The sequence below is a fragment of the Achromobacter sp. RW408 genome (genome assembly GCF_003184165.1).
Lineage (GTDB): Bacteria > Pseudomonadota > Gammaproteobacteria > Burkholderiales > Burkholderiaceae_B > Achromobacter > Achromobacter xylosoxidans.
The window spans coordinates 357,036-411,045 of the sequence record NZ_QHHO01000046.1 but is presented as its reverse complement, the minus strand read 5'-3'; the positions used below and the strand labels follow the sequence as shown (position 1 = coordinate 411,045).

The following is a 54,010-nucleotide window of genomic DNA, read 5'->3' as shown; positions in this document are numbered from 1 at the left end:
CCGGTCAGGCGCACGGTCATGCCGTTGCCGCAGTCGATATTGAGCGGGTCCAGCGTCGTCTCGACGTCGATGTACTCGAAGCGGGGCGCGATTTCGGCGCAGTACTTGACCAGCACCACCAGGGCGATGCGCTCGGCTTCGTCGATCGACAGGCCGTCCTGCGCCATATCGACTTCCTGGGCAGGGTTGCGCAGCTCGTCAACCAGGACGCCGGCGGCGTCGTCGGGCGTGCAGGCCGTGCCGTCCAGGCGGGCGCGGTCGAACGCGGCCGTGCCGGCGTGCACGGCGGTGCCCAGCAGCGCGCGCACGCCGGCGGGCTTCTTCATGCCCAGGATGTGCGTGCCTTCCCAGGCGTGCGCGCAGTCGAACAGGCGGCCCCAGCTGGAGGCACGGACGGTGAAAATCTTGGGTTCCATGTCAGCAGCTCCGTTCAGCGGGAGGCGTGGCGTTCGGCGCCGGCCTGGTGGTGGCGCGGGGCGTCGAGCGTGGGGCCCAGCACGCCCGTCATGGCGGCCAGGAAGATCACGCCGCCGACGATGCCGGCTGCGTAGGAAGCCGCGTCCAGGTCGCGGCCCGTGCGGCGCGCGCGGCGCCAGACGAAGCGGAGGCGGCGGATCATGCTTCCCTCGCGTAGTCGGTGTCAGGCACGATCACGACGTCGCCGTGGATGGGGCGCGGCTCGCCGCGCGCAGCCTGGTACAGATGGGACGCCGCGGCGTTGACCGGCAGGCCCTTGGCGTCGGCCGACTGGTCGATGAGCATGGCGTGCTGGCGCTGGCCGAGGCTGACAATCTCGAGGGCGTCGGCGCCGATGAGCTGGCGGACGTCGATCAGCGCGTGCGGGCCGTGCAATTCGGTGTCCGTGCCGTCGGCGCGGACCAGCTTGCGGGTGGGCTTCATTGGCGGGGCTCCAGGGGCAGGCGCTGCCCTGCGCGGATCTGGCGGCTGGGCAGGCAGGTAAAGACGGTGGTGATGTTTCGGGGGAAGATCGCGCGGACGCGCTCGCATTCCGCAGCGGTTTCGAACCGCTCGATGCGCATGACCGGCGGGCGGTCGTGGCCGGCCGGTAAGAAGGCGAACAGCACCCAGATGGTGGCGGCGGTCATTGGCGGGCCTCGCGTGCGAGGCGGCAGACTTCGCCGGCGCGGCCGGCCTGCTGCTCGTTGAACATGCCGAAATGGCAGATGGACGGCGAAATGGCCAGAGCGCGCGCGAGCCAGGCATAGGCGGCGCTCTGCTTGCCTGCATACCGTTCGCCGACCAGCGCCAGGAAATCGGCCTTGGCGACCTTGCGCGCCTGGATAGTCGCCTTGGTGGCCATGATGCCCAGCGGCAGATCCGTGTCCGGGTGCAGGCCCACGTAGGCGCCGCATTGGCTGCAGAGATAGGCGAAAGGCCAGGGGCCGTATTCGCGGCCGTATATCTCCGCGTTCGAAATGAGGCGCACCTGGCCGCCGCAGCAGTGGCACGCCTTGGGCGGCTCGATGCGATCGCGCACGCGCGCCAGCGCGCGCCGGGAAACGTAGGGGAGGGGGGCGGGCGCGGTCAGCTGGGTCTTGCTCCGGCTGCGCGGGTCGACGCCAAGGACTTGGATCGTCATACGGTCGGGCTCCAGGGATCGGTGCGGCGCAGGACGGCCGCGATGAAGTCGATCGCGCGCGCCATGACATAGGCGACGGGAACGAGGATCAGGGCGCCGGTCACGGTTGCACCCCGCGGGCCAGGATCTGGCGCGCGCGCTTGACCAGTTCGGCCTGCAGCTGCTGAACGCCCTCGGCGCCGGCGCGCTGATCGAAGGGCCACTTGCTGATCGCCGCCAGCACCACGCCGCCGGCGGCCTTCGCGGCCAGGTCGCACTGAAACGTCTCCGCCCACCACTCCAAGGACTCGCCGAAGGCGGTAGCGGCGCGGCCGGCGAACAAGTCGCAGAGGACGCTGAGAACGTCGGCGTCAGTCAACTGTGCTTCCGCGCAGGGCAAGCTGGCGGTGTGGTGGTCTGCTGTCGGAGAGGGGGCCGCAGAGCCTCGTAGCTCGGCACGGGATTGGTGCATGACGTTTCCAATACTTAAAGTAGAAGAATTGGAGTGATTCTACATAAAGTAGAATTTACGTCAACAACTAAAAGTAGAGCCGGGGGTGCGCCTAAGCTCCCCGATGTTTGTTGGGGCGAGAAAGAGAAAAGCCCCTTGCGGGGCTTTACGGGAATTAGTCGACCAGGAAGCTCGTCGTGTCTGCGGCGGTAGGCGAGAAATTGCCTTGCCGCTGCATTTGAAGCGAATACGTTATGACGGTCGAGTAGGACAGGTTTCCAGAATAGGTGACCTTGAACAGTTGCGGTGAAGGGTCGTAGGTCACATTCATGTTGCGCAAAAACCTACCGCAGCGACTGCTGAACTCTTCTCCGGTAGCGAACCATGCGTTGTAGCTGCCTCCAGGGATCCCGCGGAAGGTATGGGTGTCGCCGCGCCGTACATAACCGCTGATGACTGTTCGGCCTTGGGCATCCTTGAGCTTGACAATTGCATCTTGGCCGGCCGGAGAGGTAATCCGCAATTCATGTTCGCCCGCCGTGGTCGGGCGTTTGAAGGTCGTTCCTGTGGTGGGAAGGGGAGAGCCGTCCGCGCAAACGCGTTGTAGCGTGTCCGCGTCGGGACCGAGCTGGATGTAGGCGCTATTCACGAAGCCAAAGCCAGCGCTGTGCGAAACAGGAAGCCATCCATTGGTCGCCGGTCCTTCAATCGTGACCGTGTCGAGAAAGCGCAATCGTGCGATCACGTCGAAGTTGGGCCCGGCGCCAGCGCGGACGTTCAATTCTTGCGCCGACACTCGGCCGCGCGGCATGTCTTCCCAAACTGGCACAGCAGGGGCCCGCAGGTCCGGTGCCGGAGTTGTCGTTGCTGCCGGCGGTGCTGCACGTTGATTCGATATGCCAGGCATCGGCGCCGGCGGTGCCGTGGCGAGAGAAGGCGATGTGGCTTTGCCACTTGACCCGCCCTTGTTCGCCATCACGAAGATAAAGAAAAGAATGAGTAGGCCGATACCGTAAATCCAGAAGTCCGACTTCTCGTGGCTGGCCGTAGGAGGTTGCGGTGTCGGTTGAGGGCGCGCAGGCTTTGTAGCCGGTCGCGGCGAGTTCGGAGGTGCCTGGTGTTGCGGCTGGGCCTGTGCTCGCTGCGCTTGCTCACGCGCTTGCATTTCGCGCTTGGCTATCCAGGCGTCATGAGCGGCGCGGCGGGCGGGGTCGGATAGCTCGGCATATGCCTCGTTGATGAGACGCATGGCGTTCGCCGCGGCCGGGTCTCCGCCGTGCTTGTCGGGATGGTATTGCTGCGACAGGGCCTTATAAGCCGCTCGGATGACAAAATCAGGAGCGTTGCGGGCTACTTTGAGATTGTCATAGTGGGTGTGAAGTTTGGTTCCCATTCTGTTTGCGCCGCGGTCAAGCCAAGAAAAAAGTAAGCCGCACAATGCTACAGAAATAGCTTTTCGTTACTTGGCGGGGAAAATTTTCGGCCGAATCTTGCATACACCACATTATCAACGACAGATAGGATGGTATGCACGGCAGCTTCCGCTAGGCATCCTCTGTGCCAGTGCGATTGCTAGCTCGCTTGCGTGCCGATGAGTTGCGCGCCGCCTTGTCGATTCGTAGCTCGATGATGCTCTCGATGTCATCCTTTGCATCGTCGTCCAGAGCTGCATAGTCTTCAGGGAGTATGCGGAGAAATGGATAAAAGCCGCTGCCGGCGCGTCTTTCGCTCTTGGGGCTGCTGGGCTTCGAGGGGGGCGAGGGAGTTTCGCTGTCCGAGCCGTACTGCAGAAAGCTCGGGCTCACACCAAGAATTCCCGCCAGTTGGCCCATCTTCTCTGGCCGTGGCATTGCTTGGCCGAGCGTGTAGCGTCGGACCATTTCATACGTAATGCGCACACCGGCCCGCTTCAGAGCATCAACGATGCCCTGAACTTCCCATTGGCCTTTTGCCATTGCATCTTTCATGCGGACGGCAAACTCCGGATACCGGATGGGCAGCTTGTTGCTTTCTACCATAGGTAGAAATCTAACAGTCAGCATGCGCGCAGTCATTTCTATTTTAGGTAGTTGGAAACTTCTACTTTAAGTTGTACGATTGCGGCATGGACCAAAAAGCACACATCGCCGAAGCAATCAGCCTGGCCGGTGGCCTCAGCGCCGTAGCGAAGCGCGCCAAACCCAAAATGCTTACACCGTGGGCCGTATCCAAATGGGTGGATAGCCTCCCTCCCGGGCGGGCGTTGTTCCTCGCAGAACTGACGGGCTGGAAGAAGACACCACATCAGTTGTGTCCGACCTTGTACCCATATCCGACTGATGGCCTGCCTCCTGACGTCGTGGCTCGCTTGTCGGAAGTTGGCAACCCGTGCCTGGCCGCTCGTACGAACCTTGCCGAGGGGGTGGAGCATGTCTAAGCGCGATTCAACGCCCCAACTCCCCAGCACATCCGAGGCCTCGACGATGGTCCGCCGCCACATTTTGGCCGGGAGCAAGAAAAATGCCGTGCATAACGCCCGCATCCGCGCCAAGGCGGTCGAATTCTCGCTGCACCTCGCGGTGACACGCCGTGCGGGCGCCAACACGCCGCTGGACGCGGCCGGCATCCTCAAGGACGCGCAGGTTTTCCTAGGTTTTTTGCAGGGGCGGCAACCGACGCGGCGCCGGCTGTCCGCCTTTAGGCGAGATGCCTTGCATGTGGGCGAGCTAACTTGGCGCGACATGGTCGAAAGGGCTACTTCCCGTCTGGCTCGGGAACGCCGGGAAAGCCAGCCAGACATGTCTAACGCCGCCACGCGTTTCATCCGTGCGATGCGCCAGTACGACGCGGCCACGTTTGCACGCCTCGCGGGGCAAGTCGAGGCAGCGATCGAGAAGGAGCGGCGCAGTCGGGCGCTCAGTCCGAAAGGAAGCCAGCTGGCAGCCGGTCGTCCGAATCGAACACTGCTATCAGTAACTCCGGTCGCACCGATACCGCAGGCGATTGGCCGTCCTCTCCCAGCACAAGGCGGACCAGACCATAGTCCGTGGCCCCGACCTGTGTGCACTTCACCTGCAGCGCCGCTGGCCGGCCCGTCGTTTCCGGGTAAAGCTGCAGTGGATTTTTGCCAAGCAGCGTCGCCGCTGCCGCGAGCATTCGGTGCGTCAACGTCTCCGGGTGAAGCATGACGACTATTTCCTTGCTCATCGAGAGTTCCCCCAACGTAGGAAAGGGCGGTGTAGGAGCCTCCGATTCTACGTTGCGTGGGAACCCCGTGCGGGGAGGGCGCCATGGCTGATTTGCCCACGCGCACGTCCTTGGAATGCGCTCGCCCGGACGCACCCGTCCAGCTCGGGCCGAACGACGCCGCGCTGGCGCTCGATCGCACTGTCGCTGAGGTGGTTTTCGGCATCCCGGCAGAAACCCTTGAATCCTGGCCCTTCGAGCTGCCGCGCTTCTCCACCGACCGGCATGCCGTGGGGGTAGCGTTGGCGCGCGTGCACACATTGTTGGATGGGCCGACGCATCTGCAGCGGGCGCTCGCCGACGAACTTGACCAGTGCCTTCCGCCTGGCGACCGCTCCCATTTCGCCGTTCTGACGGTGCTGACTGCCGCCGCGATGTGCCGCGCAGCTATCAGGGCGGCTCGTGAATGCGCTGCCGTGAGTGCTGCGCCCGGACCGAACGTTCCTTTTCCGCCTTCCCCTTGAGCTGACTGCATGCCGGCATTGTGCCCGCCGCAGCGCGCCAGGCCCAGCCGAGCAATATCCGATAGGTAACCCATGAGCAACCCGACCCTGCATACCCTGGAATCCCGCCCCGCCGACACCTCTACCGGTGGCAAGTGCACCGAACGGCTGGACGTGCCCTGCACCAGTGACCTCTACGACGCGATCGCGGCCCTGGCCACGATGAGCGGCAAGACCAAGGCCGAGTACGCGCGCGCTGTGCTGGAACAGCATGCGTTCGGCGCGATCGGATACGTGCGCGCACGCGCCAACACGGTCGCATGACGCCATGGCGAAATCGAGAATCAACCATTTCGGCGTCTTTTCCGGGTCGGGCATCGGCGCGGCCGGCATGCAGGACGCAAAGCCCGCCATCCCTGGCCTTGAGGGCGAGATGGTCTGCCTGGGCGGGATCGACGTGGATCCGGCCGGCGCGGCCGACTTCGAGAAATTCACGGGCGTGCGCTGCACGGTGCGGGACATGTTCAGCCGCAACCAGTACATCGCATTCCACGGCCACGAGCCCCCGTCAGGTTGGGTCGAGGCCATGCCGGCGGACGTCCGCGCCGCCGCGGGCGGGCATCGGCCGCACATCCTTTTCCTGTCCGCGCCGTGCAAGGGCTTTTCGGGGCTGCTGTCGCACGCGCGCAGCCTCACGGCCAAGTACCAGGCGCTCAACGAACTCACGCTGCGCGGCATCTGGCTGTGCCTGGAGGCCTGGAAGGACGACCCGGTCGAGGTCATCCTGTTCGAGAACGTGCCGCGTATCGCCACGCGCGGGCGCCACTTCCTGGACCAGATCGTCCAGCTGCTGCGCCACTATGGCTATGTCGTGCGCGAAACCGCCCACGACTGCGGCGAACTGGGCGGTCTGGCCCAAAGCCGCAAGCGCTTCTTGCTGATCGCGCGCCACGCCGAGAAGGTGCCGGCGTTCATCTACGAGCCGCCGAAGCGCCCGCTGCGGGCCGTGGGCGAGATCCTCGGCCGTATGCACCTGCCGGGCGACCTGCGCGCCGGCCCGATGCACCGCATCCCGAACCTGAGCTGGAAAACCTGGGTGCGCCTGGCGTTCGTGGAAGCCGGCAGCGACTGGCGCAGCCTGAACCGCCTGGCCGTGCAGGACGGCTACCTGCGGGACTTCCTGCTGGTGCCGGAGATGCGCCGATGCGCCCTGGGCGTGCATTCGATGCAAGACAGCACCGGCGTGGTGGCTGGACGCAGCCATCCGCTGAATGGCGCCTTCTCGGTGGCCGATCCGCGTTTCGATCCGTCAGCGGCGTGGAAGGACGGCCAGGCCTACGGCGTGCGCCGCTGGGACGCGTCGACCGGTGCGATCGCCGGCCAACAAGGTCCGGGGCAGGGCGCTTACAGCGTCGCTGACCCGCGCCACCACGGCCCGGCCAAGCACAGCAACGAGTTCCGCATCATCCGCTATGACGCCGCGGCGCGCGCCGTCACAGGCGCCCACGGCACCGGGCAATGCGTGGCGGACCCGCGCGGCTCGGAGGGGCACAGCAAATATGCGGTCACCGGGTGGGACGGCGCCAGCAGGACTGTCATTTCCGGCAGCACCACCGGCCAGGGAGCCTTTGCGGTCGCGGATCCGCGGCCCGGCTTGGCCCGCGAGCGTGGCGACCATTACCTAACCGCTGGGCATTACGGCGTGGCCGCCTGGGACAAGCACGTCGGCGCCGTGTCGGCGTCGGCGTGCCACGACAACGGCTCATGGTCGATCGCGGACCCGCGATATGTTCCGGCTGGCGCTGCGGCACACGGGGGCGAATGGAACGCTGGAACACATTCTGGCGGCGATGTTCCAGGACATGTTCCAGTACTGCCCGCGGCGAACGACAAGCTGGTGTGCCGCATCGTCGCCGAGGATGGCACCTGGCACCGGCCGTTCACAACGCTCGAGCTGGCGGCCCTGCAGAGCATCTACGACCCCGACGACTACGCCGAGGCCGAGGAGCGCGGCGAGGTGTTCCTGATGGACGGCACTTCCGACAGCGCCCACCGGGAGCGCATCGGCAACGCCGTGCCGCGCAAGGCGGCCAAGGCCATGGCCGAGGAGATCGGCCGGGCCATCCTGCTGTCGCGCGCCGGCGAGTCGTTCCAACTGTCGAGTACCCCCATCTGGGTGCGGCCGATTGCGACGGCGCTGGCCGTGCGGGGCGGGGAGGGCGCATGACTCTGTCGATCATCCAACCGAAGCGCCCCAAAGGGGCTGGCTGGACGGAGGTGCCCCGCAACGCCATCCCGGCGCAGATCCTGGCATTTGGCTTTCCCATCGCCGCCTGGTTGCATGAGGCCAGCGGCCTTTATGTGCTGTCCGCCGTCGAGGTGGCTGTCCCCGAACCCGGCGAGCCCGAGCTGGGGCCCGAATACCACCTGAGCGTCAGCCTCAGCGGCGAGCGTTGCTCCGCCGCGGATGCGGCCTGGGTGCTGGACGAGTTCGATCTGATCGACGCGAAAGAGGACAACCACGTTCCTTCTGGCCGCGTGCGAAATTTCTGGCGGCCTGTCGCTGATCGCTGGGCGGGCTACGAATGTCCGTGCCAGGAGAACGAGCCGGCCATGCGCGAGGACAAGGGCGATTTCGTTTGGCGCGGGGTGACGACATGACCTGGTCAGAGCATGCCATCGCCCGCGCGCTGGTGCGGCAGACGTTCAACCGAAAATACCTGGTGGTGGTGCCGAACTGCAATTGGACCGGCCACGAATGCGATCTGTTGGTGGTGACGGAGAACCTGCGCATCATCGACGTCGAAATCAAGATCAGCCGGGCTGACCTGAAAGCTGACGCCAAGAAGGAAAAGTGGTGGCACCGCGAACACCTTGGCTACTGGCCCACCGTGTCGGAGCTGCGCCATAGCCCGAGGATGAACGAGCTGCGCCTCGAACGCGAGTACCGGCGCGCCCGATACAAGAGCACACCGAAGGACTGGCCACGCAAGGTCTGGAAGCACTACTACGCGTTGCCCAAGGAGATCTGGACCCCGGATCTGCTGGCGGCGCTTCCGAGCTGCCAGAGCGGCGTCCTGCTGCTGGACCGCGACGGCTACCCGCGTCCAGTCGGCCAAGCCATGCGCGTGGAGTGCGTGCGCCGTGCGGCGCCGAATCGCGATGCTCCGGCGATCAGTCCGGCCGCAGCGGTCGATATCGCGCGCCTGGCAAGTCTGCGGATGTGGGATGCCTTTGCGCGCCTCGAGCATAGGGAGGCCTCATGACAAAGCCCAGGCCCTATCCGGCGGACACGCGCGCCAAGGGCTGGCGGTTCGAGCTGGACCACGAACGGATTCGCCAGTCGGACACCTGGGCCCTTGCGGCGCCCGAGATCCGCCCGTGGCTGCTCATGCTGTGGATGACCGCCTGGGAGCAAACCCCTTGCGGCAGTCTGCCTCAAGACGATGAATTGATCGCGGCGCGCATCGGCATGCCTCTTGACCAATTCCAGGCGAGCAAGGCGCGCCTCATGCGCGGCTGGTGGCTGGCGGACGATGGTCGGCTGTACCACGACACGCTGGCCGAACGCGTCCTGGAGATGATTGAGCGACGCGATGGCGAACGCAACCGCAAGGCCGAATACCGCGAGAGAAAGAAGGCCGAGCGCGCTGCGGCCCAGACCGGAAACAGTCCCGGATCGTCCGCTGGTAGTCCTGAATTGTCCCGCGGGACAGGCGCGGGACTCCCGGGGGATTCCGGCGGGAGTGACGCTACCGGAACCGGAACCGGAACCAGTAATAGAAAAGATATAGCAGCGGCGGCTTTACATCCTCCCGCGCGCGAACCTGCGGACGACCTGCCGCCGCCGCTGGTGCTGGAGGGCAAACCGCCGTCCGAAAAGGCCATGGCCATCGCGGTCTGGCTGCGTCAGCAGGAGAAGGACCGCGGCAAGCCGCCCCGCGGGGCGCAGAGCAACGACCCTCGCATCGTCCGCTGGGTGCAGGCCGGCGTCTCCAGCCTGCAGCTGGTCGAGGCGTATGGGCTGGCCGTGGCGGACCGCGATGCGAACGGCGATCAGGGGACGATCACGGCTGGGTTTCTCGACGTGTTCGTCGACAAGGTCGTGAACCCGCCCGCGGCCGCCAGCAGGCTGGACGGCAAGCGCCCCGCTACCGCGAAGGCTGCCGACCCGCTCGCCTGGGTGACCAGCGCCAGCGGCATCACCGAGCAGGGCGCCAAGCTGGGCCTGACCCAGGGCGATGCCGAGCCGTTCTGGCAGTTCAAGGACCGAGTGATCGCGCGTGCCGGCCTGACCGACGACGACAAAGCGCGGCTGCGTGCCGACTACGGGGTGAATCTGTGAACACGGCCGTCCAGTGCGTCTACTGCGAGCGCTTCACGCTGCGCCACCCGCACACCGCCATGGCCGCGCAAGGCCTGGGCCGCTGCGCGCTCATGACCGACCGTCCCGGCAGCTTCGTCAGCCCGTTGTGGCGCCGCAGCTGCGCGACCTATCAACCTGCGCCGGCGGCCAAGGCCGAGGCGCGCATCGAATGGCTGCGCGACCTGCGCAGCGAGGGAGCCTGATGACCATCCAATCCCACATCCTGGTGCTGCCGTACCCGATCAGCGCGAACCGCTACTGGTCCAGCCGCCTGGTAAAGCCAAAGGGCAAGCCGGCGTTCACCAGCACCTACGTCACGCCCGAGGCGAAGGCCTACAAGGCGCAGGTGCTGGCGCTGGCGCGCAAGGCCGGCTTCGCCCGGCCGATCACCGGCCGCGTCAAGGTCGAATTCACCCTGTTCCCGAATCGTCCGCAGGACTGGCAGAAGCGCATGCGCAAAGATGGCACCGCCTGGGACGACACCGTGCAGTGCCTGGACCTGGACAACGCCCAGAAGGTCGTCCTGGACAGCCTCAAGGACGTGGTTTTCGAAGACGACCGCTGGGTGCGCGAGATCCACGCGCGGCGCGCTGAACCGGACGAGCATGGCGCGCGGCTGGTGGCGGTCGTTACGCCGCTGCACACCTACGACCCGCAGTCCGTGCTGTTCGGCCTGGAGACTGCCGCATGAAGATCAGCGATCGCAACCTGGAAATCACTCGCCGGCGCGAGGCTGGTGAACCCAGCGCCGAGCTGGCGCGCGCCTACGGCATCTCGCCCGAGCGCGTGTGGCAGATCGTCACCACGGTTCAGCGCCACCAGCGTGGCGAGCCGCCCAAGCAGCGCCGGCGATACCCGGTCAGCACCGGGGCGCCGACGCGGCCCGTGGTGCGCCCGCGGCTGCGCCTTTGGCCCGATCGGCCGGCTGGCTCCGAGTGGTACGAGTGCGTCGGCGCCGGCCGCATAGGGGTGGGGGCCACGAAGCTGGAAGCCTATGCGCGCTGGCAATCTGCGGGGCCCGTCGCCACCAGCACCACCGACGCCAGCACCCCGACCCGCACGGCCGACTGCGTCCCGGTAGAGCGGCAGCCGGATCCGACACCAGCGCAACCCGCGCTCACGCCGGTTCACGCCAGCCAGGTGCAGGTGCTGCCCGGCGTCACCACTCGCAAGCCCCTGTGCATGACCGCGATGCTGGGCTTGAACGCCGAACGCATCGGCGCCCAGCCGCCCATGCACTCGATGCACGGCGGCAGCCGCGCGCGCACCGGTGGGTTCCATGACCAGGAATGATCAGCTGGCCGGGGCGGCCGGCGTACAGAATTTTCACGATTGCCAGGAGCGCACAGTGTCCGAACCGCTTTTCAAGGGTGCCCACCAGGCGCTCACCTACGCCTTCAACTACTCCGCCGGCACCTTGGACCGGCCGGCCATGGTGAAAATGGCCGATCGCACGCCGCGCACCGGTCGCGGCCTGGCCGGCGTCGACGGCGCGGCCCAGGCCGGATTCATCCTGCGCGAGCTGCAGGCGCTGGCGCCGCTGCACCAGCGCATCCTCGAGGCGCGGTTTCTGCCGCAGACGACGCCATGCCCGTGCTGCCGTAGCAGCGTGTGGGACCAGGACTGGTTCGCCGCGGTGCGCGCGGTGTCCGACGGCGTCATGGCCAGCGGCATCCTATCCGGGCACATCGTGCACCGCGCCGTCCGCGACGGCATCGTCGCCCGGTACTTCGCCGCGAAGGCGAACCGCGGCCGCGTGATGCTCTCCGACCTGGCCGTGCACGCTGGCGTCAGCGATCGCACCGTCACGGATCAGAACGGAAAAATCACCATCTGGCTGCGCGGCTCGCGCGTAGTGCGCAAAGGCGCCGGGGTGGTCGAGGAGGGCAAGAAGGGCGAGGAAGCCCGCGCCATGGAACTGGCGGAATCCCTGCTGCGGGGGGCTGGCATCGTGGGGGCGCAGGAGGCCGTTGCTTGACATTTGCGGATTGCACCCGCAAAATCGGCCCCATTCTGTCACTGGTCAACAGTGCGTCTGAAGACCCCGCCGGGAAACCGAGCGGGGTTTTTTCATGCGGGAATCAGGTGGCGCATGAAAGGGAACGAGTAGTACAACGCGGTACAAAACTTCCAAATGCAGACGGCCGCCGCTGCGCCGGATAACACATGCGGAAGAGAAAGCTCAAGACCCTCCCAAGTGAGGTGACGCAGGCGGTTTATATGCACAGAAGCCCAGACCCAGAGTCGAGCGGCGGGCGTAACCCTGAAACGTAGTTTGCCCATGCCAATGGGCCTATCGTAGTTCACTCCTAGGTCCTCAATTCTGTACTGCATCATATGGGCAGTGCCGCCGCTGAATCTCGGATTCCATTGGACGTTTACGAGGCTGGTCCCAATTGATTGAGGATCGTACGGCCCCGCCAGGGTGACCTTGAGGGACCGGGCCCCTTTGGTTGTCCATCTGGAGAACTGATCATTGGCAAAGGCTTTGAATCGAGATTCAAGTTCCTGAGCCTTTTTCTCTTTGTGATGCGATCGAGCCTCTGAACGGCTCGGAGCCAAGTGAAAACGCAGCCAAAAATAGAAAAGCACAGTTCCCGTGCAAGCCCAGGCACGCCATGGCTCTACTTCGTTCAAATTAACCGCACCCACTAGTCGCCCGTCTAGCGGAATGCCCAGCGCCGCCACTGTGATAATGCCAGTGGCAATTACCATCAGGTTGCGCCTCGCCTTCTCTGCAACGTCGTCCAGTTCCGCCATCTTCATTCCACCGAAAAGTCAGAGATATCGCTCCCCACGTTGGGTCGATTGTATTGCACTTTGTTACATCCATGCCAAAGCCTACGTCTCAGCCCCAAGCGCACAAGCCGAGGCGGAAAGCGCCTGCGCGCTCGAAACGCACGCTGTCGACCGCCGCTCGCCGCGTGGTGTCTGCGGATAGCCCGCTGACGCCCCAGCAGCGCCGGTTCGTGGACGAGTTCGCCGCCGGCGGCTTCCAGAACCAGACCAAGGCCTACGAGGCGGCTTACCGGGCGCGCGGTGCTGCTGCCATCAGCGGCGCGTCGCGCTTGTTGAACCAGGCTAACGTCGCGGCGGCGGTGCAGGTCCTGCGCGATAAGCTGTCGGCGAAGCTGGAAGTCACCGCCCAGCGCGTCCTCGAGGAATGGGTGGCCATGGGCTTCTACGACGCGGCGGACCTGGTGGTGACGGACGAGAATGGCGTACTGCGCGATATCACCAGCCCGAAGGATCTGCGGCTGCTGCCCGAGCGCGTGCGCCGCTGTATCGTGGGCTGGAGCTGGGACCGCAACAGCAATTTCACGCTCAAGCTGGCGGCCAAGACCCCGAATCTGGAGCTGATCGGGCGCTACCTGGGCATGTTCGTGGAGCGCAAGGAGCTGCGACTGGGCGACCTGGACAAGAAGTCCGACGCCGAGCTGGATGCCGCCATCGCGCAGGCCGCCCAGGAAATTGCCCAGGCCGAGGGTATCCCGGTGGAGAAGGTTCTTGCCCAGCTGCGCGCCGGCGGCGCTGGCGCCGGGACCACGATGCACTGATGTCCAACCCGCGCGTGATGCTGGCCAGGGCGCTGCAGGAGCGTGCCTGGCGCGCCAAGCGCAACCGGTTGAAGTACTACCGGCCGTACGAGAAACAGAGGGAGTTCCACGCACAAGGCGCCGCATACCGCGAGCGCCTTTTTTCTGCCGGCAACCAGCTTGGCAAGACGTTCTCGGGCGCCTACGAGACGGCCATGCACCTGACCGGGCGCTACCCGGCATGGTGGGAAGGCAAGGTTTTCCAGAAGCCCACGGCGGGCTGGGCGGCCTCGGTGTCGTCGGCGCTGACGCGCGACGGCATGCAGCGCCTGCTGCTGGGCCGGCCTGGCGTCGACAGTGAACGCGGGACCGGCGCCATCCCCGGAGACGCCATCAAGGAGGTGGCGCCGCTGGCCGGCGTGCCGGGCGCGGTGTCCATGATTGTGGTGCGCCATGGTGGTGGTGGCGACGTCCAGGGCGGCGAGAGCGTGCTGGGCTTTCGCAACTACGAGCAGGGCCGGGAGAAGTTCCAGGCCGAAACCCTGGATTTCGTCTGGCTGGACGAGGAGCCGCCCCACGACATCTACATGGAGGCCATCACCCGGACCAACACGACGCTGGGCCCGGTGTATCTGACCTTCACGCCCCTGATGGGCATGTCGGCGACCGTCAAGCGGTTCCTGATCGACAAGCACGCCGGCACCGTGGTGGTGTTCATGGGCATCTACGATGCCGAGCACTACACCCGCGAGCAGGCCGACGCGATCCTGGCCAGCTACCCGGACCACGAACGCGAGGCCCGCGCCTATGGCAAGCCGGTGCTGGGCTCCGGCGCGGTGTTTCCGGTGCCGGAATCCAGCATCGTGGTGCCGCCGTTCAACATCCCCGACAGCTGGCCGCGCATCTGCGGCCTGGATCTGGGATGGGACCACCCGACGGCGGCGGCCTGGCTGGCGCACAACCAGGACGCCGACATCGTCTACGTGTACGACGTGTACGCCGCCAAGAAACAGCCGGTTTCCGTGCACGCCAGCGCCATCAAGGGCCGTGGCAGCTGGATCCCGGTGGCCTGGCCGCACGACGCCCTGCAGGCGCAGAAGGACACCGGCACGCCGATGCGGGACGCCTACCTGGCCGAGGGCGTGTCCATGCTGCCGGAGCGCACGCAGTTCGAGGATGGCTCGAATGGCGTCGAGGCCGGCATCCAGATCATGCTCAACCGCATGGTCACCGGCCGATTCAAGGTCTTTTCTCACCTGGAACGCTGGCTTTCCGAGTACCGCACCTACCACCGCAAGGACGGCGCCATCGTGAAGATCGATGACGACGTCATTTCCGCATCGCGCTACGGCGTGATGTCCCTTCGCTACGCGGTCAACAACGCACCGATCAACTTCAAACGACACCGGGAAAACTGGCGCGCATGAACACTTCCGTAACCGGCTTCCGCCTCCTCGATGGCAGCGACAGCGCGACCGCGCACGCCCGCGATCAGGCGCCGGCCGACGCCGGCGCGCTGTCCGTGTCCCAGCTCGAACGCTGGCTGGACGAGATCCGCAACCAGCCGACCTGGCGCCGCGAGGCGGACAAGGCCTGCGACTATTACGACGGCAACCAGCTGGACGCCGAGACGCTGGCCCGCCTGGAAGCGAAAGGCCTGGGGCCGCTGGTCACCAACCTGATCCAGCCGACGGTCAACGCCGTGCTGGGGATGGAGGCCAAGACCCGTACCGACTGGCGCGTCGGGGGCGACGACGACCAGTACCAGGACGTGGCCGAGGCGCTGTCGGCCAAGATGCACGAAACCGAGCGCGAGGCCCAGGCGGATACCGCCACGTCGGATGCCTACGCCAGCCAGATCAAGGCCGGTTTCGGGGTGGTGGAGGTGTCACGCAACAGCAACCCCTTCAACTACCCCTACCGCGTCACCAGTGTTCCCCGCTCCGAGATTTACTGGGACTGGCGCAGCCGCGCCCTGGACTGGAGCGATGCCCGCTATGTGGTGCGAAAGAAGCGCTACGACGCCGACCACATCGCCGCGTTTTTCCCCCAGCACCGGGAGATGATCCTGGCCGCGGCCGGCTGGCGCGACTGGGCGGACTACCTGACGACCGAAGCTCGCATGTCGGCGGACTTCTTCAATGACATCGGGCAGGGCACGCGCACCACCTGGGATGACCTGGACTGGCGCGACATCGAGCGCAGGGTGGTGACGTGCTTCGAGGTCTGGTATCGGATCTGGGTGCGCGGCCTGGTGCTGGCGCTGCCCGGCGGGCGCACCCTGGAATTCAACGAGCAGAACCAGGTGCACCGTGCGCTGGTCGCCGCTGGCGCCGTCCAGCCCAAGCTCGCCGTCTACGACAAAATTCGCTGCGCCTTCCACATCGGCCCGATCCGGGTTCAGGACCGCGCCACGAACCGCCGGCGCTTCCCGTACATCCCGTTCTTCGGCTACCGCGAGGATCTGACCGGCGTGCCCTATGGGATCATCCGGGCCATGCTGTCCCCGCAGGACGAGGTGAACGCCCGCGCGGCGCGCATGATGTGGCTGATGAACAGCCGGCGCACCTTCATCGACTCGGACGCCCTGGACGAGAAATACAACACGATGAGCGATGTCAGCCGGGAGATCGGCCAATCGGACGCCTTCGTCGTGATGAACCCGAAGGCGCTGCGCGTCGGCGCCAATATCCGGGTCGAATCGAATTTCGACCTGTCCCAGCAGCAGTTCCAGGTCATGCAGGAGCGCAAGCAGGCCATCCAGGAGGCGGCGGGCGTGTACGCCGCCATGATGGGCCAGCAATCCAATGCCAGCTCTGGCCTGGCCATCCAGTCGCTGGTGGAGCAGGGCGTCACCACGCTGGCCAAGATCAACGACAACTACCGGGTCGCGCGCCGCGGCGTCGGCAATGCGCTGCTGGACCTCATCAAAGAGGACATGACCGACCAGGCCGAGATCCTGGTGGACAACGGCACGGTCAAGCGCAAGGTGGTGGTCAACATTCCCCGCAAGGATCCGGTCACGGGCCAAGCCTATAAGGAGAACGACGTGCAGACGGCGCCGGTCAAGGTGGCGCTGTCCGACGTCCCCAGCACCCCGACCTACCGCGCCCAGCAGTTCGCGGCCTTCTCGGAAATCCTCAAGTCCATGCCGCCCAACATGCAGGCGCTGCTGATCCCCTTCGCGCTGGAAATGTCCGACTTCGGCAAGCGCAAGGAGATGGCGGCGTTCCTGCGGGCCCAACTGGGCATCCAGGCCGATCCGAACTCGCCCGAGGCGCAGGCCGCCAAGCAGCAGGCCGATCAGGCCGCGCAGGCCCAGATGCAGACCGCCATGCAGGACGCCCAGTCGAAGATCGCCGAGCGCGAGGCCAAGACGCAGAAGCTGCTGGCCGAGGCCGAGCGCATCCGCGCCGAAGCGGCCGGCGCTGGCGACACCGATACGGTGGGCCAGGTGGACGGCGCGCTGGCGCGCTACGAGGAAGAGGTGCAGAAGCTGCGCCAGCAGCTGGCCGATCGCGCCACCGAATGGCAGACCCGCCTGCGGCAGACCGAAATGCACGAAGAGGCCGAGACGGTGCGCGCGCGCATTCGCGCCGAAGCGCAGACCGGCGGCGCCCGGCTGCAGGAGCGGTTCCAGCAGCTGACGGACGAGGTCGACCAGGTGCTGGCACGCCTGGGCACCCGCCAAGCCACGGCCGCGTAGCGCGCCGACACAGATTCCCCGCCCTGGGATACGGGCAACCACTGGCCCCCGCCGAGAAATCGTCGGGGGCTTTTTCGTTTTCAACCCCCGGACCTATCCGAGAACTAGGAGCAGGAAGAGATGACCACGGAAACCACGACGGGCAACCCCATCGACAACCTCGATGAAGTCTTGCGCGACCCCCTCAGTTTGACGGACGACGCGCTGGCCGCGCTGGTCGGTGGGCAGGATGCCACTACCAGCGCCGCCGATCAGTCGACCGCCGATGACGCCGCGGCCACCGCCGCCGGCGCCAAACCCCAGGGCGATACCAGCGGTGCAGCGCCCAGCACCGACGAGGGCGGTAAGCAGCAGGGGGCCACGGCCGCCGCTGCCCCGCAGGAAGGCGAAGCCGTTGTGTTGGCGAGGGACGGCAAGAACGTCATTCCCTACCAGGTGCTGCAGCAGGAGCGCGAACGCGCAATCCGTGCCGAGCAGATGGTGCGGGATCTGACGACCAAGCTGGAACAGGACCAGGCTGCCGCCCAGCAGGGCAAGGCAACCAAGTCGCTCGATCTGGACCAGATCGTCGACGAGCAGCTGCTGGAGCAACTGCGCGAAGAGGCTCCCGACGTGGCGCGCCGGATGGACAACCTGATCGACCTGGCCAAGAGCCTGAGCGAACAGGTCGACGCCGGCCGGCCCGCCGCCGAGGAAGCGGAAGCCGCGCGCCGCGAACAGCAGGTGCAGGCACTGGTGACCGTCGAGGACACCATCGTGTCGATCCCCAAGCTCGCCCATCTCCGTACCACCGCCCCGGCCGAGTTCAACGAGGTCGCCGCCATCGACGCCATGCTGCGCGCCAAGCCGGCATGGCAGGACAAGCCGCTCGCCGAGCGGTTCGGTGCCGCCCTCCGTATGTACGAAGCCGAACACGGCGCGATCGAGCTACCCGACCCGGCCACCGCCGCGGCGGGCAAGCAGCCAGCCGATCCTGCCGCGCGCGTTGCCGAGGCCGTCGCGAAAGCGAAGGCCGAAGCGTCGGGGCCTTCCACGCTTTCCGATATCCCTGGCGGCCAGCCGGCCGCCGCATCCGAGGCAGACGCCATCGCGGCGCTGTCGGGCAGTGCCCTGACGGACCGCTTCATGAACATGTCGCCGGATGAAATCGAAGCGCAGCTGGCGCGCCTCTCTTCGTAAATCCCACGAACTGGAGGCTTTATGTCCCAAACTACTGTTCCCGTTGGCTCGCCGCTCGCGCGCAAGGTTTTCGGCGCGGCGCTGTTCGCCAACACCCAACGTCAGCCCTCGCTGATGAACAACCTGACCGGGGCGGCGCCGAAGCAATCGGCCGCCGAGGCGAAGCTGAAAGGCCAGACCAGCCCCGACATGCCGCTCGTGCGTGTCACCGACCTGACGAAGTCCCAGGGCGACCAGGTCAGCGTCGACCTGATCAACCAGACCGGCGGCAAGCCGATCATGGGCGACAAGCAGGCCGAGGGCAAGGGCGAGCGCCTGGACATGTCCAGCATGGACATCCGCATCGACCTGGCCACCAAGGTGGTGGATGCCGGCGGCAAGATGACCCAGCAGCGCACCGTGCACAACCTGCGCGGCCTGGCCATGGCGAACCTGCAGGGCTGGTTCCGCCGCTTCAACGACCAGTCCACCATCGTGCACCTGGCCGGCACCCGCGGCTCCCAGGTCGGCACCGACTGGGTGGTGCCCATGGCCAACGATCCGGATTTCGCCGAAATCATGATCAACCCGGTCAAGGCTCCGACCTACAACCGCCACTGGGTGGCTGACGGCACGTCGCTGGTGCAGGGCGGCCAGGCGCTGGGCGCGATCGATACCACCGACACCTTCAAGCTGGAACACCTGGACCACCTGGGCGCGATCATCGACGACATGGAGTTCAAGCTCCAGCCGATCAAGATCGCGGGCGACGCCGCCGCCGATGACGAGCCGCTGTACCTGCTGCTGGTGACCAACCGCATGTGGCAGAGCATTCTGACCAACACGGCGGCCAACAGCCTGCAGTGGCGCACGTTCCTGCAGAACGCCTGGAACCGTGCCTCGTCGTTCACCGGTCCGAAGAAGCACCCGCTGTTCACGGGCGAGGCCGGCATCTGGCACAACATCCTGGTGCGCAAGATGGACCGCGCCATCCGGCTGAACCCGGGTGATTCGGTGCGCTACTGCACCCAGGCCGGCCAGGCCAGCGCCACCGAGGCGGACGTCACGATCCCGACGTTGCAACCGGGCTTCGCAGTCGACCGCGGCATGCTGCTGGGCGCCCAGGCGCTGGCGCACGTCTACGGCAAGAACCAGGGATCGGACACCTACGCCAACTGGATGGAGAACCGCTACAACTTCGAGCGCAACCTCGAAGTCGCGGGCGAAGTCATGTGCGGCAAGGCGAAGCTCCGTTTCTCGGTGCCGGACGCGCGCGGCAACAAGATCCCGACGGACCACGGCGTGATGGTGCTGGACACCGTCGTCAACCTCAACACCTGATCGGCGGCGGGCGGCCGGCTGGCCGCCTGCACCGGTGGAACTGGAGAACTTCATGGATCGCTACTCTCCCGACTACAACGCCAAGCCCCTGCACACGCAGGCCTTCGGCAATGCCTGGGTCGAAACCTACGGCTACCGCGGCCCGGCCGGCACCACGGACAAGGTCTACCTGGGCGTTATCCCGGCCGGCGTCGTCGTCACGGCCGTGCGTCTGGTCACCGACGCCGCTGGCGCCGGCGTCAAGGCGGACCTGGGCTTCGAGCCCTACGACGCCAGCGACGGTCCGGTCGCCGACCTGGACGCCTGGCTGGCCGGCGCCGACATCGCCGCCGCCGGCAACGTCGATTCGATCGCCCATCCCATCCTGTTCAAGCGGCCGGTCAAGCTGGTTGCCACGATCAGCGGGGGCGCCTTCACGGGCACGCCGCAGCTGACGGCCGTGGTCAACGGCCAGATGGTGGGCGTCGCCTAAGCCTTTTCGGGGCTGTCTCGCCGCATTGCGCGGCTTTCGGGGCTGGGCGGGAAACCGCCTGGCCCCACCTTTTTGGAGTTCCCTATGGAACAGGACAACCTCATCCCGATCATGTACATCGGGGCGAAGGAGCAGAAGAAGGACACGGTCGCCGGCACCGGCCTGGTGTGGGAGCGCGGGCAGATTCATTTCGTACCGCCGCTGATCGCCATCAAGCTGACGCCCCACAAGGACGTCTGGCGCGAGGCCTGGGAGGAAGCGGACGAAAACCCGGGCAACATTGGCCTGGTCGTGACCACGCAGCAGGCGGTCGGCGGCGGCAAATTGTCCGAGCAGAGCCAGGTGCCGCCTTTCAACATGCCCAACCTGCAGGGCATGAAGAAGGAAGACCTGGCGACGTTCGCCCGTGCCCAGTTCAACCATGAACTCGACGCGGCCCTCAAGAAGGACGAGATGATCCAGCAGATCGTCAGCCTGGCCAACTCGCGCGCCGCGGGCGAACCGACGTAATGGCCGCCCTCGCAGATTTCGAGCGGTTCGTGGTGCCGCTGATCGAAGGCGCGCCCACGCCGGCGGTCGAGGATGCCATCGTCGACGCAGCGATCGAATTCTGCACCCGCACCCGCGTGCTGCGCGCGTTCCTCGATCCGGTGACGCTGGTGCCTGGCGCGACCGAGTACGAGCTGGACCCGCCCGAGGCTGACACGCAGATTGTCGATGTGGTGGCGGCTTGGCTGCCCGAGGGCCCGGTGACGTCGGCCACGCGCGCCGAGCTGGAAGAGGAGTTTCCCGACGGCTGGGCTTGGCGCCAGGTTGGCAGCACCGCCGAGGTGCAGCATTTCTACTGCCGGCTGCCGGGCTTCGTGCAGTTGGTGCCGGCGGTGACGGTCAAGGCGCCGCGGGCGCTGCGGCTCGAGGTGGCCTACGCGCCCACCAGGAACGCGCGCGAGCTGCACGACGTGCTGCTGAATCGGTACGCCGAGAAGTTGGCCAACGGCGCGCTGGCGCGCCTGCACCAGCATAAGGCGGGCTACGCGGATCCCGGCCGCGCTGGAGGCTACCAGACGGAGTTCGACCGGGATTGCAACACGCTGGCCGACGATGGCGCCCGTGGCTTTGCCAAGCGCCGGATGCGCACTGGCGGGGACGAATTCAAATGAAAGTCGGCGAAGTCATCACCCGCGCGCGCACCATCCTGCAGGACGACGGCGCCGTTTACTGGGACGACACCGAGCTGCCCATGTGGTTGAGCGACGGCCGCCTGGAGGCTTACCGCCTGCGGCCCGACCTGTACGAGGTGTCTGAGGATTTCGCCTGCGCCGAAGGTGCGCGCCAGGCTCTGCCGGGTGGCGCCCGCATGCTGTTCGACGTGCCGCGCAATGTCTCGGCGCCGCGCCAGCGCGCCATCACGGTGGCCGACGCCGCGGCGCTGGGCCGCGTGCGCCCGAATTGGCGCAGCCAGTCCAAGGCGCAGGAGATCCGCCACTTCCTGTACGACGAGCGCAGCCCCGGCCAGTTCGACGTGTATCCGCCGGCGCGAGCTGGGGTGGTGATCGAGTTGTCCTACGCGAAGCCGCCGGCGGCGGTCACGAAGGACGACGGCGACAAGGAGCTGGCCGAGGAGGGCGCCTACGCGCCGGCGCTGGTGGACTACATCCTCTACCGCGCCTTCCTCAAAGAGGCCGACACGGTGCCGGCGTTCCACCAGCGCGCCGCCCAGCACCTGGCAGCATGCCAGTCCACCCTGACCAGCGACGTCACCGCCAAGGCGATGACCAGCCCCAACGAGCAGAAATAACGCATGGCAACCGACAAAATCCGCCTGGTGCAGGGAGACACCGCGCCCCAGCTGCAGCTGTCACTGACGGATCAGCGCACGCGGCGCCCGCTGGATCTGTCCGCGCCCGGCACCACCGCCCGGCTGCTGTTCCGCGAGGTGGGCGCCGATATCGTCAAGGCCACGATGCCCTGCTTTGCCATCGCCGGCTACGTCGACCCCGAGACGGGCGACGTCGATTACCGCCCGCCCTATGACGTGGCCGGCCGTGGTGGCCGCCTGGCCATGGATTGGTCGGCCGACGCCCTGGATACGGCGGGCGAATTCGAAGGCGAGGTCGAGGTGACCTTTCCCGATGGCCGCATCCAGACGGCGTTCGCCATCCTGAAATTCCAGGTGCGGGAGCAGTTCTAGCATGACCGGCCCCGTTCACCTGGAGCATGAAATTGTCGCCGCCACGGTCGACGCCTCGGGCACCCTGGTGGCGCGCGTGGATGCGGTGGCGGACCCCCTGGGCCTGAATCCCATCCTGGCGGACCTCGGCCTGGCCGTGGACTACTTCCGCCTGGTGCGGATCCTAAACCGCCATGACCTGGCGGCGGCCGTCGACTGGCGTGCCGTCGCCGTGGTGGGCCAACGCCGCGATGGCGCGGTCGCCACTGACGTGGTGGGCGCTGGCGTTGCCTTTGGCCGGGCCGACGTTGCTGGCGCGCTGGACCGGTTTGCCCTTGCGTTCGTGCGGCTGTCGGCCGGCACCGCAGTGGATTGGGCCCGGCAGCAGGTGCGCTCCATTCGATTCGACTCTGCGGTGGCGGTCGACGTCTTGGCGCTGGCGGTAGCCCGCGAGCGCCGTGATGCAGCCGCGTCGCATGACTCCGGCCGTGTGGTGCTGGAGAACTACGCCCTGGACTATGCCGACGACTACGTCGGCGACGCCACTTCCTTCTGAAAGGACTTTCCCATGAGCAACATGCTGAACAGCTCCGGCGCCCTGAACCGGGGTGACCTGGAAATCACCGTCCACCGTGGGCGCACCGGGCAAATCGAGCGCTTCGTCATCAAGAACTTGTTCACCGATGACGGCCTGGCCTATCTGGCCGCCCGCGCCGCTGGCGAGGCGGTGGGGGTGATTTCCCATATGGCGCTGGGCACCGGCACGACGCCGGCGGCGGGTGCCGACAAGGCCCTGGAGGTGGAAATCGCAGGCAGCCGTGTGCCGGTCACCATCTCCGGCACCGGCGCGCAGCGCCTCTATACCGCGACTTTCGGCGAAGGCGTGGGGTCGGGCCCCGTCACCGAGGCCGGTCTTTTCAATGCGGCCGCTGCCGGCACGATGACGAATCGCTCTGTGTTCGGCGTCAAGAACAAGGAGCCCGAGGACGTGTTCACCATCAACTGGACGCTGGCCCAGCAGCGCGGGTAAGCCATGACCCGATTGCTCACCCTGCGCCGCAACCTGGCGCGCCTGCTGACCCGTGACGAGGTCGACGACAATTTCGTCAACGTCGCTTCGGACTTCTCCGGCGCCGTGGACCCTGCGACGTTGACGGGCGCCTACGTCGCCCCGTACATGCGCTGGGCGGACACCGGGACCGGCTGGCTCAAGCGCCGCAACTCGGCAAATGACGGATGGGTGTCGGAACAGCGGCTGCTGCGCCGCACTGTGCAACCGTTCAACACGAGCGAGCTGCCCACGGCGGACGGCGGGCCCATCTATGTCAACGGGCAAGGCATGGCCGAGTTCGACGCCGCGGCGGGCAAATACCGCGTTGTATCTCCGGTACCGGTGGGGGCGGTGGCCTGGTGGCCACTGCGCTCGTCCATCCCGGCAGGCCGGATCCCTGCGGATGGCCAGACCATTTCGCGCGCTACCTTTCCTGACCTTGCCGCCATGGTGGTGGCTGGCACGGTGCCGGTGGTGCCGGAAGCCGACTGGCTGGCCGACCCGCTCAAGCGAGGCAGCTACACGCTTGGCGACGGCTCCACTACCATCCGGGTGCCTGATCTCAATGGTAAGTCTGCTGGCGCGGTTGGCGCTGTGTTTCTCCGTGGCGACGGGGCGCTTTCGGGCGGCGTGAATGGGACTGTTCAGCGTGATGCGTTGCAGAACATCACCGCTTCGGTGGGGCTTGCATACGGTAGTGTGCAGTTGGCGTCAGATGGCGCATTTAACAACACCGCTAATACCAGCGGCTCGGCCCCTGAATATCCGTATTCAAATGCGACTCAGCGGCTCACGTTCGACGCTTCGCGCGTTGCGCGAACTGCTACCGAGACGCGGCCGACGAACGTCACGGGCGTTTGGACCATCCAGGCGTTCGGCGCCGTCACCAATCCCGGCGCGGCCGACGCCGCACAACTGGCGAGCGACTATGCGACGCTCAATGCGGCATTTCAGACTATGCGCGGCCAAGTGTTTGGCTTCAATCAGACATGGCAGAACGTCGCGGCTTCGCGGTCTTTGGGGGTGATCTACACGAACACGACGGGGCGCCCAATCCTCGTCCAGGTGTATACCACTTCGACAGCAGCAGCGGGCTACTTGTTCTTTGCCATAGACGAAACTCCGGCCGGCTTGATTTTTTACCCGAATAGCGCGGCGAATTTGCCCGGCTGCATCCTGGTCCCAGCAGGTTCGACATATCGGGCAAGCACCACTAACGCGAGCCTGAGCGGCTGGCGGGAGTATCGATAATGCACACCTTCAAAGACACTGAAACGGGCCGCTTCTTTCAGTTCGACGACGACGTGATCGCAGATAACTCGGCCGGTCACTATGTATTCCGTTCGCCGTTCGGACCAGTCGATGCGCCGCTTACCTTGGTGCCCGCATCGTTGGAGGAAATGCCCGAGCCGCCGGCAGGACCTCCGGCCTCGGTTTCGCGCTATCAGGGCCGCGAGGCGATGCGCCTTACTCGCTTTCCTGCGGAGGGGCGCCCTGAGCGAACCCTATTCGAAGCCTTCGAGGAGCTACTGAACGATCCGGCGACGCCGGCGTACTACCGGCGTGCCTGGGATGAACTGCAGGTATTCGAGCATGGCAGCGCCGTGCTCAACGCTGCGGCTGACGTCCTCGGCCTTACTCAAGCGAAGCGGGATGACCTGTTCCGTCTCGCCGCGGCCATCAAGGCCTAGCTGGTAGACCTCACACAGGAGAAATGATGGCTGAACCTACCAGCGCGATCAGCGCAGCATTGCCCACGGCCTCGGCGCTGCTTTTCGGTGCGATGCTGCCCGGGGTGGATGGTGGCGCGCTGATCGGCGCGTTCGCCGGCGCCGCCCTGTTCATCGTGCACAGCAACGAGCTGGGCGTCGCAAAACGGCTGGTCTACGGCCTGGTGTCCTGGCTGATTGGCTATTTCGCGGCGCCCGAGCTGGGCCGCCTGATCGGCATTCAGGAAACCGTGGTGACCGGCTTCGGTGCGGCCGCGGTGGCCGTGACCGTCGCCATCACGGCGATCAAGAAGATCGAGGCGGCAGATTTCACCTTCTGGAAGCGGGGAGGCTGACATGCACCCTTGGGACTTCGGCAGTACCGTCACGGGCCACCATCTGGTGGCCCTTCTTTTTGTCGTCGCCAATTTCGCCACGGCCCTGCGCCTGGCCTGCTACCAGCGCCGCGGCGCGCGGTATCGCGTGGGCATGTCCGTGGTGGCGTACCTGATGGTGGTGCTGACCGGCGGCCAGGCGCTCGACGTGCTGGCACGGCAGGGGGCCGTGAGTCCCTGGCAGCTGGGCCTGACGCTGCTGCTGGCGTTCCTGGTGTTCCGGGCCCGCGGCAACGTCGCCAACATCGCCAAACCGGCGCGGGCGAGGTAGCAATGCGGGAAGCGGAAAAGGCGTTCACGGGCATGCTGCCCAGGGTTGAGCCGCACCTGTTGCCGGCCGGCGCCAGCCAGGACGTGCTGAACGCCAGCCTGCAGCGTGGCTCGCTGGTGCCGTACCGGGCGCCGGCCAAGGTCGCCGACCTGGCCAAGGTCGGCACCAAGCTGGCGATCTATCGCTTCGGCCGCTCGATCGATGACGACTCGCGCTACTGGTTCCACTGGCTGAACGATACCGATGTGGCGCGCGGCGCCATTCCGGACGACGCCCAGGAGCGGACCTATTTTACCGAGGCAGGGCAGCCGCCGCGCGTGACGGATTCGACCATGGCTACAACCGACGGCCAGATGCCGTCCGCGTGGTATCGGCTGGGCATCCCGGCGCCGACGTCGCGGGCCACGGTGACGGTCGCCCTGCAGCCCGATCCGCCCTCGGGCCTGGAGCGCCAGTCGTGCCTGCTGGCGTACACCTTCGTGTCGGCCTGGGGCGAGGAAGGGCCGCCCAACGAGGTGAGCGACCCGTTCAATGCTGCCACCAATGACACCCTGAACGTGATCAACATGGAGGGGCCGCCGGCTGGCGAATACAACATCACGCTGAAGCGGCTCTACATCTCCACCACCGACGCGGCCGGCACGGCCGTGCTGCGATTCTGGAAAGAAGTGCCGGCCGGCGCCGTGACCTTTTCCGACAAGGTGGACTTCACCGAGCTGGGCGAAGCGCTGCCCGAGCGCGCGCTGGTGCCGCCGCCGGCGGACCTGTTCGGCCTGATGGCGCACCCCGGCGGGTTCATGATCGGATTTTCTGGCAAGCGGGTGTACCGGTCGGAGGTGTTCAAGCCCTTCGGCTGGCCCTACTACTCGCCGGTCGCCGACGAGATTGTGGGCGGCGCCATTATGGGCCAGGCCACGGTTGTGTGCACCAAGGGCGACACCTATCTGGCGACCCAGGCGGATCCGGTCACCCTGACGCCGCTGCGCCTGGACGGCAACCAGCCGTGCGTCGCCAAGCGCACCATCAGGGCGTTCAAGGGCGGCGTTGTCTACGCCTCTCCCGATGGCCTGGTCATGGTCGATCAGGCCGGCGGCGTGGGTGTGGTGACCGAGGAGCTGCTGACCCGGGCGCAGTGGCAGGCCTACCGGCCGGCCTCGATGCATGCCAGCGTGCACGACAACCGCTACTTCTGCTGGTTCGACACCGGTGCCGAGCGCGGCGGCCTGATTTTCGACCTGACGCGCGGCGCCATGTCGCTGACCCGTACCGATGTGTATGCCACGGCTTCGTACTCGGACGGCCGGCGCGATGAGCTGTTCCTGGCGCTGCCTGACGGCAACGTGCACAAATGGGACGGGGGCGCGGTGCCGCTGGCCATGCGCCGGGTGAGCAAGCGGTTCATCCTCGAGCGCGCCCAGAACATCGGCGCCGCCCAGGTGGTGGCCGACGCCTACCCGGTGACTTTCCGGCTACGGGCAACGATCGAGACGTCTGGCGGGCCGCTGGACGTGGAGCTGCAGCACCAGGTGACCAACGGCCGCCCGTTCCGGCTGCGCGGCAACTATCGCGCCCGCAGCTACGAGTTCACCGTCGAGGGCACCGCGGCTATCTCCGAGGTGACCGTGGCGTCGGTCCTGGGCAACGTCACGGCGGTCTGACGATGGCGACCTCTGCACGATCCGGCCTGCGCTACGCAGACCTGCCGGCGATCGAGTCTGCCCGGCTGCCCGATAACCCGGCCGCGACCCGCGCGCTCGAGCAGATGCGGCTGACCCTGGCGACGCGGTTCGGGAAGGGCGGCCAGGCCGTGGACAAGGCGGTAACCTGGGGCGACCTGGTCGAGAACGGCATCGTCACGATGCGCGGCGCCGATGGCAAGCCCATCCTCATCAAGAATCCGGGGGGCACGTTCCAGCCCAGCACGCCGCCGGTGGTCGATGGCATCCCGCCGGCGCCGACCGGCTTCAAGGCAACGCCCGGCCTGGGCACCGTGGTGTTGGAATGGGACAAGCCGAACTTCGCCTACTTCGGCTATGCGGAGATTTTCCGCGGCACGACCGACAACCAGGCGCAGGCGCAGAGCGTCGGCCAGACCACCGGCTGGGTGTATGCGGATCCGGTAGGCGGCGCCACCGCCACCACCTATTTCTACTGGGTGCGGTTCGTGTCCGTCGGCGGCAAGGTGGGGCCGTTCAACGCCGTGGGCGGCACGACCGGCGCCATCTCGCTGGACCCTGCCTACCTGATCGACGTCCTGTCGGCCGCTGGCGACCCCAAGGCGCTGCTGTACGAGATTCCCGAACCGACGGAAATCAACGGCGTGCCGGTGCCGGCCGGGATCTACATCCGCGACCTGTACGTCGCAAACGGTTCCATCTCCAATGCCAAGCTGGGCAACGCTTCGATCACCGACGCCAAGATCGCCAACCTGTCGGCGGCCAAGGTCACATTCGGGGAGATGAGCGGCGATCGCATCGCCGTGAACAGCCTGAACGCGGACCGGCTGACGGTGGCGTCGCTGTCCGCGCGCCTGGCCGTTATCACGACTGCCTACGTCAAGACGGCCAACATCGAGGACGCGGCGATCACCAACGCGAAGATCGCCAACCTGAGCGCCGACAAGATCACCGCCGGCGTGCTGAACGCGGCGCGCATCGCCGCGGGCTCCATCACGGCGGACAAGCTCAATGTGACGAGCCTGTCGGCAATCACCGCCACCATTGGCCTGCTGCGCACGGCGGTGAGCGGCGCGCGGCTGGAGATCCGCGACAACCTGCTGCTGGTGTTCGACGCCAACAACGTGCTGCGCGTGCGTCTGGGGATCTGGTAATGCCGGCCGGCATCGAGACCTACGCGCCCAACGGGGCCGTCCTGACGTCCTACCTGAGCAAGATCAGTCGGCAATACGGAAAGGTCGCCACCGGCACGTCGGACGGGGCGCACGCCGATGCCCGGCTGGCAGAGGGCGGTGAACCGTGGTTTGCGACCCTGCCGCAGGGCAACCCGGCGAGCGTCAATGCGCCGTTCGTCTGGCGCGACGGGATCACCCTCCGGTGGAAATTCCTGGAAGACATGCCGGGCGACAGGGCGACCGCCACCATCATCTACGGGGTGCGGTGAATGGCTGCCGGTTTTCAGCTGCTCTCCGGCGCCAGCGAGCTGATCGTGGACAGCTCGTCCATCAACATGTTTCTGCGCCACGCCGGCGTAGCTAACAATTCGGCAGCGGTGGTGGCCCTAGACCCTGTCTTGTTCTTCCGCCCGGTGGGCGAGGCCTGCTATCTGTCCTGGGCCAATCTCTCGGGCGGCACACTGGAGTTCGCGTTCAACAAGCCAGCCGAGTATTACGTGTTCGACAGGCCGGTAACCCCGAGTTACCTGGATGCATTCAACGAGTCGGGTTCGCAGATTTTCACCGCGGCGCAGCGCCCGCTGAACGTCATCGGCAGCGTGAACATTCCCGACTACTACACCGCTTACCGCACGGCGTATCAGGACGGCTGGACCTACAGCGGGCTGGTGTCGGGCAAGTACGCCTACAACCAGGCCTTTGTCCGGCAGGGATACAACTCGCTGCCCGGCGTGTCGGGCTGGGAAACCTACCTCATGGCCGAAGCGTTGCAGGCGACCGCGAACGGCTTCTGGGCGGGCTTCCCGCAGTTCGGTGTGCGCTTCTTTGGTTGGAGCCCAACCCGCACCAATACCTTTATCTCGTATGCACCCAGCCCGCAGGTGTCGATCATCGACGTGGCCGGGATTCTCTAACCAACCGCTGGCAAGGACGACATGCAAAAGGAAATCGAAAACGCCATCTTCTCCAACGTGGGGAACCGCATCACCCAGGAGCTGGCCATGGGCCTGGTGATGAGTCTGCTGCAGGTGGCGCAGCAGGCCGTCGAAGCCGCTCGTAGCGAGGCGTTGTCGGCCGCGGCGTCCATGGTGCCGCCCGCCGCGGCGGCGCAGGGTTCCGACGATGCTGGTGCCATCGACCCGGCCTATGCCCGCAAGGCCGAGGTGTCCGCCACTCGCAGGCGGGCGACCAAGCCCGTCAAGACCACGAAGGCGCGCCGATGAGCGCGCCTTTTTTTGACCAGGCGACGGTGCTGCGCTGGATGCGCGGTAACGCCAGCGCGGTCGATTTCCTGCGCACGGCGTTCGACGTGGCGCACTTCTGGGATGACCTGGTTGACCGCGACAGGATTCTCAGCGACGCCGATATCAACCGCGCCATGTTCCAGGCTCTGGTGGTGCTGCCGCGCAATGCGTTCTACCAGGCCAATTTCGCCAGCCTGAACGCGGTGCTGGCGAACGCCGCGACCAACTGGACGATCGCCACGGATCTGGAGCGCGCGGGCGGCGTGGCGGGCAAGCGGACGGCCTATGTCCTGCGCGCCTCCTATGTTGACCTGGTGACCCATTGCGCGCTGCTGCTGGGCGGCATGGAATGGGCGCGCGCGGTGGGGGTGGAGCTGCGCCAGCTGGCTGAACCGTATCCCGAGTACTTGACCAACCTGGAGGCCGAGAAGGCCGCACGAGGTGACTGAGATGGGCTGCATGTCCACGGAAGTGAAACAGGATCCGGCCGTCGGCCGGGCCCAGGAAGCCAATGCCCAGATCGGCATGCGCGCCCAGGATCTTGCCGAGCGCAATTTCGAATGGAACCAGCAGCTGACGGAGCAGTTCGCGCCGATCTACCAGGGGCTGCTGAACAATGCGCTGGGCGAGGCCAACAAGAACGCGCAGCGCGGCGACGATCAATGGAATCAGTACAAGTCCGTATTCCAGCCGATCGAGAACAAGATGGCCGAGGAGGCCATGAACTACGACAGCCCGGAGGAGATCGCGCGACGCGAAGGCCTGGCCGCGGCGACCGTGGGCAGGCAGTTCGACAACACGCAGGCGCAGACCTCGCGCGAGATGGCTCGCATGGGCGTTTCGCCCACCAGCAGCTTGGGCAGCACCGCTATGACGGATCAGGCTAATGCGCGGGCGCTGGCAACCGCGGGCGCGGTCAACAAGGAGCGCAACGACACCAAGCTGCTGGGCATGAGCCTGCGCGAGAACGCGGCGAAGTTCGGCCGGAACCAGACCGGCACCGGCATCGCGGCGTCGCAGGCGGCCCTGCAGGCGGGGAACTCCGCCACTGGCGTGATGGGGGCGCAGGCGGCCCAGGGCAATGCCGCGGGGACGGGGCAGGGGCTGCTGGGTATGGCGAGCGGCGCCTACGGTGCCGCCGGCCAGATGGGGTTGGCGCAGATGAACATGCAGCAGCAGGCCAGCCAAGCTGGCCAGTCTGGGCTGGGCTCGCTTATAGGCACCGGCGCGATGCTCGCGGGCCAGTACTTCATGTCGTCGTCGAAAGAACTCAAGGAGGACGGCGAGCCCGTCGACGACGAGAAGGCGTTGGAAGGTCTGACCAAGGTGCCTGTCGAGAGCTGGAAATACAAGGATGGCGTTGAGGACGGCGGCCGCCACGTTGGCCCCTATGCGGAAGACATGCAGGCGCAGTTCGGCGATGGCGTGGCGCCTGGCGGGATGGGGTTGGACATGGTCAGCGTGACCGGGAAGCACCACGCTGCGATCCGGGCGCTCGCCAAAAAGGTGGATCGTCTGGAGCGGCGGCGCAGCGACGTGGGACTGATGGACGTCGCCGGCCTGGCGGTGGGCAATGCACCCGACGAAAAAACGGCCGGCGCACTGCCGCCGGCATTGTCGGGCGACTTGTCGGCCGGCCTGATTGGACTGGAGAGGATCTGATGGCGATGAACGGAAGCTTTGCGGGCGGCCTGGCCGACGGGCTGCGTAATGGAATGGCGATTTCGCGGGCGTGGGACGACGCCGCTGATAGGAAGCGCGCACGCGAGGAGTACGACCGAAAGCGCATGGTCGATAGGAAACTGGCTTCGGAGATGCTCGGGCAGGCCGCCGCAGCCGCTCCGCAGGCGGGGGACGTTGGACTCCAGCCGGTTCCGGCACAGCGTACTGCGGACTCCGGCGCCACTATGGTGAATGACACAGCAGGCCTGCAGCCTGTGGCAGTCAGCACGCCGGTGCCCCCTGTCGCGCCCGTGGCGCAATCTGTGGGCCTGGCGGATGTGGCGAGCGGTGGCGCCGGCTTTGGAGCGAGACAGGGCGGGGTGCTGGGATTGGCCGGCATATCGCCGACGGCAGAAAAAAAAAGTCCGGAAGCCGCTGATTACCTAGGTGCCAGCGACTTCGGACAGGTCGCCGATGGGTTGACCCGGGCATATCGAAAGGCTCTGGAGTTGGGGGAACCTGGCCGAGCGATGCAATTGCTGGCGGATCGGGAGAAGTACATCGGCCAGCACCGTGAACAGGCCTTCGCCGCGGCGCAGGGACGCTACCAGCTGACCGGCGATCCGAACGCCTATGTCCCCTTCGTGAACCGGTTCATGCCGGGAGGCATCGAGGTGAAGGCGATCACTCGCCGCAGTGAACAGGCCGGGGGCGCGCCAGTGTACGACTTCGTCGGCGTGGATACCGTGACGGGCAAGCCGGTGCAGCAGCCGATCACCGAAAACATGTTGCAGACCTTCGTGCGCAGCATCAGCGACCCAAAGGCGCAGCAGGCCATGGTGGCGCAGCAGGCGAAGCTGCTTTTCGATGCCGAGCAGAAACGCCGAGAGCAGATGCTGGCCAGCGAACTGCGGATGAAGGAAGAACTCGCCAAGCCGCGTCTCGTGGGCAAGGATCAAACGCTGTACACCCCCGATGGGCAGGGGGGCTTGAGGGTCGGCGCCCAGGGCAGTGAAGCAGGCAAGCCGAGGATGACGACGTCCGACAAGGATTTCGCCAACCACGTCATGCGCATTTTCAAGGTGGACAGCTTGGACGGGCTGGGCGATGACCAGCGCAAGTTGGTGAGCGGCATCATCGCCACCGGCGAGAACATCAACCGCCTGAATGCCGGCACGCCTGCGGGCGAGGTACTGACGGCCGGGAACCTGGCTGCGCTCGCCCAAGATGTGTACGCGGGGACCGCCGACATCAGGCCGATCCAGCTCGGTGATCGACAGTTCGGCTTTGGTGTGGAGCACGAGGGCCAATTGGTATACCTGCCGGTTTCCGTCGTGCCCAAGGCGGTGCAGGAAAAAATCCGAGCGCGCCTGGTGGCAGCGCCTACACAGGGCGGAGGTCAGGCAGCGCCGGCCGCTACCGCTCCGGCCGAAGCATCTCGGCCTGCGCAGGCGGCGCCGACTGTGGCCAAGCCTGCGCCGGCCGGCCGCGCCGCGCCTGCTGCCGCCACCCCCGCAGCAGCGGCGGCCGATAGCGCAGAGGGCGCCCAGCTCGATACCGCCCGCGCCGAGCTGCGCCAGGCGCAAGCCCTCGTACGCCAATTGCGATCCAGCCCGCCCGGATTGAAAGCGGGCCAGGAGGCGCGCGCCAGGCACGCCGCGCAGTTGCAGCAGGCCGAGCGCGATGTCGAGCTGGCCCGCGTAGCCGAGCAGGCCGCGGCTGAACGCTGGGCCCGCGCCACCGAGGGATCCGAATTCACGCGCGCCGCCATGGGCCGCACCACCGCAGAATAGAGGGAATAGATGGAAAACTTTGAAAATCCCGCTGACGGGATCGAGTTCAAAGACAACGTGGCAGCGCGCCGCGATCAGGTCCGCGCCGACCTGGATGTCCAGTTCTCGGACGCCGGTGCGCCGGCGGGCGCCACCGGGAAGCCCTTGCCGTTCACTTTCCGCGTAGCCGACTACACGCGGCCGCAGCAGGATGGCGGCGGCATTGAGTTCGTCGACTTCCCCAAGACGCTCGCCGGCGGCGCGATCAAGGGCGCCGGCAGCGCCGTGCGCGGCGTGGGGAAGGTTGCCGAAGGCCTGGGTCGGGTCGGCGTGACTGCGGTGAACCAGGCCTTTGATGCTGGCTTGGAAATCCCCACCAACCCACTGGAGGGGGCGGCGGATGCAACGCATCGCCTGGGCGAACGAGTGCTGGATTCGCGCACGGAAGAGGCGAAGCGCCGTGAGGCCGACTCGCAACCGGGCGGCGACCTGGACAAGCCGGAGACCTGGACGCTGGGCCGCGACCCGTCAGCATCGGGCTTGGCCCTGCAGGCGCTGAACGCCGGCGGTTCCAGCGCGCTGCCCGTACTCGCGTCGGTGGCCGCCGGCCCCTTGGGGGTCGGGGCCCGCATGGCCGCAGGCGCTGCTGCTGGCGGCGCCATGGGCGGCGGTAATGCGATCGAGCAGGCGCGAGAAACGATCGACGGCCTGGACGACCAGCAACTGGCCGCCGCATCGTCCGCATATCGAGATCTGATCGCGCAGGGCGTGACGCCGGAGGAAGCGCGCGCCCGGGTGCGCGCCGACGCCGAGAATGCCGCATTCGTGCGCACGCTGCCTGTGTCCGCTGTCGGAGGCGCGGCTACCGGCCGAATCCTGTCGCCGGCCGGGCGGGTGCTGGGCGATCGCGGAGTGGTGGCGCAGACGCTGGGCAAGGCTGGCCTGGCCGGCACCGAGGAAGCCGTCCAAGAGGTAGGCGAGGGGTATGCCACCCAGAAGGGTATCAACGCCGGCGCGGGCATGGCGCTGGACCCGATGGCCGGATCATTCGGCAACGCGGCCCTGGGCTTCGTCGCAGGCATGGGGCCGGGCGCGGTGCATGGCGCAACCGAAAGCGTGCGCCACCGTGGCGTGCCGTCGGCGCCAAGCCTCGAGGCGGGCGACGTGATGCACGCCAGCGGCAAGCCGTTTGTGACGGCCAGCGCCGCGCGCCAGCGCGCCGAGGAGCTGGGCGAGGGGGCGCAGGTGCTGCGCTACGAAAACGGGTTCATCGTGCGGCCTGGGGCGGCGGTCGACCAGCAGGCCGCTGGCGTCGCGCCGACGGCAGCAGAGGGCAGCGGCGGCACCGAGGGCGCGCCGGACGCCGCGGACACGGCGAATGCAGACGGCCAGGGCGCAGGCTTCGCGCCGCGCCAGCAGGTCTACCTGCGGCAGAACGGCCGCGAGCTGCCCGTCGAGTTTCTGGGCGTGGAGAGCAATGCCGCGACCGCGCGCCCCGGCGGTGAACAGCTGGCCCGAATCCGGACGGCCGACGGCCGCGGCCGCTTCGTGCGGCTGTCCGAACTCTTCGCCGAGCCCATGCCGGGCAACTCGCTGCGCCAGGCCATGGGCGGCCCGGCGGCGCTCGAGGGGCCGGAGGCCTTTCCCGTCCTGGACGGGCCGATCCAGCGCGCGGCATTGCCGGCGCCGGACGGGTACGCCGCTGGCGAGGGCTTCGTCGCCCGCGACTCGTGGCGCATGCCTGCCAACGCGCCGCGCGGGATTCGCAACAACAACCCTGGCAACATCCAGAAGGGTGCCGGCTTCGACGGCGAGGTCGAGGGCAATGATCCGCGCTTTGCCACCTTCGCCACGCCGGAGGATGGTATCCGCGCGATCGGGATGAACCTGCTGACCTACCAGCGCCAGCACGGTCTGGGCACCGTGCAGGGCATCCTGAACCGGTGGGCGCCGCCGTCTGAAAACGACACCGGCGCATATGTGGGCCAGGTGGCGCGTGCGCTGGGCGTGGAGCCCAACCAGCAGCTGGATCTGAGCGACCCGGCGACGCTGACCGGGTTGACGGCCGCCATCATCCGCCACGAGAACGCCATGCAGCCTTACAACGCGGCGCAGCTGGAGGCAGCAGTAGGTGCCGCCCTGTCGGGTGCGCCGGTGCGGCGCGCGTTGCCGGCCCCGGTCTATCAGGTCGACGGCGAGGGCGTGGCGGCCACCGCTGGCCAGCGTGACGCCGAGCTGGCGCGCCAGGCGGCTATGGGCATGACGCCCGATGTCGCGGCCGCCGGCGAGCGCCACCCCGGCGCGGCAACCGACGCCGCAGCCCACGAGGCGGCCACGTCGCCGACGAACGACCGCCCCGAGCCGACCGACGCCCAGAAGGATGCCGGCAACTACAAGGTCGGGCGCACGCGCATCGCCGGCCTGGATATCTCGATCGAGAATCCCGAGGGGTCGGAGCGCCGCGGCACGTCCCCCGACGGCACCAGCTGGGCCAACCGGATGGCCGGTCACTATGGCTACATCCGTCGGACGCAGGGCGCCGACGGCGACCAGGTGGACGTATTCGTTCGCCCGGGCACCACGCCCGATTTCGCCGGCCCGGTGTTCGTCATTGACCAGGTCGATCCAGCTGGCGGCCGGTTCGATGAAGCGAAGGTGATGCTGGGCTACGACACCCGCGAGGACGCCGAGCGCGCCTACCGCGACAGCTACACGCCGGACTGGCGTGGCATGGGCAAGATCACCCAGATGGACGTGCCCACGTTCAAGCGCTGGATCGACGAAGGCGACACGACGAAGCCCGCGTCGGAATCCGGCCTGGGTACGCTGGTGGCCGAGCCCGACATTACCGCCAAGGGCGGCCGCCCCTTCCTGACCCGTGGCGCGGCCCAGCGCGCCGCCACGCTGCACGGGAATGCCGACGTCGAACCGGCGGATGGCGGTTTTGTGGCGCGCCCGCGCACTGGCCAACCCCCGCGAGAGGCGCCGGCACCTTCTGCGGCCGACTTCGCGCGCGGCGCGCGGCGCGACTTCCTGCAGATGGTGCGCCAGGCCGGAGGCATCCGCCCCGAGCTGGCAGCCGATATCTACGGCGATCGCGCCCACCTGGCGAATCGCCGGGTGCCGGGCTTGTTCCGGCAGGGTGGGATGGACGCCGACCGCCTGGTGGAGGCGATGCAGCAATCGGGCTACCTGCCGATGGACGGCGACACCGTCGACCTGGCGGGCACAGCCATGGACCGCGTGCGCGAGGCGATGGAGGGCGAGGCGGTCTATTCGCTCGAGCAGATGGACGAGGCCGTCCGCCGCGCGTATGCTGAACAGCAGGCCGAGCGGTTCAGCGATGCCAAGGATAAAAACAAGCTGGCCGAGGATCTTTTTGGCGCGATCGACGCCATGCCGGCCGACACGACCATGCAGGAGCTGGCGGCGCAATTCGATGCTGCGGTCTACCTGAGCGAGCAAGGAATCAAGGATGTCTCAACCCGAGAAGCCATTATCGAACGCGCCTCAATCCAAGCCGACGGAGACCCCGGCGTCTTCGAGGCCTCAGTTAAGTCCCAAGCAACGGCGTATGGCCGAAGGGACGTTGGCAATTCTGCGAGCGGTCCAGGCCAACCAGGAGCGCGAGGCGATGGACCAGGCGCAGGAAGTGATCCAGCGGGCCGCGCGCAAACCCTAGCGCTCGAGAATCCCACCGTCGACGGACTGCGCGATCAGGCTGCCAGCCAGGCGCGGCACGATGCATCGCAAGCCCAAGCTGTGAAGGACGCGGAAGCGCGAGCGCAGGCGGATACAGAGGCCGGGGATTTCGTCCTCAGCGGCAGCGACAGGGACGCGGACCGCGCGGCCGCGCGAGGCCAGCGCAGCTTTCTCTCTGACGGCCCGCCACTCGAGCGCCGCACGATCGAAAAGCCCCGGTCCCGCGCCGGGGTTTCTGTTTCTGAGGCCAAGAAACTGGTGTCCAACTTCATGGGCAAGTTGCCAGGCGCTGCCGGCCTGCGAGTGTCTGTGGTGGAGCGCGCCGACCAGATTCCCGAGGGGGCGAAACCGTCCGCGATGGCCGAGGGAGCCTACTACCCGGCGGGCGATGGCGGCCGGATCTACCTGGTGGCGGAAAACCTGCCCACGGCGGAGCGCCTGCAGCAGGTGCTGGCGCATGAGGTGGTCGGCCACTTCGGCGTCGAGGCGCTGCTGGGCGATCGCTTCCGCGACGTGCTGGCCGACGTGCGCCGCCTGGCTCGCGCGCCGGATGGCGTGCACATCCCACGCGACGCGGGCCCGGACCATGCGCATTACGCCACCTTCGAGGCGGTGACGGCGCGCTACCCGGACTATTCGGCCGCCAACCGCGCCCGCGAAGTCCTGGCGCGCATGGCCGAGCAGGGCAAGCGCCCTGTGTTCCTGGAACGTCTCTACGGCATGATCCGCGCTGCGCTGCGGCGGCTGGGCCTGAACCTGCAGCTGAACAACGTCGATATCCGCAAGATGGTCGTCGACGCCGGCCGGTTCCTGCAGCGCGCGCCGGCGGCGCGAGTGAGCGCCGGCATGCAGGAAGCCGCGGCCTCGATGGCGGCCAGCCGCAGTGCCGACACCACCGGCGCGACCGTGACGGTGCTGACAGGCGAGGAGCTGGGCGCGGCCGAGCTGGGCGCTAAGGAGCTGCGCGACGCTGCGCGTGCCTGGGCGGCGGAGAACCTGAAAGGGAAAAATTTCGTGAACCGCGCGACCGGTTGGGCGGTGCAGGTCAGCCAACGCGGCATCAAGGAATCGCTGTCACGCAGCGCCCGCATCAGCAAGGTCCAGTCCATGGTGGCATTGCCGGGCCTGATCGAACAGGCCATCCTGGGACATTCCGAGGCCAACCGCAACAAGCAGCGTGATCCCTTCACCAGCCAGGTCCACACGCTGTATGCGCCCGTGGAGATCGCTGGCCAGGACTACCTGGCGCGTCTGGTTGTGAAGGAAAACGCCAATGGTCACCTGTTCTACGACCACGATCTTTCCGACGTGGTGGAAGCAAAGCGCCCCGACAACACGTCCGCCGTAAGCATTCCCGCTTCCAAAGCGGGCGCAGATCGGACGCCGTCAGGGCGAGCCTTTACGGTAGAAGATATCGCGGCGATCGTCAACAGGGAGGGGCGAGCCGGCTGGGTGTTCGACCCTGGCGCGCTCGAGTCGCGCCGCCGCCACAAAGAAGCCCCGCCCGCCGCGGGGCTTCGTACTTCTGGGCCCATGGAATCGCGGGCGGCCGCGGCCACCGCCGGCGCGCCGCCGGCGCAGCCGGGTGCGGCCCGAGAGCCCAAACGCGGCGCCAAGGTCGAGCGGCCGGGCGAGACGCTGTCGGACATCGAGCGGCGCCAGCGCAACAAGTTCCTGGGGAAAATCGGCGCCTGGGCGGAACAGGAGCCCATCAAGGCGCGTTTGGCCAAGGCGTCTGATCGCTGGCAGGCGAAGCTGGTGCAGGGAATTTTCGATCAGTTCGCACCGCTCAAGGGCATCAGCGCCACCGCCTACATGCAGGCGCGGCTGTCCAAGGGAGCCGACGGCGCCGCCGAATACCTGGTGCGGCACGGCGCGGTCAAGCTGCAGGACGGCGCGCTGGACACTGCCGGCGGCAAGGGGCTGGCGGAAATCCTGGCCGGCTTGAACGGCGAACACGACCATTTCATGGCCTGGATCGCCGCCAACCGGGCCGAGCGCCTGGCTGCCGAATGGCAGGTGCGGTTCGACAATGGCGTGGCCGAGCGCTTTGCAAACGAGGCCGCCGCGCGCGCCGAGGCGGCGAAGTGGCCCGGCGCCATGGCCGAGCCCGCGTCGCGCGAGCGGCTTTTCACGCCCGACGATATCGAGGCCGGCAAGCGCCTCGCTCAGGGCAAGATGGCCGACGGCCGCGATCGCGCCACCGTCTACCGCGAAGCCCTGGCCCAGTTCAACGAGCTGCAGCGCTCCGTCCTGGACGTGGCGCAGGAGGCTGGCCTGGTAGATCCCAGCTCGCGCAAGCTGTGGGAGAGCGAGTTCTATGTGCCGTTCTACCGGGTGATGGAGGATGACGCCACCGGCACTATGGGGCCCGGCCAGATCGGCGGCCTGGTGGGCCAGCACGCATACAAGCGCCTCAAGGGCGGCACGGACAAGCTGGGCGACCTGGTCGCCAACACGGTGTCGAACTGGTCGCATCTGCTGTCCGCGAGCATGAAGAACCTGGCCGCGCAGGGCGCGCTGCAGGAGGCGGAAAAGCTGGGTGTCGCCACGCGCGTGCGCCAGGCCGAGCGCGGCAGCGTGCGCGCGATGTTCGCCGGCCAGGAGCGGCACTACCTGGTGTCCGATCCCCTGGTGCTGAACGCCCTGACGGCCCTGCACTATGTCGGCTCCAATGACCCGTTCACCAAGGCGGCGCGCAAGTTCAAGCACGCGCTGACCGTGGGGGTGACCATCAGCCCGACCTTCCGCGTGCGCAACCTGCTGCGCGACACGATCCAGGCGATGGCGATCGACAGCAACCTGTCCACGAACCCGCTGCGCAACCTGGTCGAAGGCTGGAAGGCGACGGGTGCCGAGAGCGACACCTGGCGCCGGCTCATGGCTGGCGGCGGGGCGGTGCGCTTCGGATCCTTCAACGACGGCAACGCCCGCAACGTGAAACGCCTGGTCGACGAGCTGGGCGCCCATCCCGATGACGTCATCACGTCGCCAGCCGGCATGGGCCGCGCGCTGCGCAAGGCCTTCGACTGGTATCAGGAAACCGGCGACCGATCCGAGACGATCAACCGCGCGGCGATCTACCAGCAGGCGCGCAAGGCCGGCCGCAGCCACCTGGAGGCCAGCTATGCCGCCCGCGACCTGATGGACTTCACCGCCGGCGGCACGTTCTCCGCGGTGCGGATGCTGTCGCAGGTGGTGCCGTTCTTCAACGCACGCCTGCAGGGCATGTACAAGCTGGGCCGCGGCGCGGCCGCAGACCCTGCCCGGTTCGCCGCGGTGACGGGCGCCGTGGCGATGGCGTCGGCGCTGCTGTACCTGGGAATGAAGGACGATGACGACTACAAGCATCTGCCCGACTGGGCGCGCAATTCGTTCTGGATCACGAAACTGCCGGGCACCGACCGCTTCGTCTACATCCCGAAGCCGTTCGAGATCGGGGCCCTGGGCAGCGTGGTCGAGCGCGGCACCGAGCTGGCCTTTGGCGGGGACGATTTCCGCCTGCGGGACTTCGGCCGTACGGTCGGCGCCATCCTGAGCGAGCAGCTGTCGATGAACCCGGTCCCGCAGCTGGTGAAGCCGGCTATGGAAGCGGCGTTCAACTACGACTCCTTCCGCGAGCGCGACATCGACAGCGTCGGTCAGCAGCGCCTGCCGGCCGGCGATCGCTTCACGGCGTCGACCTCGGCCGGTGCGGTGGCGCTGGGCAAGGCGCTGGGCCTATCGCCGCAGCGCCTGGAACACCTGGTGCGCGGCTACTTCGGCTGGTTGGGCACTCAGGCGCTGAACGTGTCCGATCACCTGGCCAGGCCGCTGTCGGGCCTGCCCGAGAATCCGCGCCGCGACCTGAGCCGCCTGGATAACTGGTTCGTGGTGGGCGATTTCGTGAAGGAATCCGACCCGCGCTCGAGCAAGTACATCCAGCGGTTCTATGACGAACAGCGCGAAGTCAACCAGGTCTACGCCGCCTTTTCACAGGCGCGCGAGCTGGGCGACCTCGAGCGCGCCCGCGAGCTGGCCGGCGACGACCAGATGCGCCTGCGCGCACTGTTCAAGGCTGCCGACAGCCAGCTCCGGGACGTCAATCTCAAGATCAAGGCGCTCGAGCGCGCGAGCATCCCGGCCGACGAGAAGCGCGCGCAGCTGGACCTGCTGTACCGCGCCCGTAACCGCCTGGCCGCGCTGGCCGACCAGCACGCCCGCAGCGCCCGTCCTTGACGGCCTACCACCTGATCCAACCACGGCGCGCCCTCCGGCGCGCTTTTCTTTTTCGAGGAGCCATCATGTCCGCATTCAGCCTTTCGGCGCGCAGCCTGCAGCGCCTGGACGGGGTACACCCCCGACTTGTCGAAATCGTCAAACTGGCGATCCAACGCACCGCGGTCGATTTCACTGTGGTCGAGGGGCTTCGCACGCCCGAACGCCAGCGCGAGCTGGTCGCCCAAGGCGCCAGCCAGACGCAAAACAGCCTGCACCTGCAGCAGCAGGACGGCTATGGCCACGCCGTCGACCTGGCGCCGCTGGTCGGTGGCGCGATTCCGTGGAGCGACTGGGAGCAATTTCGCCGCTTGGCCGACGTGGTGAAGGCCTGCGCGACCGAGCTGGGCACGCCCGTGGAGTGGGGCGGGGACTGGAAATCGCTCAAGGACGGCCCGCACTTTCAGCTGCCGCGGGGCTGGAAGGCAGCGGCATGATGGCCGCAGGCGTCAAGGTTGCCGGCCTGCTGGTGGGGTGGCGCGGGTACGCGGCCGCGGTACTGGTCGGGGCGCTCGCCGCTGGTGGCGCGGCTTCGGCGGTGCAGGCCTGGCGCTATACGGCGCAACTGGCGGAAATGCGTGCCGACCACGCCGAGGAACAAGCCGCGCAAGCCACGGCTACGGCCGCCGCCATCGAGGCGGTCAGAAATGAAGAAAGGCGGCGCATGGCCGCCGTGGAGATCGCCCGTGATGATGCCCAGAAACAGGCCGCTGCCGCGGCTGCTGATGCTGTTGGCGCTCGTGATGAGCGCGACCGGCTGCGTGCCCGCGCAGACACGCTGGCTCGCGCCGCAGTCACCCGAGATCCCGCCCTTGCCGACGGAAGCCCGTCAGGAGCCGCTGCCGTCGATCTGCTCGCCTACATGTTCGGCCGCGCTGTCGATCGAGCTGAAGCGCTTGCGGGCGTTGCAGACCGTGCCCGAATCGCGGGACTGACATGTGAGCGCATTTATGGGGGATTGTCGAAACCCTTTAGGTAAAGCACGGACGCCTAAAAAGCAGTTCAAGTGGAAATTCTAGAGCCATCACTTGATGTAATTAGACATTTTTAAATACATAGTGATATCGTCGAGCTTTCTCAACTTTGTGGAGTAGGTGCTATGGCAAGAGCGACCGGTGACAAAAATCTTTCGGCACGTGAGCAGCGAAAAGATGCGCAAATTGCGGAGTTGAAAAAGCGCATTGAAGCGGAGAAGGCTGCAACTAAAGTGAAGGTGGCTCGTATTAAGGAGCTCAACGAGAAGGTGAGAGATCTTTCCGCAGAAAACAAGACTCTCAAAAAGAAAAAAGCGGCGTAGTTTCCGCTTAAGTTTGACGATGGCCGCACGTCCGTACCGCCTGCCCCGCGGACGGCAGTGGAGTGTCCGACGCCGGCGCCGCCGCCGGCGTGGATCATGGAGCCCGCGCCAAACTTGATCCCGCCGCTAGATCGGATTACTTCGCCCTCCGGGCCGGGATCCAGCAACTGACGGCGCAGTTGGAGGCGAGTCAGGCTCGTCTGCGTTAGCCATTCCGGTATCGGCCGGGTCAGGGGCGGCGAGATGCACAAAAACAAGAAGCCCCCGGCCTTGGGCCAGGGGCTTTTTGATACCGGCTTAGTTGGCTTTTTTCTTGCGCAACACAATCCGGAACGGGCGACCGTCAGGGCGACGGATGACCCGTCCCTTTACGGTAATAGTCATCCGATAGATGACTTCTTCGGTGTCGTTCGGCTGCATAGGTATGCTCCAAAACGCCGCCCCAACTTTCGCCTTGACATTTGACAGCCGGCTTGGCGACCGACTACGATGCAATTTCTACTTTGCAGTCAAGGTGCGTCGTCCATGGGACCTTTGGGCTTCGCATTCTTTCGGGGCTTCGGGCGTTGGCGCGCTTCGAAGCCCTTATTCATCAAGCTGCTCTCTTGTTATTGCGGAGTTGGAGTTCTTCCACGTCGTCTGAGAAGTCCAAAACAACTTGAATTGGCTTCTCGGGTTGACGCTGGTCGTTATAGACATCCACGTCCGTCTTGAGCTGAAAGCAATCCCCAACAATTTGAAGGCGTCTTTGGGCGAACGAACGTTGAAAGTGCTCGTGCGGGGCGTTGGGGTCGTCAAGGTCTGCCCACAGTGAGAGCGTTTTGTTCCCCTCCTTCTTGGTCGTAGCGTGTTTCGCGCGGTAGCGCCGGCCATGACGATCCGTTCTGTACTCTTCGCGAAATACCTGGGCTATATCGGCTGCGATTGCATCAATGATCGTCTTGGCGTTTGGCTTATGGAGGCCATTTTTATAGGCCCAGGCCGCGAGCTCATGTGCGTCAAGTAGCCCGCTCTCATCACCTTTTTCACGCTGATAGCGCTCGATGTATTCTTTCACTGCGTTCGAGTATGCCGACATGAGTGCATCGTCCTCTAGTCAATGGTCTACGTTTCCCCAACCGTCGGTCGGGGCACTTTGAATTGCAATGTGCCTAACTTTCACTAGGTACTTGCTCCACCTGTCATAGCGATTCAACCGCTTACGCAGCTGACCGGCTACGATTCCAACATGGACTTCGAGGCGCTTGGCAAACAGCATGACCCGTTCGTCACTGAAGTACGGCGCGACACGAGCCTCGAAGTTCTCCATCTCTTTTCTGGGCACGCAAAAATCGGCAGCTGCTTCATTCGCCATGCGCTCTTCCGCAAGCACTTGGTCTGTAGCATCTCCATCCATATCCACATCCAAGATATAGCCCGCGTCTTTGCCGTGTCCTTGCAGCACGTGTTCTAGCTCGTGACGAAGCACGAACCAGAAATTGTCTATCCGGTCAAAGCGGAGCGACATTGCGATCGCCGGTTGCGTTGACGTTAACCAAAAGCACGCGCCGTCAATCTTGGTCCCCGGCAAGGCTTCGATGAAGACAAGCCGCACACCGCAATCGGCCAAAATCCCGGGCGCGTGACGAATTTCCTCGGGAGCAGATAGCAAGGCGTGCAGCTTAGGGAGCGCCGCCTCAAGCAACTCTTTTTTGAATTTCTTGCTGACGTGACTTGCTGCGATCATCCGTGCGCGAAACAACCAAGCCAATTGTTGGATGGTGGCCTCTTCGGCTTCGTCCGTCTTTTTGGCAGCGTGAGAAAAGTGAGGGCGTTGGTCCAACTGGTCGATGTTGAAAAAAGATTTGAACTGCTGCTCCAACACCTCAATGTTCTCGCTGAATTGGATCCATCCACGCTTGACCATGTCACGGACAGGGAACCGTGCGTAGAGTCGTGACCGTCGCGCGATAAGGTTGTCGGGCTTTGTCACTCTAGAAAGCTGGTACTGACTTTCCAGGTTCATCCAGAATCGCGCGTCCGGCCCTAGAGCTTCACCGAGCTGAATCGCCGTTTCTGGAGTGATGGATTTTTTGGCAGCGATGATCTCGTTGATCAGTCGGGTAGGGCGGCCCATGATTTCGGCCAATTCAACTTGAGTCCATCCCCGAGCTTCAAGCTCTTCTTTGAGGACTTCTCCCGGCGGGAAATAATCTGCTGCGGCTGCTTGCATAACGTTCTCCTGGTCAGGCATCAATGGACGGTGTCGATTGAAAGGACCTTAACCAACTCTTCTGTGTGATTCGGTTCTTGCTTAAAGCTGAGGCGCTTGTGCGTCGTAAGGCGGACTGAGCAGGTGCCGTCGCCTTCGACCCGGAAGTCCAGCATTCTCAATGTGGCTAGGGATTGAACGCTTGTTGCGCTCCTAAGCATCACGAGGCGCATACGAAAAGAACGCACTGTGTGCGGGTCCTCGCCATTCGCAAAGTGGGGGTCCGTCTCTAATCGCTGCAGCAGGCCGTCTTCATGCTCAACTATCATTGCTCAATTCTAGGCGTAACGATGAGGATGTCAATATACCACTATTACACCAAGTGTAATTTCGGCGGTGTGATGGGGGGCTGTCGGCTCGGCACAACGCTCTAGCGGTTTACGGCGTACCACCAGCTGGGTTGCCACTATTTCTGTCCCCAATTTTTAGCGCGGGGTCCGTAGCGAGCCGCAAAACGAAAACGCCCCAACCCGTGAGGGGGCTGGGGCGTTGTGCCGATGCGGTGTTCCGGCGAGTCCACCGATGGCGATGTGAATTTAGCACGACTTCAAGCTGTTAAGGCAGTTCGAAGTCACGTCCAAAGGCGTGGACGCCACCACTGTCGACCTTGCCTGCGGGGTCCCACAATCCGTCTTTCGTGACAATGATCGCTTCGCCCGTGAGGGCGACCCGAATGGCAAAGATCCAGAACGAAAGCTCGGATAGGTCCGACATCTGATACTCGGTAAGGCCCATGGTGAGGAACTGTGGGGCGGGTATCAAGCCAAGAGTCCATCTCAGTGCGATGCCGAGGGGCCAGATGCGTGCGCGGGCTGTGGTCGGCTTGAAATACAGGAGCTTTACTCGGGTTGGCATGGCAGATTTCAATCCACTATGGCGTCAACCAACCCTATCAAAGCTTTTGGCTACCAAGTACGCGGGATATCCCTAGGGGTTTATGCTTCGGCGGGGCGGTTGCCGTTATCTAGCATAGATCGTACTTGCCACCGGCCGGCGGTCGTGAACGTCGATCATGCCGCCAGCGGCATCGTTGGTGACGATGGCGAAACCGTGGGCCTCGTCCTTGTCCGCGCCGGGGCGCCAGTTGCTCAGCGCCGCGAAGTAGAGGGGCGTATTGTCGGTGGCGTGGATGAAGTAGGGCTGCTTGGGCGGCTTCGGCCCATCGACCAGGGGCTTCCATTCATACCAGCCGTCCGCCGGCACCAGGATGCGGCCGCGCGCTGTGAGCATCTTCCAGGGCCAGGCGCCAGCGAGGATCTTGTCCAGCCGCGCGCTTGACATGAGGTACTTCGAATTGTGCGGGCGCCAGCCCCAGTGCAGGCGCTCCAGTTCGAAGTCGCTGGCCAGGCGATGCATTGCCATCGGCCGCGTACCCGGCGGGATGTTGTAGAGCGGGCCAGCCGGGTCGCTGAACAAGGCTCGCGGATTGGGGAATATGCGCTCGACGTAATCGAGCGGGCCGGACTTCTGGACGATGCGACCGCACATGACTCGCTCCTCGCCTGGGGAAGTGCCAATACAGAATCTGCGATTAGTGATTCAACTGCAAGTAGGCTAGGGTCAGGGTGTCCCAACGATTTTTGTGATCGTAAATCCATCTGGCCGCCGGCAGCCAGTCGTATTCAGGCCCGTCCTCCGGCGGAGGGGTAGCATCTGTAACCGTCGAAAGTATGTACTGATCCATAGTTTTGCGGCGAAACGCGCGTATAGGGTCTTCATCTGGAAACAAGATCTTCCCATCGCCAGATGCGTTCGGCCGCCTCGGCATCTGCAGGTAGATTAGCTCCCGGCTTTGCTCGGTCACTTCGTTTAGAAAATCGTCGATAGCTGGGCTGGCGAACAAGAACTTGGCGTGTGCTCGAAGTCCTGAGATCGTCTGGATTTCCTGGTAGGTCAGTGCCCCAGAGTCCGTCAGTTTGAAGAATGCACGCACATCCTCATAGACGCGCACGCGCTTTTCAAACATGTCGAACTTGAGCTTTTTGCGCGCGGTGGTGGCGCTTTGGTAGGCTACGTAAACTGCCACCACGCCAATGATGGGCGTGCCTAGAGCCTGAACCCAGGAGGCTGGTGGCGAAGATGCAAGCCATTGCAGAAAGCTTTCCAAGCTACCTCCCATCGAAACAATCGGACTCGGACGGCCATACTGTATGGCCTACTGGATATTAGATGCTGTCTAATATCTCGTCCAAAACGCACCAATGAAAAAAGCCCCCGCTTACGCGGAGGCCTTTGAATTCTTTGGTGGCGCATCCCTGATTCGAACAGGGGACCTGCGGATTATGATTCCGGTGTCTGAACAGCCCGCAGACCCGCGCCAAATATAGATATTCCTCCCGAAACTGTCCAAAATTTCCACATCTGCGCCGCCTCTGGCGGCCGCGTCTTTCCTGGCTTCGCCTGCTGATATTAGACGGCCGGCAACGCCGTTTTGTTGGGGCTGACTGTCCCCCTCCAGCGCGATTTCACATAGATTTCCGTCGTCCGCACGGACTCGTGCCCGCACAGCACCTGAATCTCGGTCAGTGGCACGTTGGCCAGCCACATGTCGGTCGCGCCCTTTCCCTTCAAATCGTAGAACCCGAACGGTTCCGTCAACTCCCCCTCTTTCACCGCCTTGTAAATGCGGCGCCGCAGCATCGCCGATATCCCGTCGTAGGTATACGGATCCCCGTTGCGCGTGCGCACGAGATGCAGGCCTGGCCCGAGGAGGGCATCCGCGGGCGCCGCTTTGGCCAGGATCGCCTCCATTTCCGGCGTGATTCGGATGTCGACTACCTGGCCCGTTTTCGCCTGCCGGTTGCGGATCACCCTTTGGATGGTGCCATCGGCCTCGCGCTTGTTGACCACGTTGGCGGTGGTCCAGGTGATGATGTCCTCGGGCCGTTGCAAGGTTCGGTAGATCAGCTCCATCAGAATCTGCTCGGCTTTGGAAGCCCTGCCATAGATCAGGGTGTACTCGTCGTGGTCGACGTACCGGTCACGCTTCTGCTCGGGGTTGCGCGCAATTCCGAAACAGGGATTGACCTTCACCCCGGTTTCCGGCTTCCGCATCATCCAAGAGAAGGCCGCCGACAGGCACGCCTTTTCCCGGTTCGCCCGTACGGCCCGGTTCGCGTGTGCGCCGGCGTCCAGGTACTGCGCGACGTGATATCCCTGGACTTGAGGCGGCTGCATTTTTCCGAAGAATGCCGTCAGCGGTGTGATGGCCGCCTCGTAGTCGTCATAGGTGCGCTGCGCGATACCGCGACGCAGCTTGGGCAGACCGATTCGCTTTTGGCAGTCGGCCAGGAACATGCCCAGCCAGTACGCCACGGTGCCGTATTCCCCGGCCGGGTCGTTGTACAGGTTGCCCCGCCGCTTCGCCTCGTTGATATCGGTTCCGATCCGCTCCCATTTTCCGCTGCCGGGGTGTACGTAGTAGAAGGCGCCATGCTTGAGGTAGACGCGCGGCGGTAGCCCCAGGTCAGCCGATTTTCGCTTGCGTCCCATGCTTCCGTTGTCGGTTGAAAAGTTGTTGCAGCGCGGCGTGATCCGGTTGCGGAGAAGCCGGCGGCGCATGCGTGTCGTTCGCGGCTTCCGCGGGGGCGCCGGCCATGACGCGGTCAAAGGCCGTGCGGCCCACCAGCGGCCGGCCGCTGGGCTTGCGGCTGACCGGGATGCCCAGGCCTTGTAGATACCGGATCTGCGCATGCGGCTGCGTCAGCGGGTCGCAAATTTCGTTTATTTCGTCGTCCGATAGGTAGGGTTTCATCGCGGTCCCCCAGGCGGCAGGCGCCGGAACTCTACCACCCACACCCAGGGGTTGGCGTCCCAGGCGCCTGCGCCGTTGATCTGTTCCCAGAGCGCGCGGAAGGCGCGCTGCGGCCATTGCAGACGGCGCGCCAACTCATCCGCCGATTCGCCCGTATCAGTACATTCTTGGCCGACGAAAGCCGCGGCATCGAACGCACCTTCTGCCAGGGCGTCCATGTAGCTGATGGCCTGGAGCCGTTCAACGCGCACGCGGGTGACTTCCAGGATGGTGCGGCTCGCCCAGCGCGGCATGAACCGGGCATGGCGATACCTGCCCGGTTGGGGCGGGCCGTCATGGGGCGGCGTGCCGGTGTGCTTCCAGTCGCGCCTCGCGCCGTCCGCTTCGTACTGGATCGGAGCCCAGGGCGCGCTGTAGCCGGCGTCCAGGCACAGTTCGGCGATCTCGCTGCCGCTGCGCTTGTCCAGGTCTGCGGTGCTGCGCCAGGGCTCGCGCACCCAGAGGCGGTCGCCGGCCTCCCCATAGGGGCATTGCACCGCCCGCTCATGCGGAGACTGCTTGTAGACCATGTAGGCGACGCCGGCAGACACCCGCGCGCACCACCAGCCACCTGGATCGTTCTCCGGTCGAGAAAAGTACTCCAGCGCCTTGGCGCGCCGCGTCAGCGTCTTCGTGCCCGCCAGCACCGCCCGCACCATCGCTCCGTTGAAAGGGATAGGCCGTTCTTTCATCGCGGCACCTCGTTCCATTCGCTGCCATCGAGCAGCCGGCCGGCCGCCACCTTGCCCGGTCGATGAACCATCGACCAGCCGTCCGCGCTCGTTGCGCCGACCGGGTAGTCGTCGCGCGCAACACGACCGTCCCAGGCAACCGCCGCGGTGTCATAGCCGCCGGCGCCGAAATCGCCAGACCCTGGCGCCCACTCGCCCCATTGTTTGAACAGGAATGGCACTCCAGCGTCCTGGCATTGGTCGCGCAGACTGGCGGCCCAGGCCGGATGCATGGGGCGCGCGCCGGGGCCGCTCTCGCCGCCGACGATTACCCAGTCCAGCGCCTCGCCCAGGTGCAACCCAGCGCGTCGGCAGGCGGTGCCCAGGTCGACCGGCCCGAGTAGCGGTTCCATGCTCAGGAAGCGAACGCGCGCCGGCAGCTCGAGCAGCTTGGGGATATCACGGTCGGCCTCGGCTTGGTTGACGATGGTCGCGCCCAGCCAGACGTTGGGGTATATCCGGTTGAAGTCGAATGGCACCGGCAACATATTGCCCACGTTGCCGATTCGCTTCGTGAGTAGCAGCCAGTCCAGGCTGGGCGTGGCCTCGAACAGCCCGTATAGGTCCTCGCGCCAGGCCGGGTCCACGGCATTGTCGAAGACGTCAGCCAGGCTGGCGCAGAACACCCTCGCTCGGGCCGGGGCCAGCCTCAGGGAAGCGCATTTCGGCACCGGGCAGACAGGCAGGCCTCCGTTGATCTTGCCCGCGCCGTGTCCACGCCATCCGCAGTCCAGGCATTGGTAGAACGGGCTACCGTTCCAAGACAGCGGCTTGCGCCAGTTGGCGGCACTGGTCCGCCGACGCGGCGCGCCCGGCCCCCAGTTGACAGCCCTGCCACCGGCGAAGCGGGCGTTGCGCGTCTCTGCGTAGCAGTGATCGCAGCCGGGCCCGACCTTCTGGCAGCCTTCCCACGGGTTGAAAGTGTGGTCCGTCCATTCGATTTTGCTGTTCTCAGCCATCAATGCCTCCTTGACTGTTGCGCGAGTTGGAGGAGGTCAAGACCGTGCGCAGATCGGCGCACAGGCTGACGGGCTTCTCGGTGCTGCTTTCCATCCAGGTGAGCGCCTCGGCGGCAAGGTCGCGCAGTCGGGTATTCCGTGCGGCGGTCTGACGCTCCAGCATGGCGCGGCACTCGTGGCGGTGCATGCAGGCGTTGGACGGGCTGCGGATGCCTTCGGCGCTGGCCGACACAGGGTCGTCGAAGTTCAGCGCGCCACCGCGGGGATAGTCCACGGCCTCGCGGGGCTTGCCATCCCCGGCGCGCTGCTGGCCGCCGTCCTTGTCCGCCTGGGACCGTTTGAGGCCGCGGATAAGGGCGGCCCCGTTGCTGCGGAGCGTCTGGTCCATCAGCTTCGCCGCTTCCTCCAGCGCCGCATTGCGCACGTCCTCGGCGCTGGCCTGGGGAGCGGCAAGACATGCGCGCATTCTCGCCAGGGCACCGCCCTCCGATGCGTTATCCAGCGGGCGGTGCCACTCCTTCGACGAACGCCCGGTTGCGCCCATCAGAAAGATCGCCAGTTCTTGGCGCACTGCTTCCCACGTCACCGCCTCCCCGGCTACAGGGGTGCTTGCCAGCCATGTGCCGCCATCGTAAGGATCGATGAGGGTCGCCTTTGCCGTTCGTACCGGGCAGTTTGGTGCGTGCAGGTCCACGGGCTTGTTACCCCCGGGGCAATTGCAGGCTACAGGGGCGCTTGCCAGGGCGGCGCGTCGCAGCACGTCCTCGCGGACCCCGGGGATGCGGTACATGGGCGGCCGCACGCCGTTGGCGCGGTCGCACTCGTCGTTCGCGCACAGCACGGCATCGGCCTGCCCGGCTTTGCATACGTCGGTAGGGCATGCTGCCCGCTCTTCGGCTACAGGGGCGGCAATTTCCGACACCTCAAAGACACCGAACCCGACCTCCTGTAGGGCCTGGAGCAGCCCCAGCCCTCTGTCGATGAGGTCGCCCGAACTACCGCTGGCTGCCTTTTGCCAAGCGGCACCGAGGCGGTGCGCCCCGATATTCCCCGGCTGGTGGCGGTACGTAAATGCCCGGTGCGGTCCGGGGAGGTCAAACGCTGCGCCATACGCACCCAGGGTGCGAGTGAGCGTGACGACAATCGCCGGCTGCGCGATATTGTTCTGTTCATTCATAGTTCAGTCCTTTGCGCCCGCGCGCATGCTCCTGGGCACCTCGTAGACGGTCACCAGGGTTTCGTGGGCGAAAAACCAGATGTGTTCGGCGTGGATGCGGACATTGTTGGCCCTGCGGTGCTGGAGCCAGCACTTGTCCAAGAAGCGCTTGAGCTTCCCGGCCGCGTCGCCGTGCCGCTTGCCTTGATCGAAGGCGCGCTGCGCGGCAGCAGCGCGGGCCGACTTCGGCAGGCCGAGACGCTCTTTCAGGCGGGCGTCGGCATGATCGGTGATTGTGACTGCCATGTTCACCCCTCCGCGGCCTGGCGGACCTGCTGGCCGCCGTCCGGCGCCGGCAGGAGGTTGGCCGCCGCTGCATGCTCCAGCACGGTATGGCCCGTCGGCAGCATGATCTGTCCGAGAAACGCGCCTTCGAACGAGAGGATGCCAGTCTCGATGGCCATGATCTGGCCTTTGATCCAGTCGCGCAGGATCGAATACACGGCGACGCTCGCCACGTCCATGGCTTTTTTCTCGTACTGGGCCCGCGTGCCGGTGCGGCGATGGCTCCACGGGTTCTCCTTGAGCCAGGCCGCGGCGTAGCCCTTCGTCGATGCCTTCACGGAAACCTGGCGGCCCCGGTATTCGAACTGCACCAGCAGCTCGCCGGCGCCGTCGTCCACCATGCTGCCGAACTTGCTGCAGCCGAAGGCGCGCAGCAGCTTCTGGATCTCGCCCAGTGCCTTCTCGCCGCTGGTTGCGGTACTGTAGGGCAGGGCCATCAGGCATCCCTCTTACGATGTGCTGCAATGGCGTCGAGGGCAGAGCCGGCCGTCTCGCGCCAGTCAGAGCCATGTTGCAGATAATGGCCCAGCAGGAAGTGAATCACCGCCGCCTGCTCGTGTTCGGACTTGCGCTTGATCTCTCGGCCATCCGCCCGCAGCAATTCCGCCAAGTCCGCGCACCAGAAGTTAGGCCGCCCGAGGATGTCGGCAAGATCGTCGTTGAGCGGCGGCAGCACGGGCCGCACGTCGCCAGCAGAGGTGGGAATCGGATGCGCGCCGCTGTAGATGCAGTGCGATCCCTGCCACACGCCAACGCTGACGCCGCGCGGATCATGGTCCACGGTAACGGTGATCGGGGCATCCTGTTCGGTGCTGACTGCAGGCGAGGTCGGTGAAGGCTCCGCGGCCGCCAGCAGGTCGGCGAGGCGCTCCAGGCCAGCCATGGCGGTGTAGCCTTGGGGAAGAAAGCCGAGGGCGGCGCGAACCTCGGCCAGCTCGTGCTGTGCAGCGGCCACCGGGGCCAGGCGCCAGGTGTTTTCGATCTTGCTCATGCCTGCGCCTCCATGGCGATCTTGATGCGGGTTTGGTGGAACAGGTCGCCCTGGTCGTCGCGCTGGCCCAAGGCGATCACACGGCGCAGTATCGGCAGTGCGTGCCGCAGGCCTTCGATAGTGCGTTCCTGGATCGGCACCAGGTAGTGCAGCGCGATGTACAGATCACGCAGGGGCTGCAGCGGCAGTTCCTTGGCGTGGCGGATGCTCCACATCTCGAAGTGCCAGATCAGCCCTTCGATCGCGGGCGCGGCCTCGTACTTGTGGCCGTCGCAGGCCACGAAGGTCGGGTAGCCCTTGGCGTTGACCGACACCTTGCCGGTCCGGTCCAGCTCGTCGAACAGCTGTTCCAGGGGGCGCATCACGATTTCTGAGCCCATAATCAACGGGGCGGCCACGGGACGCGCCATGCGCCCCGCCCGAGGCCGTCGTCCCTCGGCGCGCCGGGCCTGGCGCCGGTCGTGGCGGTTCATGTAGGGATGCATGATTACGCGGCCTCCCTCTGCAGGTCCTGGATGCCGAAATAGACGTCCATGCAGCCGCGCACGTCCGCCAAGGCGCTATGCGCGTTCTCCAGCGGCTTGCCGGTGAAGAACAGCACCGCCTCGCTCAGGTTGGCCGTCTTGTAGTGGTGGCGGTTGGCGGCCACCATCTTGGCGGTGGGCGGCAGTTTCAGGATGGGCGTGGCCAGGCGTGCGGTGCATTCGGCCGTGCCGGCCTTCCAGCGTTCCAGGTCGTGTTCCAGTTCGCCGGCGCGGTGCTGGGCGATGCGGACGATGCGGGCATCGAAGGACTCGTTGTGCGCGATGCGCTTGCGTCCGGCCCACATCTCCAGGAACAGCGACAGGGCCAGCGTCTCGGGCACGCCCACTGCCATGGCGTACTCGGTGGTGATGCCGTGCACCTCGGTGACCTCATCGGGGATGATCCAGCCGTCCGGCCGGACGATCAGGTCCAGGCTGGCGACCGTCTCGCGCGAGTCCAGGTCGACCAGCGCCGCGGCCAGCTGCACAATATGGGGCTGGCCCGGGTGTTCAGACGGTTCCTTGAACAGCGGCAGGCCGGTGGTTTCGGTGTCGTAGAAAAGTGCCAGGTTTTGCATGTCGTGGTCCTTGTGTCAGGCGGC

Annotated in this window: 65 protein-coding genes, 1 tRNA gene and 1 pseudogene (1 of these 67 running past the window's edge); 40 read left to right on the top strand and 27 right to left on the bottom strand. The window is 65.9% G+C overall.

The features are described 5' to 3' along the window. The 8 genes from DK459_RS11990 to DK459_RS11955 all read right to left on the bottom strand — a co-directional run. Positions 1-416: the 5' portion of a PD-(D/E)XK nuclease family protein gene (locus DK459_RS11990; RefSeq protein ID WP_110134774.1), read on the bottom strand. 388 nt of this gene lie to the left of the window's left edge; only the first 416 of its 804 coding nucleotides appear in the window; the start codon lies at positions 414-416; its stop codon lies beyond the left edge, outside the window. Positions 417-430: 14 nt separating this feature from the next. After that, positions 431-619: a hypothetical protein gene (locus DK459_RS11985; RefSeq protein WP_110134773.1), complete on the bottom strand. Its 189-nt coding sequence runs from the start codon at positions 617-619 to the stop codon at positions 431-433. Continuing rightward, positions 616-900: a hypothetical protein gene (locus DK459_RS11980; RefSeq protein ID WP_024069292.1), complete on the bottom strand. Its 285-nt coding sequence runs from the start codon at positions 898-900 to the stop codon at positions 616-618. Before DK459_RS11980 ends, DK459_RS11985 begins: the two co-directional genes overlap by 4 nt. Further along, positions 897-1,106 carry a hypothetical protein gene (locus DK459_RS11975; RefSeq protein ID WP_060721041.1) on the bottom strand — a complete coding sequence of 70 codons (210 nt, stop codon included), beginning with the start codon at positions 1,104-1,106 and terminating at the stop codon, positions 897-899. Before DK459_RS11975 ends, DK459_RS11980 begins: the two co-directional genes overlap by 4 nt. After that, positions 1,103-1,600, bottom strand: coding sequence for a zinc-finger-containing protein (locus DK459_RS11970; protein ID WP_110134772.1), 498 nt, complete (start codon positions 1,598-1,600; stop codon positions 1,103-1,105). The genes DK459_RS11975 and DK459_RS11970 overlap by 4 nt, the downstream gene beginning before the upstream one ends. Positions 1,601-1,700: 100 nt before the next feature. Further along, the gene (locus DK459_RS11965; RefSeq protein ID WP_110134771.1) at positions 1,701-1,958 is read right to left on the bottom strand and encodes a hypothetical protein; all 258 of its coding nucleotides are present in this window, start codon (positions 1,956-1,958) and stop codon (positions 1,701-1,703) included. 247 nt (positions 1,959-2,205) lie between these two features. Beyond that, entirely contained in the window at positions 2,206-3,423 is a 1,218-nt protein-coding gene (locus tag DK459_RS11960; protein WP_110134770.1) for a J domain-containing protein, read from the bottom strand. Between the two features lie 151 nt (positions 3,424-3,574). After that, the gene (locus DK459_RS11955; RefSeq protein WP_146221896.1) at positions 3,575-4,048 is read right to left on the bottom strand and encodes a hypothetical protein; all 474 of its coding nucleotides are present in this window, start codon (positions 4,046-4,048) and stop codon (positions 3,575-3,577) included. A gap of 86 nt (positions 4,049-4,134) precedes the next feature. Here DK459_RS11955 and DK459_RS30410 point away from each other — a divergent pair, with 86 nt between their 5' ends. Beyond that, positions 4,135-4,446, top strand: coding sequence for a hypothetical protein (locus DK459_RS30410; protein ID WP_131727101.1), 312 nt, complete (start codon positions 4,135-4,137; stop codon positions 4,444-4,446). A 479-nt stretch (positions 4,447-4,925) separates the two neighbouring features. On the opposite strand, the gene DK459_RS11950 is transcribed toward DK459_RS30410, so the two are convergent. Further along, on the bottom strand, positions 4,926-5,216 hold the full coding sequence (locus DK459_RS11950; RefSeq protein WP_131728304.1) for a hypothetical protein: 291 nt from the start codon (positions 5,214-5,216) through the stop codon (positions 4,926-4,928). Between the two features lie 83 nt (positions 5,217-5,299). On the opposite strand from DK459_RS11950, the gene DK459_RS11945 reads away from it, so the two are divergent. The 10 genes from DK459_RS11945 to DK459_RS11900 all read left to right on the top strand — a co-directional run bounded on the left by DK459_RS11945 (position 5,300) and on the right by DK459_RS11900 (position 12,042). After that, a complete protein-coding gene (locus tag DK459_RS11945) occupies positions 5,300-5,719 on the top strand; it encodes a hypothetical protein (protein WP_146221895.1) in 420 nt (139 codons plus the stop codon). Positions 5,720-5,791: 72 nt separating this feature from the next. Further along, the gene (locus DK459_RS11940) at positions 5,792-6,022 is read left to right on the top strand and encodes a hypothetical protein (protein WP_110134767.1); all 231 of its coding nucleotides are present in this window, start codon (positions 5,792-5,794) and stop codon (positions 6,020-6,022) included. A gap of 4 nt (positions 6,023-6,026) precedes the next feature. Next, a complete protein-coding gene (locus DK459_RS11935; protein WP_110134766.1) occupies positions 6,027-7,925 on the top strand; it encodes a DNA cytosine methyltransferase in 1,899 nt (632 codons plus the stop codon). Continuing rightward, complete coding sequence (locus tag DK459_RS11930) at positions 7,922-8,359, top strand: hypothetical protein (protein ID WP_060721033.1); 438 nt, start codon at positions 7,922-7,924, stop codon at positions 8,357-8,359. Before DK459_RS11935 ends, DK459_RS11930 begins: the two co-directional genes overlap by 4 nt. Then, positions 8,356-8,964, top strand: a complete 609-nt coding sequence (locus tag DK459_RS11925) for a hypothetical protein (RefSeq protein ID WP_110134765.1) — start codon at positions 8,356-8,358, stop codon at positions 8,962-8,964. Before DK459_RS11930 ends, DK459_RS11925 begins: the two co-directional genes overlap by 4 nt. Next, a complete protein-coding gene (locus DK459_RS11920; RefSeq protein WP_110134764.1) occupies positions 8,961-10,043 on the top strand; it encodes a DUF1376 domain-containing protein in 1,083 nt (360 codons plus the stop codon). Before DK459_RS11925 ends, DK459_RS11920 begins: the two co-directional genes overlap by 4 nt. After that, complete coding sequence (locus DK459_RS11915) at positions 10,040-10,267, top strand: hypothetical protein (protein WP_110134763.1); 228 nt, start codon at positions 10,040-10,042, stop codon at positions 10,265-10,267. Before DK459_RS11920 ends, DK459_RS11915 begins: the two co-directional genes overlap by 4 nt. Continuing rightward, complete coding sequence (locus DK459_RS11910) at positions 10,267-10,755, top strand: RusA family crossover junction endodeoxyribonuclease (RefSeq protein WP_199234281.1); 489 nt, start codon at positions 10,267-10,269, stop codon at positions 10,753-10,755. The genes DK459_RS11915 and DK459_RS11910 overlap by 1 nt, the downstream gene beginning before the upstream one ends. Next, the gene (locus DK459_RS11905) at positions 10,752-11,357 is read left to right on the top strand and encodes a hypothetical protein (protein WP_110134762.1); all 606 of its coding nucleotides are present in this window, start codon (positions 10,752-10,754) and stop codon (positions 11,355-11,357) included. The genes DK459_RS11910 and DK459_RS11905 overlap by 4 nt, the downstream gene beginning before the upstream one ends. Beyond that, on the top strand, positions 11,344-12,042 hold the full coding sequence (locus DK459_RS11900; RefSeq protein ID WP_146221894.1) for a hypothetical protein: 699 nt from the start codon (positions 11,344-11,346) through the stop codon (positions 12,040-12,042). Before DK459_RS11905 ends, DK459_RS11900 begins: the two co-directional genes overlap by 14 nt. A gap of 92 nt (positions 12,043-12,134) precedes the next feature. On the opposite strand, the gene DK459_RS30405 is transcribed toward DK459_RS11900, so the two are convergent. Beyond that, entirely contained in the window at positions 12,135-12,824 is a 690-nt protein-coding gene (locus tag DK459_RS30405) for a hypothetical protein (protein ID WP_146221893.1), read from the bottom strand. Positions 12,825-12,991: 167 nt separating this feature from the next. Here DK459_RS30405 and DK459_RS11895 point away from each other — a divergent pair, with 167 nt between their 5' ends. From DK459_RS11895 to DK459_RS31195, 29 genes and pseudogenes are all read left to right on the top strand, one after another. Further along, positions 12,992-13,621, top strand: coding sequence for a terminase small subunit (locus DK459_RS11895; protein WP_158288272.1), 630 nt, complete (start codon positions 12,992-12,994; stop codon positions 13,619-13,621). After that, positions 13,621-15,027 (top strand): terminase large subunit domain-containing protein, encoded by a 1,407-nt coding sequence (locus DK459_RS11890; protein WP_110134759.1) that lies wholly within the window; start codon positions 13,621-13,623, stop codon positions 15,025-15,027. The genes DK459_RS11895 and DK459_RS11890 overlap by 1 nt, the downstream gene beginning before the upstream one ends. Further along, positions 15,024-17,306: a phage portal protein gene (locus tag DK459_RS11885; protein ID WP_110134758.1), complete on the top strand. Its 2,283-nt coding sequence runs from the start codon at positions 15,024-15,026 to the stop codon at positions 17,304-17,306. Before DK459_RS11890 ends, DK459_RS11885 begins: the two co-directional genes overlap by 4 nt. A 120-nt stretch (positions 17,307-17,426) precedes the next feature. Then, a complete protein-coding gene (locus DK459_RS11880) occupies positions 17,427-18,485 on the top strand; it encodes a hypothetical protein (protein ID WP_110134757.1) in 1,059 nt (352 codons plus the stop codon). A gap of 21 nt (positions 18,486-18,506) precedes the next feature. Then, positions 18,507-19,805 (top strand): DUF4043 family protein, encoded by a 1,299-nt coding sequence (locus tag DK459_RS11875; RefSeq protein WP_110134756.1) that lies wholly within the window; start codon positions 18,507-18,509, stop codon positions 19,803-19,805. A 52-nt stretch (positions 19,806-19,857) separates the two neighbouring features. Beyond that, positions 19,858-20,277: a hypothetical protein gene (locus DK459_RS11870; protein ID WP_110134755.1), complete on the top strand. Its 420-nt coding sequence runs from the start codon at positions 19,858-19,860 to the stop codon at positions 20,275-20,277. An 84-nt stretch (positions 20,278-20,361) separates the two neighbouring features. Continuing rightward, positions 20,362-20,787, top strand: coding sequence for a hypothetical protein (locus DK459_RS11865; protein WP_024069271.1), 426 nt, complete (start codon positions 20,362-20,364; stop codon positions 20,785-20,787). Then, a complete protein-coding gene (locus DK459_RS11860; RefSeq protein WP_060721022.1) occupies positions 20,787-21,437 on the top strand; it encodes a hypothetical protein in 651 nt (216 codons plus the stop codon). Before DK459_RS11865 ends, DK459_RS11860 begins: the two co-directional genes overlap by 1 nt. After that, entirely contained in the window at positions 21,434-22,075 is a 642-nt protein-coding gene (locus tag DK459_RS11855) for a DUF6682 family protein (RefSeq protein WP_110134754.1), read from the top strand. Before DK459_RS11860 ends, DK459_RS11855 begins: the two co-directional genes overlap by 4 nt. Positions 22,076-22,078: 3 nt before the next feature. After that, positions 22,079-22,468, top strand: coding sequence for a hypothetical protein (locus tag DK459_RS11850; RefSeq protein ID WP_110134753.1), 390 nt, complete (start codon positions 22,079-22,081; stop codon positions 22,466-22,468). Position 22,469: 1 nt separating this feature from the next. Beyond that, entirely contained in the window at positions 22,470-23,003 is a 534-nt protein-coding gene (locus DK459_RS11845) for a hypothetical protein (protein WP_054481154.1), read from the top strand. Between the two features lie 12 nt (positions 23,004-23,015). Next, positions 23,016-23,477, top strand: coding sequence for a hypothetical protein (locus DK459_RS11840; RefSeq protein WP_110134752.1), 462 nt, complete (start codon positions 23,016-23,018; stop codon positions 23,475-23,477). A gap of 3 nt (positions 23,478-23,480) precedes the next feature. After that, on the top strand, positions 23,481-24,749 hold the full coding sequence (locus DK459_RS30775; RefSeq protein ID WP_199234280.1) for a phage tail protein: 1,269 nt from the start codon (positions 23,481-23,483) through the stop codon (positions 24,747-24,749). After that, positions 24,749-25,189 carry a hypothetical protein gene (locus DK459_RS11830; RefSeq protein WP_110134751.1) on the top strand — a complete coding sequence of 147 codons (441 nt, stop codon included), beginning with the start codon at positions 24,749-24,751 and terminating at the stop codon, positions 25,187-25,189. Before DK459_RS30775 ends, DK459_RS11830 begins: the two co-directional genes overlap by 1 nt. 26 nt (positions 25,190-25,215) lie before the next feature. Further along, positions 25,216-25,563 (top strand): putative holin, encoded by a 348-nt coding sequence (locus DK459_RS11825; RefSeq protein WP_024069265.1) that lies wholly within the window; start codon positions 25,216-25,218, stop codon positions 25,561-25,563. Position 25,564: 1 nt separating this feature from the next. Further along, positions 25,565-25,873 (top strand): phage holin family protein, encoded by a 309-nt coding sequence (locus DK459_RS11820; RefSeq protein ID WP_049052356.1) that lies wholly within the window; start codon positions 25,565-25,567, stop codon positions 25,871-25,873. Positions 25,874-25,905: 32 nt separating this feature from the next. Beyond that, positions 25,906-27,531 carry a hypothetical protein gene (locus tag DK459_RS11815; RefSeq protein WP_146221892.1) on the top strand — a complete coding sequence of 542 codons (1,626 nt, stop codon included), beginning with the start codon at positions 25,906-25,908 and terminating at the stop codon, positions 27,529-27,531. A gap of 2 nt (positions 27,532-27,533) precedes the next feature. Next, positions 27,534-28,703: a hypothetical protein gene (locus DK459_RS11810; protein ID WP_110134749.1), complete on the top strand. Its 1,170-nt coding sequence runs from the start codon at positions 27,534-27,536 to the stop codon at positions 28,701-28,703. Beyond that, positions 28,703-28,993: a hypothetical protein gene (locus DK459_RS11805; RefSeq protein WP_060721017.1), complete on the top strand. Its 291-nt coding sequence runs from the start codon at positions 28,703-28,705 to the stop codon at positions 28,991-28,993. The genes DK459_RS11810 and DK459_RS11805 overlap by 1 nt, the downstream gene beginning before the upstream one ends. Beyond that, a complete protein-coding gene (locus tag DK459_RS11800; RefSeq protein ID WP_110134748.1) occupies positions 28,994-29,638 on the top strand; it encodes a hypothetical protein in 645 nt (214 codons plus the stop codon). It begins immediately after the preceding gene. A gap of 21 nt (positions 29,639-29,659) precedes the next feature. Then, positions 29,660-29,947 carry a hypothetical protein gene (locus DK459_RS11795; RefSeq protein WP_110134747.1) on the top strand — a complete coding sequence of 96 codons (288 nt, stop codon included), beginning with the start codon at positions 29,660-29,662 and terminating at the stop codon, positions 29,945-29,947. Beyond that, positions 29,944-30,417: a hypothetical protein gene (locus DK459_RS11790; RefSeq protein ID WP_110134746.1), complete on the top strand. Its 474-nt coding sequence runs from the start codon at positions 29,944-29,946 to the stop codon at positions 30,415-30,417. Before DK459_RS11795 ends, DK459_RS11790 begins: the two co-directional genes overlap by 4 nt. A 10-nt stretch (positions 30,418-30,427) precedes the next feature. Further along, the gene (locus tag DK459_RS11785; protein WP_158288271.1) at positions 30,428-31,630 is read left to right on the top strand and encodes a tail fiber domain-containing protein; all 1,203 of its coding nucleotides are present in this window, start codon (positions 30,428-30,430) and stop codon (positions 31,628-31,630) included. Then, positions 31,630-33,423 carry a hypothetical protein gene (locus tag DK459_RS11780; RefSeq protein ID WP_110134744.1) on the top strand — a complete coding sequence of 598 codons (1,794 nt, stop codon included), beginning with the start codon at positions 31,630-31,632 and terminating at the stop codon, positions 33,421-33,423. Before DK459_RS11785 ends, DK459_RS11780 begins: the two co-directional genes overlap by 1 nt. Positions 33,424-33,432: 9 nt before the next feature. Beyond that, positions 33,433-41,322 (top strand): LPD38 domain-containing protein, encoded by a 7,890-nt coding sequence (locus DK459_RS11775; protein ID WP_110134743.1) that lies wholly within the window; start codon positions 33,433-33,435, stop codon positions 41,320-41,322. A gap of 65 nt (positions 41,323-41,387) precedes the next feature. Then, positions 41,388-41,798: a M15 family metallopeptidase gene (locus DK459_RS11770; RefSeq protein ID WP_049054115.1), complete on the top strand. Its 411-nt coding sequence runs from the start codon at positions 41,388-41,390 to the stop codon at positions 41,796-41,798. Next, positions 41,795-42,340 carry a DUF2514 family protein gene (locus DK459_RS11765; protein WP_233256798.1) on the top strand — a complete coding sequence of 182 codons (546 nt, stop codon included), beginning with the start codon at positions 41,795-41,797 and terminating at the stop codon, positions 42,338-42,340. Before DK459_RS11770 ends, DK459_RS11765 begins: the two co-directional genes overlap by 4 nt. 120 nt (positions 42,341-42,460) lie before the next feature. Next, entirely contained in the window at positions 42,461-42,658 is a 198-nt protein-coding gene (locus DK459_RS30400; RefSeq protein ID WP_123767410.1) for a hypothetical protein, read from the top strand. Between the two features lie 38 nt (positions 42,659-42,696). Next, positions 42,697-42,867 (top strand): annotated as a pseudogene (locus tag DK459_RS31195) (lysis system i-spanin subunit Rz); the annotation flags it as partial. A gap of 88 nt (positions 42,868-42,955) precedes the next feature. Here the strand turns inward: DK459_RS31195 and DK459_RS31130 are convergent. From DK459_RS31130 to DK459_RS11680, 17 genes are all read right to left on the bottom strand, one after another. Further along, positions 42,956-43,078, bottom strand: a complete 123-nt coding sequence (locus DK459_RS31130) for a hypothetical protein (protein WP_020928351.1) — start codon at positions 43,076-43,078, stop codon at positions 42,956-42,958. A gap of 172 nt (positions 43,079-43,250) precedes the next feature. Then, positions 43,251-43,736 carry a hypothetical protein gene (locus tag DK459_RS11755; RefSeq protein WP_082390965.1) on the bottom strand — a complete coding sequence of 162 codons (486 nt, stop codon included), beginning with the start codon at positions 43,734-43,736 and terminating at the stop codon, positions 43,251-43,253. An 18-nt stretch (positions 43,737-43,754) separates the two neighbouring features. Further along, on the bottom strand, positions 43,755-44,870 hold the full coding sequence (locus DK459_RS11750; protein ID WP_110134741.1) for a HigA family addiction module antitoxin: 1,116 nt from the start codon (positions 44,868-44,870) through the stop codon (positions 43,755-43,757). Positions 44,871-45,464: 594 nt separating this feature from the next. After that, positions 45,465-45,764 carry a hypothetical protein gene (locus DK459_RS11740; protein ID WP_110134740.1) on the bottom strand — a complete coding sequence of 100 codons (300 nt, stop codon included), beginning with the start codon at positions 45,762-45,764 and terminating at the stop codon, positions 45,465-45,467. A 105-nt stretch (positions 45,765-45,869) separates the two neighbouring features. Next, on the bottom strand, positions 45,870-46,397 hold the full coding sequence (locus tag DK459_RS11735) for an SOS response-associated peptidase family protein (RefSeq protein WP_233256797.1): 528 nt from the start codon (positions 46,395-46,397) through the stop codon (positions 45,870-45,872). A 43-nt stretch (positions 46,398-46,440) separates the two neighbouring features. After that, complete coding sequence (locus tag DK459_RS11730) at positions 46,441-47,016, bottom strand: hypothetical protein (RefSeq protein WP_146221891.1); 576 nt, start codon at positions 47,014-47,016, stop codon at positions 46,441-46,443. A 135-nt stretch (positions 47,017-47,151) separates the two neighbouring features. Further along, a tRNA-Met gene (locus tag DK459_RS30610) sits at positions 47,152-47,228 on the bottom strand. A 90-nt stretch (positions 47,229-47,318) separates the two neighbouring features. Beyond that, on the bottom strand, positions 47,319-48,401 hold the full coding sequence (locus DK459_RS11725) for a tyrosine-type recombinase/integrase (protein ID WP_199234268.1): 1,083 nt from the start codon (positions 48,399-48,401) through the stop codon (positions 47,319-47,321). Next, entirely contained in the window at positions 48,376-48,663 is a 288-nt protein-coding gene (locus tag DK459_RS11720) for a DUF4224 domain-containing protein (protein ID WP_070540843.1), read from the bottom strand. The genes DK459_RS11725 and DK459_RS11720 overlap by 26 nt, the downstream gene beginning before the upstream one ends. Then, positions 48,660-49,394 carry a hypothetical protein gene (locus tag DK459_RS11715; RefSeq protein ID WP_199234279.1) on the bottom strand — a complete coding sequence of 245 codons (735 nt, stop codon included), beginning with the start codon at positions 49,392-49,394 and terminating at the stop codon, positions 48,660-48,662. The genes DK459_RS11720 and DK459_RS11715 overlap by 4 nt, the downstream gene beginning before the upstream one ends. Next, a complete protein-coding gene (locus tag DK459_RS11710) occupies positions 49,391-50,392 on the bottom strand; it encodes a phage Gp37/Gp68 family protein (protein WP_070540848.1) in 1,002 nt (333 codons plus the stop codon). The genes DK459_RS11715 and DK459_RS11710 overlap by 4 nt, the downstream gene beginning before the upstream one ends. Further along, the gene (locus DK459_RS11705) at positions 50,385-51,569 is read right to left on the bottom strand and encodes a hypothetical protein (RefSeq protein WP_110134737.1); all 1,185 of its coding nucleotides are present in this window, start codon (positions 51,567-51,569) and stop codon (positions 50,385-50,387) included. The genes DK459_RS11710 and DK459_RS11705 overlap by 8 nt, the downstream gene beginning before the upstream one ends. Positions 51,570-51,572: 3 nt before the next feature. Then, on the bottom strand, positions 51,573-51,854 hold the full coding sequence (locus DK459_RS11700; protein WP_110134736.1) for a hypothetical protein: 282 nt from the start codon (positions 51,852-51,854) through the stop codon (positions 51,573-51,575). Between the two features lie 2 nt (positions 51,855-51,856). Next, positions 51,857-52,330, bottom strand: coding sequence for a hypothetical protein (locus tag DK459_RS11695; protein WP_054481219.1), 474 nt, complete (start codon positions 52,328-52,330; stop codon positions 51,857-51,859). After that, on the bottom strand, positions 52,330-52,884 hold the full coding sequence (locus tag DK459_RS11690) for a hypothetical protein (RefSeq protein ID WP_060721050.1): 555 nt from the start codon (positions 52,882-52,884) through the stop codon (positions 52,330-52,332). The genes DK459_RS11695 and DK459_RS11690 overlap by 1 nt, the downstream gene beginning before the upstream one ends. Continuing rightward, complete coding sequence (locus tag DK459_RS11685) at positions 52,881-53,246, bottom strand: hypothetical protein (protein ID WP_049054998.1); 366 nt, start codon at positions 53,244-53,246, stop codon at positions 52,881-52,883. Before DK459_RS11685 ends, DK459_RS11690 begins: the two co-directional genes overlap by 4 nt. A gap of 125 nt (positions 53,247-53,371) precedes the next feature. Next, positions 53,372-53,986: a 3'-5' exonuclease gene (locus tag DK459_RS11680; protein ID WP_110134735.1), complete on the bottom strand. Its 615-nt coding sequence runs from the start codon at positions 53,984-53,986 to the stop codon at positions 53,372-53,374. Between the last annotated feature and the right edge of the window lie 24 nt (positions 53,987-54,010).

Excerpts from the sequence above, each read along its gene's own strand:
- DK459_RS11985 (WP_110134773.1), bottom strand. The coding sequence starts at position 619 with ATGATCCGCCGCCTCCGCTTCGTCTGGCGCCGCGCGCGCCGCACGGGC.
- DK459_RS11980 (WP_024069292.1), bottom strand. The coding sequence starts at position 900 with ATGAAGCCCACCCGCAAGCTGGTCCGCGCCGACGGCACGGACACCGAA.
- DK459_RS11975 (WP_060721041.1), bottom strand. The coding sequence starts at position 1,106 with ATGACCGCCGCCACCATCTGGGTGCTGTTCGCCTTCTTACCGGCCGGC.
- DK459_RS11970 (WP_110134772.1), bottom strand. The coding sequence starts at position 1,600 with ATGACGATCCAAGTCCTTGGCGTCGACCCGCGCAGCCGGAGCAAGACC.
- DK459_RS11960 (WP_110134770.1), bottom strand. The coding sequence starts at position 3,423 with ATGGGAACCAAACTTCACACCCACTATGACAATCTCAAAGTAGCCCGC.
- DK459_RS11955 (WP_146221896.1), bottom strand. The coding sequence starts at position 4,048 with ATGGTAGAAAGCAACAAGCTGCCCATCCGGTATCCGGAGTTTGCCGTC.
- DK459_RS30410 (WP_131727101.1), top strand. The coding sequence starts at position 4,135 with ATGGACCAAAAAGCACACATCGCCGAAGCAATCAGCCTGGCCGGTGGC.
- DK459_RS11950 (WP_131728304.1), bottom strand. The coding sequence starts at position 5,216 with ATGAGCAAGGAAATAGTCGTCATGCTTCACCCGGAGACGTTGACGCAC.
- DK459_RS11945 (WP_146221895.1), top strand. The coding sequence starts at position 5,300 with ATGGCTGATTTGCCCACGCGCACGTCCTTGGAATGCGCTCGCCCGGAC.
- DK459_RS11940 (WP_110134767.1), top strand. The coding sequence starts at position 5,792 with ATGAGCAACCCGACCCTGCATACCCTGGAATCCCGCCCCGCCGACACC.
- DK459_RS11935 (WP_110134766.1), top strand. The coding sequence starts at position 6,027 with ATGGCGAAATCGAGAATCAACCATTTCGGCGTCTTTTCCGGGTCGGGC.
- DK459_RS11930 (WP_060721033.1), top strand. The coding sequence starts at position 7,922 with ATGACTCTGTCGATCATCCAACCGAAGCGCCCCAAAGGGGCTGGCTGG.
- DK459_RS11925 (WP_110134765.1), top strand. The coding sequence starts at position 8,356 with ATGACCTGGTCAGAGCATGCCATCGCCCGCGCGCTGGTGCGGCAGACG.
- DK459_RS11920 (WP_110134764.1), top strand. The coding sequence starts at position 8,961 with ATGACAAAGCCCAGGCCCTATCCGGCGGACACGCGCGCCAAGGGCTGG.
- DK459_RS11910 (WP_199234281.1), top strand. The coding sequence starts at position 10,267 with ATGACCATCCAATCCCACATCCTGGTGCTGCCGTACCCGATCAGCGCG.
- DK459_RS11905 (WP_110134762.1), top strand. The coding sequence starts at position 10,752 with ATGAAGATCAGCGATCGCAACCTGGAAATCACTCGCCGGCGCGAGGCT.
- DK459_RS11900 (WP_146221894.1), top strand. The coding sequence starts at position 11,344 with ATGACCAGGAATGATCAGCTGGCCGGGGCGGCCGGCGTACAGAATTTT.
- DK459_RS30405 (WP_146221893.1), bottom strand. The coding sequence starts at position 12,824 with ATGGCGGAACTGGACGACGTTGCAGAGAAGGCGAGGCGCAACCTGATG.
- DK459_RS11890 (WP_110134759.1), top strand. The coding sequence starts at position 13,621 with ATGTCCAACCCGCGCGTGATGCTGGCCAGGGCGCTGCAGGAGCGTGCC.
- DK459_RS11885 (WP_110134758.1), top strand. The coding sequence starts at position 15,024 with ATGAACACTTCCGTAACCGGCTTCCGCCTCCTCGATGGCAGCGACAGC.
- DK459_RS11880 (WP_110134757.1), top strand. The coding sequence starts at position 17,427 with ATGACCACGGAAACCACGACGGGCAACCCCATCGACAACCTCGATGAA.
- DK459_RS11875 (WP_110134756.1), top strand. The coding sequence starts at position 18,507 with ATGTCCCAAACTACTGTTCCCGTTGGCTCGCCGCTCGCGCGCAAGGTT.
- DK459_RS11870 (WP_110134755.1), top strand. The coding sequence starts at position 19,858 with ATGGATCGCTACTCTCCCGACTACAACGCCAAGCCCCTGCACACGCAG.
- DK459_RS11865 (WP_024069271.1), top strand. The coding sequence starts at position 20,362 with ATGGAACAGGACAACCTCATCCCGATCATGTACATCGGGGCGAAGGAG.
- DK459_RS11860 (WP_060721022.1), top strand. The coding sequence starts at position 20,787 with ATGGCCGCCCTCGCAGATTTCGAGCGGTTCGTGGTGCCGCTGATCGAA.
- DK459_RS11855 (WP_110134754.1), top strand. The coding sequence starts at position 21,434 with ATGAAAGTCGGCGAAGTCATCACCCGCGCGCGCACCATCCTGCAGGAC.
- DK459_RS11850 (WP_110134753.1), top strand. The coding sequence starts at position 22,079 with ATGGCAACCGACAAAATCCGCCTGGTGCAGGGAGACACCGCGCCCCAG.
- DK459_RS11845 (WP_054481154.1), top strand. The coding sequence starts at position 22,470 with ATGACCGGCCCCGTTCACCTGGAGCATGAAATTGTCGCCGCCACGGTC.
- DK459_RS11840 (WP_110134752.1), top strand. The coding sequence starts at position 23,016 with ATGAGCAACATGCTGAACAGCTCCGGCGCCCTGAACCGGGGTGACCTG.
- DK459_RS30775 (WP_199234280.1), top strand. The coding sequence starts at position 23,481 with ATGACCCGATTGCTCACCCTGCGCCGCAACCTGGCGCGCCTGCTGACC.
- DK459_RS11830 (WP_110134751.1), top strand. The coding sequence starts at position 24,749 with ATGCACACCTTCAAAGACACTGAAACGGGCCGCTTCTTTCAGTTCGAC.
- DK459_RS11825 (WP_024069265.1), top strand. The coding sequence starts at position 25,216 with ATGGCTGAACCTACCAGCGCGATCAGCGCAGCATTGCCCACGGCCTCG.
- DK459_RS11820 (WP_049052356.1), top strand. The coding sequence starts at position 25,565 with ATGCACCCTTGGGACTTCGGCAGTACCGTCACGGGCCACCATCTGGTG.
- DK459_RS11815 (WP_146221892.1), top strand. The coding sequence starts at position 25,906 with ATGCTGCCCAGGGTTGAGCCGCACCTGTTGCCGGCCGGCGCCAGCCAG.
- DK459_RS11810 (WP_110134749.1), top strand. The coding sequence starts at position 27,534 with ATGGCGACCTCTGCACGATCCGGCCTGCGCTACGCAGACCTGCCGGCG.
- DK459_RS11805 (WP_060721017.1), top strand. The coding sequence starts at position 28,703 with ATGCCGGCCGGCATCGAGACCTACGCGCCCAACGGGGCCGTCCTGACG.
- DK459_RS11800 (WP_110134748.1), top strand. The coding sequence starts at position 28,994 with ATGGCTGCCGGTTTTCAGCTGCTCTCCGGCGCCAGCGAGCTGATCGTG.
- DK459_RS11795 (WP_110134747.1), top strand. The coding sequence starts at position 29,660 with ATGCAAAAGGAAATCGAAAACGCCATCTTCTCCAACGTGGGGAACCGC.
- DK459_RS11790 (WP_110134746.1), top strand. The coding sequence starts at position 29,944 with ATGAGCGCGCCTTTTTTTGACCAGGCGACGGTGCTGCGCTGGATGCGC.
- DK459_RS11785 (WP_158288271.1), top strand. The coding sequence starts at position 30,428 with ATGTCCACGGAAGTGAAACAGGATCCGGCCGTCGGCCGGGCCCAGGAA.
- DK459_RS11780 (WP_110134744.1), top strand. The coding sequence starts at position 31,630 with ATGGCGATGAACGGAAGCTTTGCGGGCGGCCTGGCCGACGGGCTGCGT.
- DK459_RS11775 (WP_110134743.1), top strand. The coding sequence starts at position 33,433 with ATGGAAAACTTTGAAAATCCCGCTGACGGGATCGAGTTCAAAGACAAC.
- DK459_RS11770 (WP_049054115.1), top strand. The coding sequence starts at position 41,388 with ATGTCCGCATTCAGCCTTTCGGCGCGCAGCCTGCAGCGCCTGGACGGG.
- DK459_RS11765 (WP_233256798.1), top strand. The coding sequence starts at position 41,795 with ATGATGGCCGCAGGCGTCAAGGTTGCCGGCCTGCTGGTGGGGTGGCGC.
- DK459_RS30400 (WP_123767410.1), top strand. The coding sequence starts at position 42,461 with ATGGCAAGAGCGACCGGTGACAAAAATCTTTCGGCACGTGAGCAGCGA.
- DK459_RS31130 (WP_020928351.1), bottom strand. The coding sequence starts at position 43,078 with ATGCAGCCGAACGACACCGAAGAAGTCATCTATCGGATGACTATTACC.
- DK459_RS11755 (WP_082390965.1), bottom strand. The coding sequence starts at position 43,736 with ATGTCGGCATACTCGAACGCAGTGAAAGAATACATCGAGCGCTATCAG.
- DK459_RS11750 (WP_110134741.1), bottom strand. The coding sequence starts at position 44,870 with ATGCAAGCAGCCGCAGCAGATTATTTCCCGCCGGGAGAAGTCCTCAAA.
- DK459_RS11740 (WP_110134740.1), bottom strand. The coding sequence starts at position 45,764 with ATGCCAACCCGAGTAAAGCTCCTGTATTTCAAGCCGACCACAGCCCGC.
- DK459_RS11735 (WP_233256797.1), bottom strand. The coding sequence starts at position 46,397 with ATGTGCGGTCGCATCGTCCAGAAGTCCGGCCCGCTCGATTACGTCGAG.
- DK459_RS11725 (WP_199234268.1), bottom strand. The coding sequence starts at position 48,401 with ATGGGACGCAAGCGAAAATCGGCTGACCTGGGGCTACCGCCGCGCGTC.
- DK459_RS11720 (WP_070540843.1), bottom strand. The coding sequence starts at position 48,663 with ATGAAACCCTACCTATCGGACGACGAAATAAACGAAATTTGCGACCCG.
- DK459_RS11715 (WP_199234279.1), bottom strand. The coding sequence starts at position 49,394 with ATGAAAGAACGGCCTATCCCTTTCAACGGAGCGATGGTGCGGGCGGTG.
- DK459_RS11710 (WP_070540848.1), bottom strand. The coding sequence starts at position 50,392 with ATGGCTGAGAACAGCAAAATCGAATGGACGGACCACACTTTCAACCCG.
- DK459_RS11705 (WP_110134737.1), bottom strand. The coding sequence starts at position 51,569 with ATGAATGAACAGAACAATATCGCGCAGCCGGCGATTGTCGTCACGCTC.
- DK459_RS11700 (WP_110134736.1), bottom strand. The coding sequence starts at position 51,854 with ATGGCAGTCACAATCACCGATCATGCCGACGCCCGCCTGAAAGAGCGT.
- DK459_RS11695 (WP_054481219.1), bottom strand. The coding sequence starts at position 52,330 with ATGGCCCTGCCCTACAGTACCGCAACCAGCGGCGAGAAGGCACTGGGC.
- DK459_RS11690 (WP_060721050.1), bottom strand. The coding sequence starts at position 52,884 with ATGAGCAAGATCGAAAACACCTGGCGCCTGGCCCCGGTGGCCGCTGCA.
- DK459_RS11685 (WP_049054998.1), bottom strand. The coding sequence starts at position 53,246 with ATGCGCCCCCTGGAACAGCTGTTCGACGAGCTGGACCGGACCGGCAAG.
- DK459_RS11680 (WP_110134735.1), bottom strand. The coding sequence starts at position 53,986 with ATGCAAAACCTGGCACTTTTCTACGACACCGAAACCACCGGCCTGCCG.